The organism is Streptomyces sp. NPDC054813 (genome assembly GCF_053611365.1).
Genome location: NZ_JBSHAF010000022.1, coordinates 57,036 through 113,420, shown reverse-complemented (window position 1 = coordinate 113,420; position 56,385 = coordinate 57,036). Strand labels below are relative to the sequence as shown.

The 56,385-nt window shown below is 71.7% G+C and carries 48 protein-coding genes and 2 pseudogenes (2 of these 50 running past the window's edge); 33 read left to right on the top strand and 17 right to left on the bottom strand.

Translation table 11 applies throughout. The features are described from left to right. A protein-coding gene (locus ACWGJB_RS35745) for an RNA polymerase sigma factor (RefSeq protein WP_453384199.1) crosses the window boundary here: on the bottom strand, positions 1-225 show its start. It extends 363 nt beyond the left edge of the window; the window shows 225 of its 588 coding nt (coding positions 1-225); its start codon is at positions 223-225; its stop codon lies beyond the left edge, outside the window. Between the two features lie 175 nt (positions 226-400). Here ACWGJB_RS35745 and ACWGJB_RS35740 point away from each other — a divergent pair, with 175 nt between their 5' ends. Continuing rightward, entirely contained in the window at positions 401-1,438 is a 1,038-nt protein-coding gene (locus tag ACWGJB_RS35740) for a MerR family transcriptional regulator (RefSeq protein ID WP_453384198.1), read from the top strand. A 345-nt stretch (positions 1,439-1,783) separates the two neighbouring features. Here the strand turns inward: ACWGJB_RS35740 and ACWGJB_RS35735 are convergent, their stop codons facing one another. Next, the gene (locus ACWGJB_RS35735; RefSeq protein ID WP_453384197.1) at positions 1,784-3,157 is read right to left on the bottom strand and encodes a cryptochrome/photolyase family protein; all 1,374 of its coding nucleotides are present in this window, start codon (positions 3,155-3,157) and stop codon (positions 1,784-1,786) included. Between the two features lie 74 nt (positions 3,158-3,231). Continuing rightward, a complete protein-coding gene (locus ACWGJB_RS35730) occupies positions 3,232-4,761 on the bottom strand; it encodes an SDR family oxidoreductase (protein WP_453384196.1) in 1,530 nt (509 codons plus the stop codon). A gap of 210 nt (positions 4,762-4,971) precedes the next feature. Between ACWGJB_RS35730 and ACWGJB_RS35725 the strand changes: the two genes are divergently transcribed. The 5 genes from ACWGJB_RS35725 to ACWGJB_RS35705 all read left to right on the top strand — a co-directional run bounded on the left by ACWGJB_RS35725 (position 4,972) and on the right by ACWGJB_RS35705 (position 9,407). Further along, positions 4,972-5,160: a hypothetical protein gene (locus tag ACWGJB_RS35725; RefSeq protein ID WP_362576390.1), complete on the top strand. Its 189-nt coding sequence runs from the start codon at positions 4,972-4,974 to the stop codon at positions 5,158-5,160. Positions 5,161-5,322: 162 nt separating this feature from the next. Beyond that, a complete protein-coding gene (locus ACWGJB_RS35720) occupies positions 5,323-6,408 on the top strand; it encodes an S-(hydroxymethyl)mycothiol dehydrogenase (RefSeq protein WP_453384195.1) in 1,086 nt (361 codons plus the stop codon). 290 nt (positions 6,409-6,698) lie between these two features. Beyond that, positions 6,699-7,061 carry a bifunctional 3-phenylpropionate/cinnamic acid dioxygenase ferredoxin subunit gene (locus tag ACWGJB_RS35715; RefSeq protein ID WP_382530847.1) on the top strand — a complete coding sequence of 121 codons (363 nt, stop codon included), beginning with the start codon at positions 6,699-6,701 and terminating at the stop codon, positions 7,059-7,061. Then, positions 7,058-8,221: an NAD(P)/FAD-dependent oxidoreductase gene (locus ACWGJB_RS35710; RefSeq protein ID WP_453384194.1), complete on the top strand. Its 1,164-nt coding sequence runs from the start codon at positions 7,058-7,060 to the stop codon at positions 8,219-8,221. Before ACWGJB_RS35715 ends, ACWGJB_RS35710 begins: the two co-directional genes overlap by 4 nt. A gap of 52 nt (positions 8,222-8,273) precedes the next feature. Further along, entirely contained in the window at positions 8,274-9,407 is a 1,134-nt protein-coding gene (locus ACWGJB_RS35705; protein WP_453384193.1) for an aromatic ring-hydroxylating oxygenase subunit alpha, read from the top strand. A 6-nt stretch (positions 9,408-9,413) separates the two neighbouring features. Here ACWGJB_RS35705 and ACWGJB_RS35700 read toward each other — a convergent pair whose 3' ends face one another. Beyond that, a complete protein-coding gene (locus ACWGJB_RS35700; protein ID WP_453384192.1) occupies positions 9,414-10,211 on the bottom strand; it encodes an IclR family transcriptional regulator in 798 nt (265 codons plus the stop codon). A 150-nt stretch (positions 10,212-10,361) separates the two neighbouring features. Between ACWGJB_RS35700 and betA the strand changes: the two genes are divergently transcribed. From betA to ACWGJB_RS35650, 10 genes are all read left to right on the top strand, one after another. Further along, a complete protein-coding gene (betA, locus tag ACWGJB_RS35695; RefSeq protein WP_453384191.1) occupies positions 10,362-12,032 on the top strand; it encodes a choline dehydrogenase in 1,671 nt (556 codons plus the stop codon). 109 nt (positions 12,033-12,141) lie between these two features. After that, positions 12,142-13,611, top strand: coding sequence for an aldehyde dehydrogenase family protein (locus tag ACWGJB_RS35690; protein WP_453384190.1), 1,470 nt, complete (start codon positions 12,142-12,144; stop codon positions 13,609-13,611). 19 nt (positions 13,612-13,630) lie between these two features. Continuing rightward, positions 13,631-14,722 carry a quaternary amine ABC transporter ATP-binding protein gene (locus ACWGJB_RS35685; protein ID WP_453384189.1) on the top strand — a complete coding sequence of 364 codons (1,092 nt, stop codon included), beginning with the start codon at positions 13,631-13,633 and terminating at the stop codon, positions 14,720-14,722. Further along, a complete protein-coding gene (locus ACWGJB_RS35680; protein ID WP_453384188.1) occupies positions 14,722-16,695 on the top strand; it encodes an ABC transporter permease in 1,974 nt (657 codons plus the stop codon). Before ACWGJB_RS35685 ends, ACWGJB_RS35680 begins: the two co-directional genes overlap by 1 nt. Before the next feature lie 14 nt (positions 16,696-16,709). Next, positions 16,710-17,675, top strand: a complete 966-nt coding sequence (locus tag ACWGJB_RS35675; RefSeq protein WP_453384187.1) for an ABC transporter substrate-binding protein — start codon at positions 16,710-16,712, stop codon at positions 17,673-17,675. A 220-nt stretch (positions 17,676-17,895) separates the two neighbouring features. Then, positions 17,896-20,334, top strand: a complete 2,439-nt coding sequence (locus ACWGJB_RS35670) for a GcvT family protein (protein WP_453384186.1) — start codon at positions 17,896-17,898, stop codon at positions 20,332-20,334. Positions 20,335-20,498: 164 nt separating this feature from the next. Then, positions 20,499-21,782: a serine hydroxymethyltransferase gene (glyA, locus tag ACWGJB_RS35665; protein WP_453384185.1), complete on the top strand. Its 1,284-nt coding sequence runs from the start codon at positions 20,499-20,501 to the stop codon at positions 21,780-21,782. Next, the gene (locus ACWGJB_RS35660; RefSeq protein WP_453384184.1) at positions 21,779-23,011 is read left to right on the top strand and encodes a sarcosine oxidase subunit beta family protein; all 1,233 of its coding nucleotides are present in this window, start codon (positions 21,779-21,781) and stop codon (positions 23,009-23,011) included. The genes glyA and ACWGJB_RS35660 overlap by 4 nt, the downstream gene beginning before the upstream one ends. An 11-nt stretch (positions 23,012-23,022) precedes the next feature. Beyond that, complete coding sequence (locus ACWGJB_RS35655; protein ID WP_453384183.1) at positions 23,023-26,394, top strand: sarcosine oxidase subunit delta family protein; 3,372 nt, start codon at positions 23,023-23,025, stop codon at positions 26,392-26,394. Next, positions 26,387-26,989: a sarcosine oxidase subunit gamma gene (locus tag ACWGJB_RS35650; RefSeq protein WP_453384182.1), complete on the top strand. Its 603-nt coding sequence runs from the start codon at positions 26,387-26,389 to the stop codon at positions 26,987-26,989. Before ACWGJB_RS35655 ends, ACWGJB_RS35650 begins: the two co-directional genes overlap by 8 nt. A gap of 17 nt (positions 26,990-27,006) precedes the next feature. Here the strand turns inward: ACWGJB_RS35650 and ACWGJB_RS35645 are convergent, their stop codons facing one another. Further along, on the bottom strand, positions 27,007-28,047 hold the full coding sequence (locus ACWGJB_RS35645; RefSeq protein ID WP_453384181.1) for an acyl-CoA dehydrogenase family protein: 1,041 nt from the start codon (positions 28,045-28,047) through the stop codon (positions 27,007-27,009). 99 nt (positions 28,048-28,146) lie between these two features. On the opposite strand from ACWGJB_RS35645, the gene ACWGJB_RS35640 reads away from it, so the two are divergent. The 9 genes and pseudogenes from ACWGJB_RS35640 to ACWGJB_RS35600 all read left to right on the top strand — a co-directional run bounded on the left by ACWGJB_RS35640 (position 28,147) and on the right by ACWGJB_RS35600 (position 36,409). Beyond that, positions 28,147-28,497 carry a YciI family protein gene (locus tag ACWGJB_RS35640; protein WP_453384180.1) on the top strand — a complete coding sequence of 117 codons (351 nt, stop codon included), beginning with the start codon at positions 28,147-28,149 and terminating at the stop codon, positions 28,495-28,497. Further along, the gene (locus tag ACWGJB_RS35635) at positions 28,497-29,690 is read left to right on the top strand and encodes an RNA polymerase sigma factor (protein WP_453384179.1); all 1,194 of its coding nucleotides are present in this window, start codon (positions 28,497-28,499) and stop codon (positions 29,688-29,690) included. The genes ACWGJB_RS35640 and ACWGJB_RS35635 overlap by 1 nt, the downstream gene beginning before the upstream one ends. A 102-nt stretch (positions 29,691-29,792) precedes the next feature. After that, positions 29,793-31,166: pseudogene (locus ACWGJB_RS35630) on the top strand (aldehyde dehydrogenase family protein); the annotation flags it as partial. Positions 31,167-31,461: 295 nt separating this feature from the next. Then, complete coding sequence (locus tag ACWGJB_RS35625; protein ID WP_453384274.1) at positions 31,462-32,130, top strand: chitinase; 669 nt, start codon at positions 31,462-31,464, stop codon at positions 32,128-32,130. A gap of 35 nt (positions 32,131-32,165) precedes the next feature. Further along, positions 32,166-33,068, top strand: a complete 903-nt coding sequence (locus ACWGJB_RS35620) for an oxidoreductase (RefSeq protein WP_453384178.1) — start codon at positions 32,166-32,168, stop codon at positions 33,066-33,068. 342 nt (positions 33,069-33,410) lie between these two features. After that, the gene (locus ACWGJB_RS35615) at positions 33,411-33,794 is read left to right on the top strand and encodes a BlaI/MecI/CopY family transcriptional regulator (protein WP_453384177.1); all 384 of its coding nucleotides are present in this window, start codon (positions 33,411-33,413) and stop codon (positions 33,792-33,794) included. Next, complete coding sequence (locus tag ACWGJB_RS35610; RefSeq protein ID WP_453384176.1) at positions 33,791-34,720, top strand: M56 family metallopeptidase; 930 nt, start codon at positions 33,791-33,793, stop codon at positions 34,718-34,720. The genes ACWGJB_RS35615 and ACWGJB_RS35610 overlap by 4 nt, the downstream gene beginning before the upstream one ends. 187 nt (positions 34,721-34,907) lie before the next feature. Beyond that, the gene (locus ACWGJB_RS35605) at positions 34,908-35,300 is read left to right on the top strand and encodes a VOC family protein (protein ID WP_453384175.1); all 393 of its coding nucleotides are present in this window, start codon (positions 34,908-34,910) and stop codon (positions 35,298-35,300) included. Positions 35,301-35,338: 38 nt separating this feature from the next. Then, on the top strand, positions 35,339-36,409 hold the full coding sequence (locus ACWGJB_RS35600) for an adenosine deaminase (protein ID WP_453384174.1): 1,071 nt from the start codon (positions 35,339-35,341) through the stop codon (positions 36,407-36,409). On the opposite strand, the gene ACWGJB_RS35595 is transcribed toward ACWGJB_RS35600, so the two are convergent. The 4 genes from ACWGJB_RS35595 to ACWGJB_RS35580 all read right to left on the bottom strand — a co-directional run bounded on the left by ACWGJB_RS35595 (position 36,391) and on the right by ACWGJB_RS35580 (position 39,417). Beyond that, positions 36,391-36,906 (bottom strand): mycothiol transferase, encoded by a 516-nt coding sequence (locus tag ACWGJB_RS35595; RefSeq protein ID WP_453384173.1) that lies wholly within the window; start codon positions 36,904-36,906, stop codon positions 36,391-36,393. The two genes, ACWGJB_RS35600 and ACWGJB_RS35595, sit on opposite strands and share 19 nt — an antisense overlap. 27 nt (positions 36,907-36,933) lie before the next feature. Then, positions 36,934-37,986, bottom strand: coding sequence for a carotenoid oxygenase family protein (locus ACWGJB_RS35590; protein ID WP_453384172.1), 1,053 nt, complete (start codon positions 37,984-37,986; stop codon positions 36,934-36,936). After that, positions 37,983-38,441, bottom strand: coding sequence for a carotenoid oxygenase family protein (locus ACWGJB_RS35585; protein ID WP_453384171.1), 459 nt, complete (start codon positions 38,439-38,441; stop codon positions 37,983-37,985). The genes ACWGJB_RS35590 and ACWGJB_RS35585 overlap by 4 nt, the downstream gene beginning before the upstream one ends. Before the next feature lie 61 nt (positions 38,442-38,502). Then, positions 38,503-39,417: a LysR family transcriptional regulator gene (locus ACWGJB_RS35580; RefSeq protein WP_453384170.1), complete on the bottom strand. Its 915-nt coding sequence runs from the start codon at positions 39,415-39,417 to the stop codon at positions 38,503-38,505. A 110-nt stretch (positions 39,418-39,527) separates the two neighbouring features. Between ACWGJB_RS35580 and mgrA the strand changes: the two genes are divergently transcribed. Continuing rightward, entirely contained in the window at positions 39,528-40,520 is a 993-nt protein-coding gene (gene mgrA, locus ACWGJB_RS35575) for an L-glyceraldehyde 3-phosphate reductase (protein ID WP_453384169.1), read from the top strand. A gap of 137 nt (positions 40,521-40,657) precedes the next feature. On the opposite strand, the gene ACWGJB_RS35570 is transcribed toward mgrA, so the two are convergent. Beyond that, a complete protein-coding gene (locus ACWGJB_RS35570) occupies positions 40,658-41,041 on the bottom strand; it encodes a nuclear transport factor 2 family protein (protein WP_453384168.1) in 384 nt (127 codons plus the stop codon). A gap of 310 nt (positions 41,042-41,351) precedes the next feature. Between ACWGJB_RS35570 and ACWGJB_RS35565 the strand changes: the two genes are divergently transcribed. The 3 genes from ACWGJB_RS35565 (at position 41,352) to ACWGJB_RS35555 (ending at position 44,804) form a co-directional block, all read left to right on the top strand. Further along, a complete protein-coding gene (locus tag ACWGJB_RS35565; RefSeq protein WP_453384167.1) occupies positions 41,352-41,762 on the top strand; it encodes a hypothetical protein in 411 nt (136 codons plus the stop codon). A gap of 67 nt (positions 41,763-41,829) precedes the next feature. After that, complete coding sequence (locus ACWGJB_RS35560) at positions 41,830-44,169, top strand: FHA domain-containing protein (protein WP_453384166.1); 2,340 nt, start codon at positions 41,830-41,832, stop codon at positions 44,167-44,169. A gap of 8 nt (positions 44,170-44,177) precedes the next feature. Then, a complete protein-coding gene (locus ACWGJB_RS35555) occupies positions 44,178-44,804 on the top strand; it encodes a hypothetical protein (RefSeq protein ID WP_453384165.1) in 627 nt (208 codons plus the stop codon). A gap of 3 nt (positions 44,805-44,807) precedes the next feature. On the opposite strand, the gene ACWGJB_RS35550 is transcribed toward ACWGJB_RS35555, so the two are convergent. Then, complete coding sequence (locus tag ACWGJB_RS35550; RefSeq protein WP_453384164.1) at positions 44,808-46,106, bottom strand: streptophobe family protein; 1,299 nt, start codon at positions 46,104-46,106, stop codon at positions 44,808-44,810. Positions 46,107-46,275: 169 nt separating this feature from the next. Between ACWGJB_RS35550 and ACWGJB_RS35545 the strand changes: the two are divergent. Continuing rightward, a pseudogene (locus ACWGJB_RS35545) lies at positions 46,276-47,520 on the top strand (DUF6777 domain-containing protein); the annotation flags it as partial. A gap of 408 nt (positions 47,521-47,928) precedes the next feature. Beyond that, positions 47,929-48,381, top strand: coding sequence for an ATP-binding protein (locus ACWGJB_RS35540; RefSeq protein ID WP_453384163.1), 453 nt, complete (start codon positions 47,929-47,931; stop codon positions 48,379-48,381). Between the two features lie 141 nt (positions 48,382-48,522). Here the strand turns inward: ACWGJB_RS35540 and ACWGJB_RS35535 are convergent, their stop codons facing one another. Continuing rightward, positions 48,523-49,410 (bottom strand): RNA polymerase sigma factor SigF, encoded by an 888-nt coding sequence (locus ACWGJB_RS35535; RefSeq protein ID WP_453384162.1) that lies wholly within the window; start codon positions 49,408-49,410, stop codon positions 48,523-48,525. A gap of 332 nt (positions 49,411-49,742) precedes the next feature. On the opposite strand from ACWGJB_RS35535, the gene ACWGJB_RS35530 reads away from it, so the two are divergent. Further along, entirely contained in the window at positions 49,743-50,102 is a 360-nt protein-coding gene (locus ACWGJB_RS35530; RefSeq protein ID WP_453384161.1) for a helix-turn-helix domain-containing protein, read from the top strand. A gap of 7 nt (positions 50,103-50,109) precedes the next feature. Here the strand turns inward: ACWGJB_RS35530 and ACWGJB_RS35525 are convergent, their stop codons facing one another. After that, the gene (locus tag ACWGJB_RS35525; RefSeq protein ID WP_453384160.1) at positions 50,110-51,315 is read right to left on the bottom strand and encodes an epoxide hydrolase family protein; all 1,206 of its coding nucleotides are present in this window, start codon (positions 51,313-51,315) and stop codon (positions 50,110-50,112) included. A gap of 182 nt (positions 51,316-51,497) precedes the next feature. Between ACWGJB_RS35525 and ACWGJB_RS35520 the strand changes: the two genes are divergently transcribed. Next, positions 51,498-51,980: a VOC family protein gene (locus ACWGJB_RS35520; RefSeq protein ID WP_453384159.1), complete on the top strand. Its 483-nt coding sequence runs from the start codon at positions 51,498-51,500 to the stop codon at positions 51,978-51,980. A 60-nt stretch (positions 51,981-52,040) separates the two neighbouring features. Here the strand turns inward: ACWGJB_RS35520 and ACWGJB_RS35515 are convergent, their stop codons facing one another. The 4 genes from ACWGJB_RS35515 to ACWGJB_RS35500 all read right to left on the bottom strand — a co-directional run. Then, positions 52,041-52,925: a geranyl diphosphate 2-C-methyltransferase gene (locus tag ACWGJB_RS35515; protein ID WP_453384158.1), complete on the bottom strand. Its 885-nt coding sequence runs from the start codon at positions 52,923-52,925 to the stop codon at positions 52,041-52,043. A gap of 48 nt (positions 52,926-52,973) precedes the next feature. Beyond that, positions 52,974-54,026 carry a family 2 encapsulin nanocompartment cargo protein terpene cyclase gene (locus ACWGJB_RS35510; protein WP_453384157.1) on the bottom strand — a complete coding sequence of 351 codons (1,053 nt, stop codon included), beginning with the start codon at positions 54,024-54,026 and terminating at the stop codon, positions 52,974-52,976. 20 nt (positions 54,027-54,046) lie between these two features. Next, a complete protein-coding gene (locus ACWGJB_RS35505; protein WP_453384156.1) occupies positions 54,047-55,489 on the bottom strand; it encodes a family 2B encapsulin nanocompartment shell protein in 1,443 nt (480 codons plus the stop codon). A 228-nt stretch (positions 55,490-55,717) separates the two neighbouring features. Continuing rightward, a protein-coding gene (locus tag ACWGJB_RS35500) for a zinc-binding alcohol dehydrogenase family protein (protein ID WP_453384273.1) crosses the window boundary here: on the bottom strand, positions 55,718-56,385 show its 3' portion. It continues 340 nt past the right edge of the window; the window shows 668 of its 1,008 coding nt (coding positions 341-1,008); its start codon lies beyond the right edge, outside the window — the gene reads right to left on this strand; it ends in the stop codon at positions 55,718-55,720.

The window sequence follows — 56,385 nt, the reverse complement described above, 5'->3', positions numbered from 1 at the left end:
ACCCCCGCGCCCACGCCACACCCCGAGGAACACCTGCTGGGTCACGTCCTCCGCCTCCCTGGCATCGCCCAGGGAGCGCCAGGCCATCGTGTGCACCAAGGCCGACCAGCGGTGATAGGCCGCCTCCAGGCAGTCCTCGTCACCCGCCACGAGCCCGCGCGCGAGCTCCTCGTCGGTGAGGGACTCCGCCGGCGCCGACGCGACGGCACTGTCCTGCGGGCTCATGACGGCGGCTCCTCACGTCGCGCGGCCCCCTGCGGGGGAGACTCGGCCCGGCCGGGCGGCTGCCGGAAGGGCGGACTCGGAACGGCCGCCGCCGCGAGCCCCCGGCACCGCCATCGTCCGAGGGACCGAACCAGGTCATCAACTCGCATCGGTTCTGCGTCGTATAGTCGCTGCCATGAGTCAGCCATCCGCGCCCGGGGACTCCCCGAACGGCGAGGTGCAGGACCGGCCCGGACGGTCCGCGACTGCGGCGGACGTCCCCCTGACGACCGGGGCACTGGCCCGTCGGCTGGGGGTGTCGCCCACCACGCTCCGCTCCTGGGACCGCCGCTACGGCATCGGGCCCGCGGTCCGCGCCGAGGGACGGCACCGCCGCTGGACCCCGCAGGATGTGGCCGTGCTCGAGGAGATGTGCCGGCTGACCTCGTCGGGGGTACCGCCGGCCGAGGCCGCCCGTGCCGCCAGGGAGAGGGCCGAGGCACCGCCGGGGACGGCCGGGACGACGGTGCGCCCGCCGGACCGCGGTCCTTCGCACGCGGCCGGCGCGCTGTCGCTCGCCGACGTGCGCCAGGAGTGCCGGGGGCTGGCCCGTGCGGCCGTACGGCTGGACGCCCCGGCCGTCGAGGAACTGCTGACCGCCGCCGTGGAGCAGTACGGCATCGCCGTCGCCTGGCAGGAGGTGATGGTGCCGACCCTGCACGCCGTCGGACGCAAGTGGGTCTCCTCCGGCGACCGTTACGTCGAGGTCGAGCACCTGCTGTCCTGGCATGTCTCCACCGCCCTGCGCTGCCGGACCCCGCCGCCGGACCGGCAGCGCGCCGGACCCGTCGTCCTGGCCTGCGTGCCCGGCGAGCAGCACACCCTGCCGATCGAGGCGCTCAACGCCGGACTGGGTGAACTGCACCTGCCCACCCGCATGTTCGGCGCCGCCGTGCCGGCGGAGGCGCTCGCGGCGGCGGTGCGGCGGCTGGGCCCGTCGGCCGTGGTGCTGTGGGCGCAGGCGCGCTCCACGGCCAGCCTGCCGCTGGCGCGGCATGTCGCCGACACCCAGTGGGGGGTGAAGGGGGCGCGCCGCCGTCCCCTGGTCGTGCTGGGCGGACCCGGCTGGTCCGGTCCGCCGGTCCGCGGAATGCTCCGGCCGCCGAGCCTCCAGCACGCCCTCGACATCCTCTTTGCCGCGTACCGGGAAGGAGCGTCCGCCGAACCGGCCTGACGATCGCATCCGGGGGAGGGCCGGGCAGTGGCCGCCGCATCCGGGGTACCCGGAGGGCGGGAAGTCATTTCCGCACGCGTGCGCCGTTGCGCACGGCCGACGCCGGCCGGGACCCCACCCGGCCGGCGCGCCCTCAGGCTCCGGTCGTTGACGCCCGGCTTCCTCGTGCACACCGGACACGGCGGCCCGCTGCGCTTCGGCGAACCGACACGGTGGCCCCGCACCCCGCCCGAGCTGGTCACGGGGCGGTTCGCCGGCCCCGCGACCTCGCGGCCACCCGGCTGCTGTCGGTCCGGGACATGCTCGCCCACGAAATGCCAGTGGGGGGCCGTGCGCGGGGTTCCTTCAGTCGTGGGCGCGCGCTCGCTTGAAGCGGGCGAGGCCTTCGGACAGCTCGACGACCGGGTCCGGGTAGTCGGCAAGACCGTACCGGTCCGGCCCCCGCAGCTTCCAGGGCTCGTGTACCGCCGGGCCGTCGACCGCGGCGAGTTCGGGAACCCAGCGGCGGACGTACGCCCCGTCGGGGTCGTAGCGCTTGGCCTGGGTCACGGGGTTGAGGACGCGGTTGGGGCGGGTGTCGGTGCCGGTGCCCGCCATCCACTGCCAGTTGAGCTGGTTGTTGGCGATGTCGCCGTCGACCAGGAGGTCCAGGAAGTGGCGGGCGCCCACGCGCCAGTCGACGTACAGGGTCTTGGCGAGGAAACTCGCGGCCAGCAGCCGGCCGCGGTTGTGCATCCAGCCCTCGTGGCGCAGCTGGCGCATCGCCGCGTCGATCACCGGGTATCCGGTGCGGCCCTCCTTCCAGGCCTCGATGTCCTCGCGCGCGGCGTACTCGGAGCGCCAGTGATCACGTTTGGTCCGGTAGTCGGCCGTGGCGGCCGTGGGCCGGGCGGCCAGCACCTGGCGGTGGAAGTCCCGCCAGGCGACCTGCCGTACGAAGGCCGCGGCGCCGGGTCCGCCCGCCCTGCGCGCCCGGTGGACCAGTTCGACGGGGGAGAGCGTCCCGAAGTGCAGATGGGGCGAGAGACGGGAGGTGGCGTCGCCCGCCAGGTCGTCGTGGCGGTCCTCGTACGCGCCGATCCCGTCGCGCAGCCAGGCGGACATGTGCCTGCGGCCGATCGTCTCCCCGCCGGCCGCCAGGCCCTCGGAGACTCCGGAGAGGTCCGCGCGGGTGGGCAGGTCCTCGGAGCCGATCCCGTCCGGGACCCGCACGGTGCGCGGCGCGGCCAGCGTGTCCCGCAGTCGCACTCCGGACCACTGGCGGAAGTACGGGGTGAAGACGGCGAAGTGGTCCGAGGAGGCCGGGGTGAGGTCGCCGGGCGTCACGGCGGTGGTCACGGTGTCGTGCACGTGCAGCCGCCGACCCTCCGGCTCCAGCGCCCGGCGCAGCCGCCGTTCCCGCAGCTGGGCGTAGGCGCTGACGTCGCCGGCCAGGTGGACTTCGTCGGCGTCCGTCTCGGCGGCCACCTTGCACACCTCCTCGACGACGTCGCCGGAGCGCACCACCAGCCGCCCGCCCCGCTTGCGCAGACCGCCGTCGAGGTCCCGCAGGCAGTCGGCGAGGAAGGCCATCCGGTTGGGCACGGCGAACCCGGCGTCCGTGACGCCCGTGTCGCGTACGAACAGCGGGACCACCTCGCGGGCTTCGTCGGCCGCCCGCAGCGGCGGATGGTCGTGCAGGCGCAGGTCGGCGGTGAACAGGACGACCGAGACGTTCATGGTGCTTCTCCGGAGTCGAATGGCGGGCGGCCGGTGAGGTACTTCCGGCCCGGCCGGCCCTGCGGATGCGGCCGTCATCCGCGGGGTGTGAATTCCCTCGCGGGAGTGACCGGGGTGCGGGCCGCGGCGAGCGCGATGTTGCGGGCCATGCCGCCGAACACCACCGTGTGGAAGGGTGAGACGCTCCACCAGTAGGCGTGGCCGAGCAGCCCGTGCGGATGGAACACGGCCCGCTGGCGGTAGCGGGTACGGCCCCCGGGATCGGTGTCGGCGTACATCTCCAGCCAGGCGAGACCCGGCAGCCGCATCTCGGCCCGCAGCCGCAGCAGACGGCCGGGCTCGATCTCCTCCACCCGCCAGAAGTCCAGCGAGTCGCCGACCCGCAGCCGCGCCGCGTCCCGCCGCCCCCGGCGCAGCCCCACCCCGCCCACCAGCCGGTCCAGGCCGCCCCGCACCGCCCAGGCCAGCGGGAAGGAGTACCAGCCGTTGTCCCCGCCGATCCCCTCGATCACCCGCCACAGGGCCTCCCGCGAGGCGTCCACGGTCAGCTCCCGCCGGTCCGTGTACAGGCTGCCACCCGCCCAGTCGGGGTCGGTGGGCAGCGGGTCGCTGGGCGCGCCCGGCACCGCCGCCGACGACCAGCGGGTGGTCACCTGCGCGTCCTGGATGCGCTGCAGGGCCAGCCGTACCGCCTCGTCGAAGCCGTACGGATGCCCGGGTGGGTCCGGAACGTACCGCGCGATGTCGTGCTCGTGGCAGACGACCTCGTGGCGCAGCGACTCGGTCAGCGGCCGGGCGATCGACGCGGGGACCGGGGTGACCAGCCCGACCCAGTGACTGGACAGGCCGGGGGTCAGCACCGGCACGGGGAAGATGACCCGGCGGGGCAGTCCGGCGACCGCCGCGTACCGCAGCATCATGTCGCGGTAGGTCAGGACGTCAGGCCCGCCGATGTCGAAGGCGCGGCTGACGCCGGCCGGCATCCGGGCGCTGCCGACGAGATACCGCAGCACGTCCCGGACCGCCACGGGCTGGATGCGGGTGCGCACCCAGCTGGGGGTGACCATGACGGGCAGACGCTCGGTGAGATAGCGCAGCATCTCGAAGGAGACGGAGCCCGAACCGATGACGACCGCGGCCCGCAGTACGGTCGTGGGCACCCCGGAGTCCAGCAGGATGCGGCCCACCTCGGCCCGCGACCGCAGATGCGGCGACAACTCGGATTCCGGCACGCCCGTCGGCGTCAGACCGCCGAGGTAGACGACGCGCCGTACCCCCGCGGCCCGGGCCGCCTCACCGAAGATCCGCGCCGCCTTCCGGTCGGTCGCCTCGAAGTCGTCGCCGCTCCCCAGCGCGTGCACCAGGTAGTAGGCCACGTCGACGCCCCGCATGGCCTCGGCGACGCCGGCGGCGTCCGTGACGTCGCCCCGCACCACCTCCGCCCGCCCGGCCCAGGGATGGTCGCGCAGCTTGCCGGGGGAGCGCGCCAGACAGCGCACCCGATGGCCCTCGGCGAGCAGCTCCGGCACCAGCCTGCCGCCGATGTATCCGGTCGCCCCGGTCACCAGGCAACGCAGGCCGGGGGCGTGGTCGTCAGCGTTCATCAGCTCTGCGTCCTCCGCGTCGGCCCCCCTGGAGATCACTTCCCCGTGTGCCGCCGTTTCGGATGCGGCGGGTTCCATGGTCTGCCCGCCGGGGGCAACGGTCGACCGGGGGCGGTGTACGGCGGGCCTGCGCGGGCTCGCTGGGCATGTCCGCGCCGATCGCGGGCATGCGAACCGGAGGACAGGGGGCCGGATCCGGCCGAAGGAAGGATGCTGGAGGTGTCTGCCGCTATGAGCGCCAAGGTGTTGGAACGTTTCCCCGCCGGAGCTCCGCGGGGATCGTGGCCGGCGGAGGAGTACGCGGCGGAGCGCCGCGCCGCGGGCGAGCCCGCGACGGTCGTGATGGATCTGCGGACCGACGCCTTCCTGGTCGTGGTCCCCGGCCCGGACGACGACTGACTTCCTGGTCACCAGCCGGCTCACGATCGGCTCGGTGGTGAACTTCGCGATGCGGCGGTGTCCTTGACCGCCGGTTCGGGCTCCGCGATGCTGTGTTGCGATATACGAGATGCGTGTCGTCATGGGCAACGTCTCGCCCCCTCTGTCAGTCGAGGAGCGGCCATGTCGCAGCAGGTCCGAGCCGTCGTCGCGCGGAGCAAGGGCGCCCCCGTCGGCGTGGAAACGGTCCTGGTGCCCGATCCCGGCCCGGGTGAGGCACTGGTCAAGGTCGAGGCCTGCGGGGTCTGCCACACCGATCTGCACTACCGCGAGGGCGGGATCAGCGACGACTTCCCGTTCCTGCTGGGACATGAGGCGGCGGGGGTCGTCGAGGCGGTCGGGGACGGGGTCACCGACGTGGCACCCGGCGACTTCGTCATCCTCAACTGGCGGGCCGTGTGCGGACAGTGCCGGGCCTGTCTGCGCGGGCGGCCGTGGTACTGCTTCAGCACGCACAACGCCCGGCAGAAGATGACCCTGACCGACGGCACCGAACTCTCGCCGGCCCTCGGGATCGGCGCCTTCGCCGAGAAGACGCTGGTGGCGGCCGGGCAGTGCACCAGGGTCGACCGGGCCGCGTCGGCGGCGGCCGCCGGGCTGCTCGGCTGCGGGGTGATGGCCGGCATCGGCGCCGCCCTCAACACCGGTGGCGTCGGACGCGGAGACAGCGTCGCCGTGATCGGCTGCGGCGGCGTGGGTGCCGCCGCGGTCCTCGGCTCGAACCTGGCCGGGGCGGCGAGGATCATCGCCGTGGACATCGACGACCGCAAGCTGGCCACGGCGCGACAGCTCGGCGCCACCCACACCGTCAACTCCCGGGAGAGCGACGCCGTGGACGCGGTGCGGGAGCTGACCGGTGGATTCGGCGCCGACGTGGTGATCGAGGCGGTGGGGCGGCCGGAGACCTACCGGCAGGCCTTCTACGCCCGTGACCTCGCCGGGACCGTGGTGCTGGTCGGCGTCCCCACCCCGGAGATGAAACTGGAGCTGCCGCTGCTGGACGTCTTCGGCCGGGGCGGGGCGCTGAAGTCGTCCTGGTACGGGGACTGTCTGCCCTCCCGTGACTTCCCGATGCTCATCGACCTCTATCTGCGGGGCCGCCTCGACCTGGACGCCTTCGTCACCGAGACCATCGCCCTGGACGAGGTCGGGAAGGCCTTCGAGCGGATGCACCACGGTGACGTCCTGCGCTCGGTGGTGCTCCTGTGACGATCCGGGAGCGGATCGACCGCGGTCTCTGACCGCCCCCCCCGCGACGACGCGGCCCTGCCCGGCGACCGAGCCTTCCACGGCACCGGGGCAGGGCCGCGTCGTCGCACGCGAAGGGATGCCTGTTTTCCCTGTTCACCCTTGCTTTCGGGGGCACTTCGGCATGCTCGGGGAGCCGCCGTCGCGGCCCGCGCAAACCGGCGGCTGAACGCCTTGACAACGCTTCGGAACCGCCCCCAGACTGACGTTGCGCTCATCGCAATCCGTTTCGCTATACGCACCGAGGTGTCATGATGATTCCCGCGTGCCGCCTCGCGGATCTGCCGCGAGGCGAGGCCCACCGGCTCGATATCGACCCGCCCGTCTCGGTGTTCCACACCGAGGACGGCGAGCTCTTCGCCATCGACGACACGTGCACCCACCAGGACGCCTCGCTCGCCGACGGCTGGCTGGAGGGCCGCGAGGTCGAATGCCCCCTGCACGCCTCCAAGTTCGACCTGCGAACCGGCGCCGTGGACGCACCCCCGGCCAAGCGCCCGGTCCGCACCCACGAGGTCGTCGTCGAGGACGGCACGGTCTACGTCCGGCTCTCCGCCGACGCCCCCAACCTGCCGCCGTGCGTCGCCGCCCGGCTCGCCGGGGGCGCGGCGTGAGGACGGTCGCCGTGGTGGGCGCCTCGCTGGCCGGACTGTCGGCCGCGCGCTCGCTGCGGCAGCGGGGGTACGACGGCCGGCTGGTCGTCATCGGCGACGAGCCCCATCGCCCGTACGACAGGCCGCCGTTGTCCAAGGAGTTCCTGGCCGGCACCCTCGGCGAGGCGGACCTGGCGCTGGAGCGGGACGACGAGGAACTCCGTGCGGAGTGGCTGCTCGGGACGCGCGCCACCGGGCTGGACCGCGCCGGGCGGGGGATCCGGCTCGCCGACGGCCGGGAGGTCCGTGCCGACGGCGTGGTGGTCGCGACCGGCGCCGCCGCCCGCATCCTGCCCGGCACCGAGGGTCTCGCCGGGGTCCATGTGCTGCGCACCCTCGACGACGCCCGCGCCCTACGGGACGACCTCGCCCGGGGCGGCCGCCTTGTGGTGATCGGCGGCGGGTTCGTCGGCGCCGAGGTCGCCTCCACGGCGTACGCCCTCGGACTCGACGTGACCGTGATCGAGGCGGCGCCGACCCCGCTGGCCGGACCGCTCGGTCCGGCCATGGGCGCCGTCGTCTCCGCCCTCCACGCCGACCACGGTGTACGGCTGTTGTGCGGGGTCGGGGTGAAGGGGCTGAGCGGCGAGCGCCAGGTGGCGGCGGTTCTCCTGGAGGACGGCCGCAGTGTGCCCGCCGACACCGTCGTCGTCGGCGTGGGGGCGCGGCCCTGCGTCGAGTGGCTGGAGGGTTCCGGCGTCGCGCTCGACAACGGCGTGAAGTGCGGCGCCGACGGGCGGACCAGCGTGGCCGGGGTGGTCGCCGTGGGCGACTGCGCCAACTGGTACGACCCGCACACCGGTGGCCATCGAAGGGTCGAGCACTGGACCGGCGCGCTGGAACGGCCGGCCGCCGCCGTCGCCGCGCTTCTCGCGTACGGCGCGACGGAACCGGGTGTCCCCAGGCCCCCGTACTTCTGGTCCGACCAGTACGGCGTGAAGATCCAGTTCGTCGGGCACGCCGCCGGGGCCGACGAGGTGACGGTCGAGGAGGGCTCGACCGACGACCGCAGCTTCCTCGCCGTCTACCGGCGGGCGGGCCGGCCGGTCGCCGTGCTCGGGATGAACCAGCCGCGGCTGTTCACCCGCCTGCGCAAGCAGTTCGGCACCACCGCGTCCTGACCCGGCGCCCGCGCCGTTCCACCGACCCACGACGTTCTCCGAGGAGTGCACCGTGACCTCGACCAGCCTGCCGGACAGCCTGATCGCCACCCTCCCCGGTTCCGCCTACACGGATCCCGGCATCTTCGCCCAGGAACAGGAACACATCTTCGAGACGATGTGGTTCTGCGTCGCCCGCGCGGCGGACCTGCCGAAGCCCGGCGCGTTCCGCACGGTGGACGTGGGCCGCGAGAGCATCCTCGTCACCCGGGCCCGGGACGGGGCGGTCCGTGCCTACTTCAACGTCTGCCGGCACCGCGGGGCCAAGCTGTGCACCGAGGACACCGGCGCGGTCAGGCGCGCCTTCCAGTGCCCGTACCACGCCTGGACCTACGACCTGGACGGCAAGCTGGTCGCGGCCCCCAACCTCACCAAGATGCCCGATGTCGGCCGCACCGAGTACGGCCTGGTGGGCGTGGCCGTGCGGGAATGGCTGGGCTATGTGTGGGTGTGCCTCGCGGAGGACCCGCCGTCCTTCGAGGAGGACGTGCTGGGGGCCGTCGTCGAGCGGCTGGGCGACACCGCGTCGATCGAGCGCTACGACATCGAGCACCTCGCGGTGGGCCGGCGGATCGTCTACGACGTGCGGGCGAACTGGAAGCTCATCGTCGAGAACTTCATGGAGTGCTACCACTGCGCCACCATCCACCCCGAACTCACCGAGGTGCTGCCCGAGTTCGCCGACGGCTACGCGGCGCAGTACTACGTGGGCCACGGCGCCGAGTTCGGCGCGGACGTCGAGGGCTTCACCGTCGACGGTTCCGAGGGGCTGGACCGCATCCCCTCGGTCGCCGCCGACCAGGACCGGCGGTACTACGCGATCACCGTGAAACCGCAGGTGTTCATCAACCTCGTGCCCGACCACGTGATCTTCCACCGGATGTACCCGGTGGCCGTCGACCGGACGGTCGTCGAGTGCGACTGGCTCTACCTTCCGCACGTCGTGGAGAGCGGCAAGGACGTCAGCCGGTCCGTGGAGCTCTTCGACCGGGTCAACCGCCAGGACTTCGACGCCTGCGAACGCACCCAGCCCGGGATGAGCTCACGGCTGTACGCCAAGGGCGGTGTGCTGGTGCCCAGCGAGCACCACATCGGCGCCTTCCACGACTGGGTCCACGAGCGGCTCGGTACCCGGCAGCCGGAGTGAGGGCGCTCAGCCCAGGTACCCCATGCGGTGGCTGATCTCGTGTGCACCCTTGACCAGCACCGGAGCCAGCTCGTGCATACGCTCCTCGGTGAACCGGTAGGACGGTCCGGAGGCGCTGATCGACGCGATGACCTGGCCCTCCCGGTCCCGGATCGGCGCGGCCACGGCGTGCAGCCCGATCTCCAGCTCCTCCAGCGTCCAGGCGTAACCGCGCTCCCGGGCCTCGGCGAGGTTCTTCTCCAGCTTCGCCTTCGTGGAGATGGTGTGCGGGGTGAGCTTCTTCAGGCCCCCGTCCGAGATCAGCGCGGCCCGGTCCTTCGCCGGCAGATGGGCCAGCATGATCTTGCCGCTGGAGGTGGCGTGCAACGGCGTCAGCTGGCCCACCCAGTTGTGCGCGGTGACGGCGGCCGTACCGCGCACCTGGTAGAGGTTGATCGCGTAGTGCTCCTGCATCACCGCGATGTTGACCGTCTCGCCGATCTCCTCTGCCAGCCGCTCGCACACCTGCCGGCCCTGCTGGGTGACGTCGATACGCCCGGTGACGGCGCCCGCCAGACGCACGATGCCGAACCCGAGCGCGTACTTGCCCCGTTCGCCCGCCTGCTCCACCAGACCGCGCGCCTCCAGGGCGCCGAGCAGGCGGAACGCGGTCGACTTGTGTACATCGATCTCGGCGGCCACCTCGCTCACTCCCGCTTCGCCGCGCTGGGCGAGGATCTCCAGGACGCTGATGGCGCGGTCGACGGACTGTACGCCGCCGGAGGATGAGCCGTTCGTTTCTGTGTCCGGACTGTAGTTGCTCATGACGGAACTATACGCGGAGTAAACAACAGCGCCCAAGTAACGCGATGTGAACAAAGATCTTACAAGTTGCGTTGTTCGCAACCTGGTGCGCATTGCGATACCCGTACTAGCATGCCGCGCACATCGACGGCGCGAGCGAGACGAGGCGCGATGGCTCCCTTGCAGTACGACTTCGTCATCGTCGGCGGCGGATCGGCCGGCAGCGCACTGGCGAACCGGCTCTCGGCCGACCCCGGCAACCGGGTGCTGGTGCTGGAGGCGGGCCGCCCGGACTACCCGTGGGACGTGTTCATCCATATGCCCGCGGCGTTGACGTACCCCATCGGAAGCCGTTTCTATGACTGGAAGTACGAGTCCGAGCCGGAGCCCCACATGGGTGGCCGCCGTGTCTACCACGCCCGCGGCAAGGTGCTGGGCGGCTCCAGCAGCATCAACGGCATGATCTTCCAGCGCGGCAACCCCATGGACTACGAGCGCTGGGCCGCCGATCCCGGCATGAAGACCTGGGACTACGCCCACTGCCTGCCGTACTTCCGCCGGATGGAGAACTGTCTGGCCGCCGACCCCGACGACGAGTTCCGTGGCCATGACGGACCGCTCGTGCTGGAACGCGGCCCGGCCGCGGGCCCGCTCTTCTCCGCCTTCCTCAAGGCCACCGAGGAGGCGGGCTACGCGCCCACCGACGACGTCAACGGCTACCGGCAGGAGGGCTTCGCCAGGTTCGACCGCAACGTGCACCGCGGCAGGCGGCTGTCCGCGTCCAAGGCGTACCTCAAGCCCGCCAGGAAACGGCCCAACCTCACCGTGAAGACCCGCGCCCTCGTCACCCGCGTCCTCTTCGAGGGGAAGAAGGCCGTCGGCGTCGAGTACCGGCGCGGCAGGGGCGCCCTCCGGCAGGTCCGGGCCGCCGAGGTCATCCTGTGCGGCGGCGCCGTCAACTCCCCGCAGCTGCTCCAGCTTTCCGGCGTCGGCAACGCCGAGGAACTGCGCGCCCTCGGCGTCGACGTCGTGCAGGATCTGCCGGGCGTCGGCGAGAACCTCCAGGACCACCTCGAGGTGTACATCCAGTACGCCTGCAAGCAGCCCGTCTCCGTGCAGCCGTACCTGGCGAAGTGGCGGGCCCCCTTCATCGGCCTGCAGTGGCTGTTCCGCAAGGGGCCGGCCGCGACGAACCACTTCGAGGCCGGCGGCTTCTGCCGCAGCAACGAGGACGTGGACTACCCCAACCTGATGTTCCACTTCCTGCCCGTCGCGGTCCGCTACGACGGCTCCGTGCCCGCCGGCGGCCACGGCTACCAGGTCCATGTCGGGCCCATGTACTCCGACGCCCTCGGCTCGGTGAAGATCCGGAGCAAGGACCCGCGCGAACACCCGGCGCTGCGCTTCAACTACCTCTCCACCGAGCAGGACCGCCGCGAGTGGATCGAAGCGGTCCGGGTGGCCCGCGAGCTACTCAACCAGCCCGCGCTCGCCCCCTACAACGACGGGGAGATCTCGCCCGGCCCGTCCGTGGCGACGGACGAGGAGATCCTCGCCTGGGTCGCCAAGGACGGCGAGACCGCCCTGCACCCGTCCTGCACCTGCAAGATGGGCACGGACGCGATGTCCGTCGTCGACCCGCTGACCCTGCGGGTGCACGGAGTGGACGGACTGCGCGTGGTCGACGCCTCGGTGATGCCGTACGTCACCAACGGCAACATCTACGCCCCGGTGATGATGATCGCCGAGAAGGCTGCCGACCTCATCCTCGGCAAGGAACCGCTGCCGCCGTCCGATGCCGTCTACTACCGGCACCGCGACGCCCGGAAACAGGCCGGGTAGCGCACTCTGCCCGGACCTCTTGACGGCGGTCGGTCCGTTCGTCAGGGTGTTCCACCAAAAGCAATCCAATGCACAATGCGCAACGAGTTCGGGTTCGAAGGGCGCGGCCGTGGCAGATCTGTATGTGGATGGTGAATGGCGTGCGGCGGTGGCCGGCGGCCGGCGCGAGATCCGCTGTCCGGCGGACGGCACCCTCGTCGCCACGGTCTCGGAGGCGACCCGCCCCGACACCGAGGCCGCGATCACCGCGGCCCGGCGCGCCTTCGACGACGGACCCTGGCCGCACACCCCCGAGCGGGAGCGCGGCGCGCTGCTGCTGCGCACCGCCGGCATCATCGAGCGCGATGCCAAGGAGTTCGCCCGCGCCGAGTCCCTCGACACCGGCAAGCGTCTGGTGGAGAGCGAGTACGACATCGCCGACGTCGTGTCCTGCTTCCGCTACTACGGAGGCATCGCCGGCACCAGCGCCGGGCGGGTGGTCGACACCGGCCGCGACGACGCGCTCAGCCGGGTCACCTACGAACCCGTCGGCGTCTGCGGGCTGATCACCCCCTGGAACTACCCTCTCCTGCAAGCCTCCTGGAAGGTCGCCCCGGCCCTGCTCGCGGGCAACACCGTCGTCCTCAAGCCCAGTGAACTCACCCCCTCCACCTCGATCCTGCTGATGAAGGCACTGGAGGAGGCGGGTCTCCCGGCCGGCGCCGCCAACCTGGTGCTGGGCGCGGGCCCCGAGGCGGGCGCGCCGCTCGCCGAGCACCCGGCCGTCGACATGGTGTCGTTCACCGGCGGACTGCACACCGGCCGGCGCCTCATGGCCACCGCCGCCGCCACGGTGAAGAAGGTCGCCCTCGAACTCGGCGGCAAGAACCCCAACGTCGTCTTCGCCGACGCCGACCTCGCCACCGCCGTCGACTTCGCGCTCACCGCCGTGTTCCTGCACTCCGGGCAGGTCTGCTCGGCCGGCGCCCGGCTCATCGTCGAGGACTCGGTCCACGACGCCTTCGTCGACGAGGTCGTGCGCCGGGCCCGACTCATCCGCCTGGGCGGCCCCTTCGACCCGGAGGCCGAGACCGGGGCGCTGATCTCCGCACAGCACCGCGAGAAGGTCGAGGCGTATGTCGCCGCAGGCCTCGCCGAGGGCGCCGTACTGCGCTGCGGCGGCGCGCGCCCCGACGATCCCGCGCTGGCGAACGGCTTCTACTACCCGCCCACCGTCCTCGACGAGTGCCGGCAGGACATGCGGGTGGTGCACGAGGAGTCCTTCGGACCCGTGCTCACCGTGGAGCGCTTCCAGGACGAGGACGACGCCGTCCGCATCGCCAACGACACGGAGTACGGCCTCGCCGGAGCCGTCTGGACGCAGGACGCGGGCAAGGCGCAGCGGGTCGCCCGCAGGCTGCGCCACGGCACCGTGTGGATCAATGACTACCACCCCTATGTGCCGCAAGCGGAATGGGGTGGCTTCGGGCACTCGGGCGTGGGCCGCGAGCTGGGACCGACCGGCCTGGACGAGTACCGAGAGCCCAAGCACGTCTGGCAGAACATCCAACCCCGGCCGCAGCACTGGTTCCGCGGCTGACGCCGAAAAGAGGCCGATCATGACCCCAGCCCAGACCGAGGTGTCGCAGCGGCGCGACTCGTCCCAGGACCCCGGTGACCGCACCCCGGTCATCTCCGTGCGCCGGCTGTGGAAGGTGTTCGGGCCGAAGGCCGACCAGGTGCCGGGTTCCGAGGAGTTGTGCGGGCTGACCCGCCGCGAGCTGATGGACCGCACCGGCTGCACCGCCGCCGTACGGGACGTGAGCTTCGAGGTGTCGCCCGGCGAGGTCTTCGTCGTCATGGGCCTGTCCGGGTCCGGCAAGTCCACCCTGGTGCGATGTCTGACCCGGCTGATCGAACCCACCGCCGGCGAGGTCGTGTTCGAGGGCGAGGACATCCGGGGCGCCGACGCCCGGCGGCTGCGGGAGCTGCGGCGCAGCAAGTTCTCCATGGTCTTCCAGCACTTCGGTCTGCTGCCGCATCGCAAGGTCGTCGAGAACGTGGCGTTCGGCCTGGAGATCCGGGGCATGAGCCGGGCCGAACGGACCAGGAAGGCCATGGAGGTCGTCGAACTGGTGGGCCTCGCCGGGTACGAGAACTCCTACCCCGACCAGCTCTCCGGCGGTATGCAGCAGCGCGTCGGCCTCGCGCGCGCCCTGGCCGGCGACCCCGACGTCCTCTTCTTCGACGAGCCGTTCTCCGCGCTCGATCCGCTGATCCGCCGTGACATGCAGAGCGAGGTCATCCGCCTGCACCACGAGGTCGGCAAGACCATGGTGTTCATCACCCACGACCTCTCCGAGGCATTGAAACTCGGCGACCGCATCCTGATCATGCGGGACGGCAGGATGGTCCAGTGCGGCACCGGCGACGAACTCGTCGGCGCCCCGGCGGACGACTACGTACGGGACTTCGTCAAGGACGTGCCGCGCGGCGACGTCCTCACCCTGCGCTGGATCATGCGGCCCACCACCCCCGAAGACGCCCTGGACGGACCCGAGTTGGGCCCGGAGGTGGTGGTCCGCGAGGCCACCCGGGCGGTGCTCGCGGCCGAGCGGCCGGTCAAGGTCGTCGAGAACGGCAAGCTGCTCGGCATCGTCGGCGACGAGGAGATCCTCGCCGTCGTCGCGGGACAGGAGGGCGGCGCGTGATGACCGCCGTCGCCGACGCGACCGCGCCCGTCGCCACCCTGCGCCACAAGGTGAGCCGCCCCATGGTGGTGGCGGCGATCCTGGTCGTCTGGCTCGTGCTCTTCACCGTGCTGCGCGGCCGGCAGACGCTCACCCTGGCCGCCGCCGACCTCACCGGACTGCACCGCTGGCTGAACGACGTCAACGACAGCATCGGCGCCAACCGCAACTCCAACCCGGTCTTCCTCTACTTCTTCAACGAGATCCGGCTGGTCATCGACAACCTGGTGACCTTCGTCCAGTCGCTGATCTCCCAGCCCACCGGCTCCCGCCCGGTCCCGCAGATCGGCTGGCTCGGCGTCGTCGGCCTCGCCGGTTACGTGTCCTGGGCCGTGGGCAACTGGCGGGTCGCGCTGCTGGCCGCGGCCGGCTTCACCTTCTTCGGGCTCCAGGGCCTGTGGCAGGAGAGCATGGACACCCTGGCGCTGACCCTGTCGGCGGTCCTGGTGGCCCTGCTCATCGGCATTCCGCTCGGGGTGTGGGCAGGGCTCTCCGACCGGTTCAACCGGATCATGACGCCCTTCCTGGACTTCATGCAGACGATGCCGACCTTCGTCTACCTCGCCCCGCTGACCCTGATCTTCCTCATCGGCGGGGCCTCCGCGGTGATCACCACGGTGATCTACGCGGCACCGCCCGCCATCCGTATCACCGCGCACGCGATCCGCTCGGTTCCCGAGACCACCGTCGAGGCGGCCGACTCGCTCGGCGCGACACGGACACAGCAACTGCTGAAGGTGCTGCTGCCGATGTCCCGGCGCACGGTGGTCATGGGCGTCAACCAGACCATCATGGCCGCCCTGGCCATGGTCACCATCGCCGCCCTGATCGACGCACCCGGCCTCGGCAAGACCGTCGTCCAGGCCCTGCAGTCCCTAGATGTCGGCACCGCCTTCAACGCCGGACTCGCCATCGTCGTCATGGCCATCGTGCTCGACCGGGTCACCACGGCGGCGGCCGCCCGCACCCAAGTCCGCCGCGCCGACGGCCCGTTCCTCAAGTGGCGCCGCCCGCTGCTGGCGGCCGGCGGCATCGCGGCCGCCGTCCTGGTCTACCTCTCCCACACCTACGTCTGGGCGGCCGAGTTCCCCGGCGACGGCACCGTCGGCACCCACATCGCGAGTGCCGCCGACACCGCGACCACCTGGCTCCAGGACCATCTCTCCGGCCTGACCAACGCCCTGCGGGACGCCCTCACCAACGGTCTGCTCAACCCGTTCCAGACGCTGCTCACCGACTCCCCGTGGTGGCTCGTCGGCGCCACCCTGGTCGGGCTCGGCGCGGTCCTCGGCGGCTGGCGGGCCGGGGTGACGGCGGCCGTGTGCGTCGGGCTGCTGGTCGGCACGGGCCTGTGGTCGGACAGCATGACCACGCTCGCCTCGACCGCCGTGGCCACCGTCCTGGTGATGCTGCTCGGTGCCGTCGTCGGCGTGTGGATGGGCCGCAGCGCGCCGGCGGACCGGCTGATCCGGCCTGCCCTGGACGCCGCCCAGGTCATGCCGCCCTTCGTCTATCTCGTGCCGTTCCTGGCGCTCTTCGGCGCCACCCGCTTCACGGCGATCGTCGCGGCCGTCGTCTATGCGGCACCCGTAGCGATCAAGATCATCGCGGACGGGGTGCGGAACGTTCCCGAGTCCACCGTGGAGGCGGCCACCTCGGCCGGGTGCAACACCTGGCAGATCATCACCAAGGTCCAGCTGCCGATGGCACGCGGCGCCCTGACCCTCGCGACCAACCAGGGCCTGATCTACGTGCTGTCGATGGTTGTGGTGGGCGGCCTGGTAGGCGCGGGCGCCCTCGGCTACGACGTCGTGGCCGGTTTCTCGCAGGGCGAGTTGTACGGCAAGGGGCTGGCGGCGGGGCTCGCCATCGTCCTGCTCGGAGTCATGTTCGACCGGATCACTCAGGCTGCGGCGCGACGCACCCGGGCATAAGGAGCACCGACACCATGGCACAACACTGGCGCATAGGCGCGGCCGGCCTGGCCGTCCTCGGCCTCACCCTCACGGCCTGCGGCGGGGCGAAGGTCGGCGACGACACCTCGGCCGGCTCGAAGTCCTCGGGCGGCAAGTGCGGCACCTTCAACCTGGCCGTCAACCCGTGGGTGGGCTACGAGGCGGACGCGGCGGTCGTCGCGTACGTCGCGGAACACGACCTCGGCTGCACGGTGCAGAAGAAGGACCTCAAGGAGGAGATCGCCTGGCAGGGCTTCGGCACCGGCGAGGTCGACGCGGTCCTGGAGAACTGGGGCCACGACGATCTGAAGAAGAAGTACATCACCGGGCAGAAGACGGCCGTCGAGTCCGGCTCGACCGGCAACAAGGGGATCATCGGCTGGTACGTCCCGCCGTGGCTCGCCAAGGCGCACCCGGACATCAAGAACTGGCAGAACCTCAACAAGTACGCCGCCGAGTTCAAGACGTCCGAGTCGGGCGGCAAGGGCCAGCTCCTCGACGGCGACCCGTCGTACGTCACCAACGACGCCGCCCTGGTGAAGAACCTCAAACTGAACTTCAAGGTGGTGTACGCGGGCAGTGAGACCGCGCTCATCCAGGCCTTCCGGACGGCCGAGAAGAACAAGCAGTGGCTCATCGGCTACTTCTACGAACCGCAGTGGTTCCTCTCCGAGATACCGCTGGTGAAGGTGGACCTGCCCAAGTACACGACGGGCTGTGACGCCGACGCGGCGAAGGTCGCCTGCGACTACCCCGTCTACGACCTGGACAAGATCGTCAGCGCGAGTTTCGCCAAGTCGGGCAGTCCGGCGTACGACCTGGTGAAGAAGTTCAACTGGACCAACGACGACCAGAACACCGTGGCCAAGTACATCGCCGTGGACAAGATGTCGGACGACGCGGCGGCCAAGAAGTGGGTCGACGCCAACCGTGCCAAGGTCGACGCCTGGCTGAAGTAGCGGGGGGAGTGGAAAGGCCGGTCCAGTACGCCCGGCGGGCGGTGCGCACACGGTGCACCGCCCGCCGGGCGTTGCCTCGTGCCCCACTGCCTTTCGGCCGTTTCCCGACGTCACCGGACCTCTTGACACCCCTCCTCGACGACGGGCACATTGAGTTGCGCAGCCTGAATCACGTTGCGCACAAAGCAACTGCACCGGTCTCAAGTTCGGAGGTTGGGCGATGGCGGGACCACGAGTGGTCATCATCGGAGCGGGCGTCGTGGGAGCCGCCCTCGCGGACGAGATCTCCGCACGCGGCTGGACCGAGGTGACCGTGGTCGACCAGGGCCCCCTCCCGGCCACCGGGGGCTCCTCATCGCACGCCCCCGGCCTGGTCTTCCAGACCAACCCGTCGAAGACCATGACGGAACTGGCCCGCTACACCGTCGAGAAGTTCTGCTCCCTCGACGTCGACGGCAAGCCCTGCTTCCTCCAGGTCGGCGGCCTCGAAGTGGCCACCACCCCCGAGCGCCTCGCCGAACTCCACCGCCGCCACGGCTGGATCACCGCCTGGGGCGTCGAGGCACGGATCCTCACCCCCGAGGAGTGCCTCGAACAGCACCCGCTGGTGAACCCGGACCGGGTCCTGGGCGGCCTGCTCGTCCCCACCGACGGCATCGCCAAGGCCGTGCTCGCCGTCGAGGCCCAGATCCGCCGGGCCACCGAGCACGGCGTCCGCTTCCTCGCCCGCCACGAGGTCCTCGAAGTCCGCCAGAGCGAGGGCCGCGTCACCGGTGTCCTGACCGACCAGGGCGAACTCCCCGCCGACATCGTCGTCTGCTGCGCCGGCATCTGGGGCCCGAAGATCGCCCGCATGGTCGGCATGAACCTGCCGCTCACCCCGCTCGCCCACCAACTCGCCTGGACCGGACCGGTCCCCGCCCTCGCCGGCCAGACCGAGGAGGCCGTCCGCCCGATCCTGCGCCACCAGGACGCCGACCTCTACTACCGCGACCGCTTCGACGGCCTGGGCATCGGCTCCTACGGCCACCGCCCGATGCCCGTCTCCGCGGACGACATCCTCTCCTTCGACGAGGCCGAACAGATGCCCTCCGTCCTGAAGTTCACCGAGGAGGACTTCGAGGACGCCTGGACCGAGGCCCGGTCGCTGCTCCCCGCGACCCGCGAGGCCAAGGTCGAGGAGGGCATCAACGGGCTGTTCTCCTTCACCACCGACGGCTACCCGCTGCTCGGCGAGTCCCCGGAGGTGAAGGGCTTCTGGGTCGCCGAGGCCGTGTGGGTCACGCACTCCGCGGGCGTCGGCCGGGCCGTCGCCGAATGGCTGGTGGACGGCCACTGCTCGTCCTTCGACCTGCACGAGTGCGACATCAACCGCTTCGAGCCGCACCAGCTCGCCCCCGAGTACGTCCTGGCCCGCGACTGCCAGAACTTCGTCGAGGTCTACGACATCCTCCACCCCCTCCAGCCGAGCGGAAAGCCACGCCCGATCCGCACCAGCCCCTTCCACGCCCGCCAGCAGGAACACGGCGCGTTCTTCCTGGAGGCGAACGGCTGGGAGCGCCCGCAGTGGTACGAGGCCAACGCCGGCCTGCTCGAAGGCCGTTCGATCCCCACCCCCAACGACTGGGCCGCCCGCTACTGGTCGCCGATCGTCGGCGCCGAGGCCCAGGCCACCCGCGAGACGGTCGCGCTGTACGACATGACCGCCCTCAAGCGGCTGGAGGTCTCCGGCCCCGGCTCCGCCGACTTCCTGGAAGGCCTGGTCACCGGCAAGGTCGCCAAGTCCGTCGGCTCGGTCACGTACACCCTGCTCCTCGACCACGACGGCGGCATCCGCAGCGACATCACCGTCGCCCGCCTCGCCCGCGACCTCTTCCAGGTCGGCGCCAACGGCAACCTCGACCTCGACTGGTTCACCCGCCACCTGCCGGCCGACGGACGGGTCCAGGTCCGCGACATCACCCCCGGCACCTGCTGCATCGGCCTGTGGGGCCCGCTCGCCCGCGAGGTCCTCCAGCCGCTGACCGACGAGGACTTCTCCAACGAGGGCCTCAAGTACTTCCGTGCCAAGCGCGCCTACGTCGGCTCGGTGCCAGTCACCGCGATGCGGCTGTCCTACGTCGGCGAACTCGGCTGGGAGCTGTACACCACCGCCGACCAGGGCGCGAAACTCTGGGACACGCTGTGGCGGGCGGCCGAACCGCTCGGCGGGATCATCGCCGGCCGGGGCGCCTTCAACAGCCTGCGCCTGGAGAAGGGTTACCGCTCCTTCGGCACCGACATGACCTACGAGCACGACCCCTACGAGGCCGGCGTCGGCTTCGCCGTCAAGCTCGACAAGGGCGACTTCGTCGGCAAGGCCGCGCTGGAGCGGCGCAGGACGGAGGTACGGCGCCGGCTGAGCTGCCTCACCATCGACGACCCGCGGGCCGTCGTGATGGGCAAGGAGCCGGTGTACGACGGTGAGCGCGCGGTCGGCTACGTGACCAGCGCGGCCTACGGCTACACGATCGGCAAGGGGATCGCGTACGCGTGGCTGCCGGCGGAGCTGGCGGTGCCCGGGACCGGCGTCCAGATCGGGTACTTCGACCAGCGTGTGGCGGCGGTGGTGGCCGAGGAGCCGTTGTTCGATCCGGCGATGAGTCGTCTCCGTGGGTGAGGGGGACGAGCGGTGTCGTTGTTCGGCTGCGGGCTCGTCGTGGCTGGTCGCGTACCCGCGGCGGCAGTCGCAGTATCGGCACAGCCCCGCGCCCCTGACGGGGCGCTGCAGTTCGGCTTCTTGGAAGGAGCACCGCCGGTGACCGAGAGGAACGCGAACCCCGTATGAACGCGCTGAACACGCCCCTGGCCGAGCTGGACCCCGAGGTCCACGCCGCTCTCCGCGCCGAGCTGCACCGCCAGCAGTCCACCCTGGAGATGATCGCCTCGGAGAACTTCGCGCCCATCGCCGTGATGGAGGCGCAGGGTTCGGTCGCGACCAACAAGTACGCCGAGGGCTACCCCGGCCGGCGCTACTACGGCGGCTGTGAACACGTAGACGTCACCGAGCGGTTGGCGATCGAGCGTGTCAAGTCGCTCTTCGGGGCGGGCTTCGCCAACGTCCAGCCGCACTCGGGCGCCCAGGCCAACACCGCCGTCTTCTTCGCCCTCCTCCAGCCCGGCGACACGATCCTCGGCCTCGACCTCGCGCACGGCGGCCACCTCACCCACGGCATGCGCATCAACTACAGCGGCAAGATGCTCAACGTCGTGCCGTACCACGTCTCCGAGACCGACCACCTCGTGGACCTGGACGAGGTGGAGCGGCTCGCCAAGGAACACCGCCCGAAGATGATCATCGCGGGCTGGTCGGCGTACCCCAGGCAGCTGGACTTTGCGGCCTTCCGCCGGATCGCCGACGAGGTCGGTGCCCTGCTCATGGTCGACATGGCGCACTTCGCGGGGCTGGTGGCGGCGGGGCTGCACCCGAGCCCCGTCCCGCACGCCCACGTCGTCACCACCACGACGCACAAGACCCTCGGCGGACCGCGCGGCGGAGTGATCCTCACCAACGACGCCGCCCTCGCCAAGAAGATCAACTCGGCGGTGTTCCCCGGGATGCAGGGCGGCCCGCTGGAACACGTCATCGCGGCGAAGGCGGTCTCCTTCAAGGTCGCCGCGGCACCCGAGTTCGCCGAGCGCCAGGCCCGCACCCTGGCCGGCGCCCGCATCCTCGCCGAGCGCCTGACCCGGCCCGATGCGGCCTCGGCCGGAGTGAGGGTGCTGACCGGCGGCACGGACGTCCACCTCGTCCTCGTAGACCTGCGGGACTCGCCCCTGGACGGTCGTCAGGCGGAGGACCTCCTCCACGAGATCGGCATCACCGTCAACCGCAACGCCGTCCCCTTCGACCCGCGCCCGCCCATGGTCACCTCCGGCCTGCGCATCGGCACCCCCGCGCTGGCCACCAGGGGCTTCACCGAGGAGGACTTCGCCGCGGTCGCCGACGTGATCGCGCTGGCCCTCCAGCCCGAGCCGGACATCCCCGCCCTGCGCGCCCGCACCGAGGGCCTGGCCGCCAAGCACCCGCTCTACCCGCACCTCTCGCACGACGGAGACGTCCGATGAGCCCCCGCACTCCCGGCGCCGACCTCCCCGACCATCCGGACTTCCTCTGGCGCACCCCCGAGCCGAAGCGCTCGTACGACGTGATCGTGGTCGGCGGCGGCGGACACGGTCTCGCCACCGCCCACTACCTGGCGAAGAACCACGGCATCACCAACGTGGCGGTCCTGGAGAAGGGCTGGCTCGCGGGCGGCAACATGGCCCGCAACACCACGATCATCCGCTCCAACTACCTCTGGGACGAGAGCGCGGGCATCTACGAACACGCGCTGAAACTCTGGGAGGGCCTGGCGGAGGAGCTCGACTACCCGATCCTCTTCTCCCAGCGCGGCGTGCTGAACCTCGCCCACAGCCTCCAGGACGTCCGCGACAGCGTCCGCCGGGTCGAGGCCAACCGCCTCAACGGCGTGGACGCCGAGTGGCTCGACGCCGAGCAGGTCAAAGAGGTCTGCCCGATCGTCAACACCTCGCCCGAGGTGCGCTACCCGGTCCTGGGCGGCACCTACCAGCCGCGCGCGGGCATCGCCAAGCACGACTACGTGGCCTGGGGCTTCGCCCGCTCCGCGGACGCGGCCGGCGTCGACATCATCCAGAACTGCGAGGTCACCGGAGTGGACGTGGTGGCCGGCCAGGTGGTCGGCGTCCGGACCACCCTCGGCCCGATCGCGGCCGGCAAGGTGGCTCTGTGCTCGGCCGGCCACACCTCCGTCCTCGCCGCCATGGCGGGCATCGAACTCCCGCTCCAGAGCCACCCGTTGCAGGCACTGGTCTCCGAACTCCTGGAGCCCGTCCACCCGACCGTCGTCATGTCCAACGCGGTGCACGTCTACGTCAGCCAGGCGCACAAGGGCGAGCTGGTGATGGGCGCGGGCATCGACGCGTACAACTCCTACACCCAGCGCGGCGCGTTCCACATCATCGAGGAGCAGATGGCGGCCGCCCTGGAGCTGTTCCCGGTCTTCGCCCGCGCCCACGTCCTGCGCACCTGGGGCGGCATCGTCGACGTCAGCCCCGACGCCTCACCCATCGTCGGCCTCACCCCGGTGGCCAACCTCTACCTCAACTGCGGCTGGGGAACGGGCGGTTTCAAGGCCACCCCCGGCGTCGGCTGGGTCTACGCCCACACCATCGCGCACGACACCCCGCACGACCTCAACGCCCCCTTCTCGCTCGACCGTTTCACCACCGGCGCGCTCGTCGACGAGCACGGCGCGGCCGCGGTGGCCCACTAGGGAGCCCCACCATGCTGCTCATCCCCTGCCCGTGGTGCGGGCCCCGCGACGAGTCCGAGTTCCACTACGGCGGCCAGGCCCACGTCCCCTACCCCGAGACCCCCGCGTCCCTCACCGACGAGGAGTGGGCCCGCTACCTCTTCTTCCGCGCCAACCCGAAGGGCCCCTTCGCCGAACGCTGGAACCACACGGCAGGCTGCCGCAGATGGTTCAACGCGGTACGCGACACATCGACGAACGAGATCCTGACGGTGTACCGCCCAGGCGAGACACCTCCACCACCCCACCCGGCGACGTCTCAGCCGCCACCTCCCTCAGCCGATCCGGTGACGTCTCAGCCGCCGCTGCCTCCCTCAGCCGATCCGGTGGCCTCTCAGCCGACTGCGCCTTTCTCAGCCCGTCCGGCGTTTGAGGACGAGGCCGTTCAGGCCGACGGGGGGTCCGAGGGCGCAGCCCCCAGCGGGGCCGACGGGGCAGCGCCCCTGGAGGACGGGAAGGGTAGGGGCGGCGGGGGCGACACCCCCCTCGGCGGCACCACCGCGGCCCATCCCCACCGCACCCCCGCCGGCGGCCGAATCGACCGCACCACCCCCCTCACCTTCACCTTCGACGGCACCGAATACCAGGGCTACCGAGGGGACACCCTCGCCTCCGCCCTCCTCGCCAACGGCGTCGTCCAGGCCGCCACCAGCATCAGACTCGGCCGCCCCCGGGGCATCTTCACCGCCGGCCCCGAAGAACCCAACGCGGTCGTCCAGATCGAGGCCCCCTTCCCCGAACCGATGCTCTCCGCCACCACCGTCGAGCTCTACGACGGCCTGGTGGCCACCGGCCTCCCGGGCCAGGGACGCCTCGCCACCGAACCCGACCCCGCCCGCTACGACGCCGTACACGCCCACTGCGACCTGCTGGTCGTCGGTGGCGGCCCGGCCGGCCTCGCGGCGGCAGCGGCCGCGGCCACCAGCGGCGCCCGCGTCATCCTCGCCGACGACCAGCCGGAACCCGGCGGCAGCCTGCTCGGCACCGGCGAGCACCCCGACTGGGTGGCCGCGACACACGCGCGCCTCGAAGCCGCCCCCGAGGTCCGCGTCCTGCGCCGCACCACCGTCTTCGGCCACTACGACGACAACCACCTCCTCGCCGTCGAACGCCGCACCGCCCACCTCGGCGCCGACGCCCCCGCGCACGTCTCCCGCGAACGCGTCTGGCGGATCCGCGCCCGGCACGTCGTCCTCGCCACCGGCGCCCACGAGCGGTCCCTCGCGTTCGGCGACAACGACCGCCCCGGCGTGATGCTGGCCGCCTCGGCCCGCACGTACCTGCACCGGTACGCCGTCCTGCCCGGCCGCCGCGCGGTCGTGTTCACCACCAACGACAGCGCCTACTCCGCCGTACTCGACCTGGCGGCGGCCGGCGTGGACATCGCGGCGGTCGTCGACACCCGGCCGGAGCCGGGGGAGTGGGCCGAACGCGCCCGGTCCGCCGGGATCGAGGTACTGGCCGGACACGCGGTCACCGGCACGGCGGGCGGCGCCCGGCTCACCGCCGTGACCGTGGCCCCGTACGAAGGCGTGACCGTAGCCCCGCATCAAGGCACCCGCGGGCAAAGGGAGTTCGCCGCCGACCTGCTGCTCGTCTCCGGCGGCTGGAACCCGGTCGCGCACCTGTTCAGCCAGGCGGGCGGCAGGCTCCGCCACGACGAGACGCTCGGCACGTTCGTGCCCGACGGCTGCCGTCAGGCGGTGGCGGTCGCGGGCGCCGCGAACGGGGCGTTCGATCTGGCCACGGCCCTCGCCCAGGGCGCGGCGGCCGGCGCCCGGGCGGTCGAGGCAGAGGGGTACACCGCCGAGGCCCCCGGCCTTCCGACGGCACCCGCGCAGCCGTACACCCCGCCCATGCAGGTATTCACGATCCCCACCGCCTCCGGCGCCCCCCGCTTCGTCGACCTCCAACGCGACGTCACCGTGGCCGACCTGACCCGGGCGACCGGCGCGGGCCTGCGCTCGGTGGAGCACACCAAGCGCTACACGACGGCCGGTACCGCGAACGACCAGGGCAAGACCGGCGGCGTGCTGGCGAGCGGGGTCGTCGCCGAACTCCTCGGCGTGGACGTCTCGGCGCTCGGGCTGCCCACCTTCCGGCCGCCGTACACCCCCGTCTCCTTCGCCGCCCTCGCCGGCCGCGACCGGGGCGCGCTGCACGACCCCGTCCGCACGACCGCCCTGCACGGCTGGCACGTCGAGCACGGCGCGCTGTTCGAGAACGTCGGCCAGTGGAAGCGGCCCTGGTACTACCCGCGGGACGGCGAGGACAAGGAGACGTGCGTACTGCGCGAGTGCCGTGCCGCCCGCGAGGGGGTGGCCTTCATGGACGCCTCCACGCTCGGCAAGATCGAGGTGCAGGGCCCGGACGCCGCGCTCTTCCTGGACCGGCTCTACACGAACATGATCAGCACCCTGGAGGTCGGCATGATCCGCTACGGCGTGATGTGCCGCCTGGACGGAATGGTCTTCGACGACGGCACGGTCATCCGGCTGGCCCCGCACCGGTTCCTGGTCACCACCACGACCGGCAACGCTGCGGCCGTCCTGGACTGGATGGAGGAGTGGCTGCAGACCGAGTGGCCCGACCTGCGGGTGCACTGCGCCTCGGTCACCGAACACTGGGCCACCGTGGCGCTGGTCGGCCCGAGGTCGCGGGCGGTTCTGGCCTCTGTCGCGCCCCGACTGGCCGTGTCCAACGACGACTTCCCCTTCATGGCGTGGCGGGAGACCACCGTCGCCGGCCTCGACGCCCGGGTGTGCCGGATCAGCTTCTCCGGCGAACTCGCCTACGAGATCAACGTGTCGGCGTGGCAGGCCCGCGCGCTCTGGGAGGCGCTGTACGCGGCGGGGGAGCCGTACGGCATCACCCCCTACGGCACCGAGACCATGCATGTGCTGCGGGCCGAGAAGGGCTACCCGATCGTCGGCCAGGACACCGACGGCACGGTCACCCCGCAGGACCTCGGCATGGGCTGGGCGGTGTCCAGGAAGAAGCCCGACTTCATCGGCAAGCGCTCCTTCGCCCGCCCCGACACCGTCCGCCCCGACCGTAAACACCTGGTCGCCCTGGTCACGGACGACCCCGGTGTCCTCCTCCCGGAAGGCACCCACCTGGTTGCCGAGAGCGAGCTGCCCGCCCCGCCCGTCCCCATGCTCGGCCATGTCACCTCCAGCTACCGCAGCGCGGCGCTCGGCCGGACCTTTGCGCTGGCCCTGGTCAAGGGCGGCCGGGACCGCATCGGCGAGCGCCTCTACGCACCCGTCGGCGCCCGGCTGCTGCCGGTGACCGTCGCCGGTCCCGTCCTCTACGACCCCGAGGGAGCCCGCCGCGATGGCTGACACCGCCCCGACCGCAGCGCAGCGCAGCCCCCTGGCCGACGCCGCGCACCGGCTCGCCGCCGTGACGCGCTCCTCCCGGGGCGCCGTCCGGCTGGCCGAACTCCCCTTCCTGGCCCAGGTGAACGTCCGCCTGGACGTCAAAGGCCCGGCGGCGGACGCGGTCGGCCTGGCCCTGGGACTTCCACTGCCGCTGGAACCCGACACCGTGGTGCACACGGGGGAGGCGACCGCGGTGTGGCTCGGCCCCGACGAATGGCTGGTGGTGGGCCGGCCCGGCACCGAGCGGGAGCTGGAGGGCCGGATCCGCTCGGCGGCCGGGGCCGAACCGGTCGCCGTCACCGATGTCTCCGCCCAGCGCACCACCCTCCTGGTCGGCGGCCCCCGCGCCCGTGATCTGCTGTCCCACGGCTGCGCGCTGGACCTGCACCCGCGCGCCTTCGGCCCCGGCCGCTGCGCCCAGACCGCACTGGCCCGAACCCAGGTCGTGCTGGTCGCCCGCGAGGAGAGCCGGGCCGGGTTCTGGGTGCTGGTGCGCTCCTCCTTCGCCGGCTACCTGGTGGACTGGCTGCTGGACGCGGCCGTGGAATACGCCTGAGCGGCCCGGCGGCCGGCTCAGCGGGGCCGCTGCGCGAGCCGCTCCAGATGGGCCGTGCGTGATGCGGCGGTCTGGCCCTGGACCAGGAGGAACAGGGCCTCCCGGGCCAGGCGCTGGGCGCGGGCGGTGACGGACATCGCCCGGCCGCCGCCCGTCACCACGGCCGCCGTGGTCGCCGTACGCATCAGCGTGAACGCCTCGGCCCGCAGCGCCAGCCGCTCCTCCGCGTGCTCCCGCGGCACCGGATGGTCCGCGAGAGCGTAGGCCCGGCGGCGCAGATCGTCGGTACGGGCTCGCAGCGGAGCCGCGTACTCCTCGTCCACCAGGGCCAGGGCCGCCGCCGTGATCCCGAAGACGGCCGGGTTGGCGTTGCGGGACTTCGGGCGGTCCGTCGCCGCCCACTCCTCGTACGGCATCCGCAGCGCGACCGCGTCCTCCGCCACCCGCAGTCCGTCCAGGTCCAGGGACACGGTCCGGGACGCGGTGAGCGCGGCCAGCCGCATCGGCTCCGACGGGCGCAGCCCCGGTTGCTCCCGTGCCTCGACGAAGGCGAACAGGGCCTCGTCGTCGTCGGTCACCCCGGCGAGCAGCAGCACGTCGTTCAGGCCCCAGCCGGTGTACCAGGGGACGGTGCCGTGGAAGCGCCAGCCGTCCCCCTGCCACCGGACCCGCACCGGGACACGCGGGTACGACCGCAGGTGCGCGTACGCCACCCCGGACAGCAGCTCACCCCGCGCCAGCGGGCCCAACAGCCGGTCTCGTAGCGGCAGTTCGGCCTTGGCCAGAGTCAGCACCGGCGTATGGTGCTGGGTCTGCACGAACCAGGTCGAGCAGCACGCCCCGGCCAGGATCTCCGCCGTCTCGCGTACGACGGCCGCGGGCGCCGCCGAGCCGCCGTACGCCACCGGTGCGTTCAGGCCGAGCAGGCCCGAGCGTCTGATCGCCTCGATGTGGCTCACCGGCACACCCTCCTGGTCGACGCGCTCCGCGGCGGGGGAGAGGAGGTCGTCGGCGAGTTCCCGGGCGCGGACGACGAGCGGATGTGCGGAGATGGTCATGGAGAAGATTCTTTCGACTGTCGCGGGCGGGGTGTCGATCCGGGGGCCCGCCGTTCGTGTAGAAGGCGAGCAACCCCCGCGACGACCGAGGAGAACGTCATGAAGCACTACCTGCTCAGCGTGGTCCAGCCGGCCGACGGCACCCCGCCGCCGCCCGACGAGATGGCCACGATCATGCGCGATGTCGAGGTGTTCAACGACGAGCTGCGCGCGGCCGGTGCCTGGGTCTTCTCCGGCGGACTGCACGGCCCGGAGACGGCCACGATGCTGCGCCCGAAGGACGGCGACGTGCTGGTCACCGACGGGCCCTACGCCGAGGGCAAGGAGTACCTAGGCGGGATCAGCCTGATCCGGGCGGCGGACCTGGACGCCGCCCTGGAGTGGGGACGCAAGGCCGCCCTGGCCACCCGGCTGCCGATCGAGGTGCGGCCCTTCATGGACCAGATCTGATGGCGGATGCCGCCGACGTCGAGGCCGCCTTCCGTGCCGAGTACGGGCGCGCGGTCTCGGTTCTCGTCCGCTTCCTCGGCGACATCGACCTCGCCGAGGAAGCGGTCCAGGACGCCTTCGCCACGGCGCTGGACCGATGGCCGGAGAGCGGGGTGCCGCCGAGCCCGGCCGGGTGGATCATCACCACCGCCCGCAACCGCGCGCTCGACCGGCTGCGCCGCGAGTCCTCCCGGGACGCCCGGCACGCCGAGGCCGCCCGGCTGTACGCGTCCGACCCACCGGCCGAGGAGGGCCCCGTGCGCGACGAACGGCTCCGGCTGATCTTCACCTGCTGCCACCCCGCGCTGGCCCCGCAGGCCAGGGTCGCCCTGACCCTGCGCCTGCTCGGCGGGCTCAGTACCGCCCAGATCGCCCGCGCCTTCCTGGTGCCCGAGCCCACCCTCGCCCAGCGCCTGGTGCGCGCCAAGGCCAAGATCCGCGACGCGGGCATTCCCTACCGGGTGCCGAAGGACGCCGACCTCCCCGACCGGCTCAGCGGTGTACTGGCCGTCATCTACCTGATCTTCAACGAGGGGTACGGCGGTGATCCCGCGCTGTGTACGGAGGCCGTACGCCTGGGGCGGCTGCTGTACAGGTTGATGCCGGACGAGCCCGAGGCCGCCGGGCTGCTCGCGCTGATGCTGCTGGTCGAGGCCCGGCGGGCCGCCCGGCGTCCGGCGGGCGGCGAGCTGGTGGCGCTGCCCGACCAGGACCGCGGCCTGTGGGACCGGGAGCTGATCGGAGAGGGGCAGGAACTCGTACGGCGGTGTCTGCGCCGCAACCGGCCGGGGCCCTACCAGATCCAGGCCGCGGTCAACGCCGTGCACAGCGACGCGCGGACCGCCGAGGCCACCGACTGGGGGCAGATCCTGCGGCTGTACGACCAGCTCATGGCCGTCGACCGCTCTCCGGTCGTGGCGCTGAACCGGGCGGTCGCGGTGGCCGAGGTCGAGGGGCCGGACAAGGCTCTCGCCCTGGTCGACGCGCTCGACCTCGACCGCTATCACGTCCTGCACGCCGTCCGGGCCGACCTGCTGCGCCGCCTCGGCCGTGACGACGAGGCGGTACGGGAGTACGACACCGCCATCGAACTCGCCGACGGGCTCCCCGAACAGGCGTACCTGCGGCGGCGACGCGCCGAGCTCGCGGCCTGAGGGGCGTGTCCACGGCAGGGTGAGCCGGGCAGGGCGGAAAGTGGTTCCGTGGTGGCGGAATTTACTTCGGCCTCTGAAAGGTTGCATTATGCATCCGAGTGATCGACACCCAGCCGGGCCGTCAGGCCCGTACGCACCACCAGCGAGGCATCCGTGAACCAGTCCACCCCCGAGCAGCCCGCCGACGTCGTCGCCCGGCTGCGTGCCACCTTCCGCACCGGCCGCACCAAGCCCCTCGAGTGGCGCACCGATCAGCTGCGCCGACTGCGCGCCATGCTCACGGAGCGCGGCGACGAGCTGGCCGCCGCCCTCCACGCCGACCTGGGCAAGAGCGCCGTCGAGGCCTACCGCACGGAGATCGACTTCACCGTCCGGGAGATCGACCACAGCCTCGACCACCTGGCGGAGTGGCTGCGCCCCGAGTCCGCCCCCGTCCCGGCACACCTGGGCGGCGACGCGAGCGCCTGGACGCAGTACGACCCGCTCGGCGTCGTCCTCGTCATCGCCCCGTGGAACTACCCCGCCCAGTTGCTGCTCGCCCCGCTGGCCGGCGCCCTCGCCGCGGGCAACGCGGTCGTCGCCAAGCCCAGTGAACTGGCTCCGGCGACCTCGGCCGCACTGGCCCGGCTGCTGCCGGCCTGTCTCGACGCCGAGGCCGTCGCCGTCGTCGAGGGCGGTGTCCCGGAGACCACGGCCCTGCTCGCCGAACGCTTCGACCACATCTTCTACACCGGCAACGGCACGGTGGGCCGGATCGTCATGCGCGCCGCCGCCGAGCACCTCACCCCGGTCGCTCTCGAACTCGGCGGCAAATCCCCGGCGTTCGTCGACCGGGACGTCGACCTCGCGGTGGTCGCGGATCGCCTGGCGCGCGGCAAGTTCCTGAACGCGGGGCAGACCTGTGTGGCCCCCGACTACGTCCTGACCGATGCCGAGACGGCCGCCGCCCTGGAACCCGAGCTGGTCAAGGCTGTGCAGGCGTTGTACGGCACGGAGCCCAAGGAGTCCGGCGAGTACGGCCGGATCGTCAACGAGCGCCACTTCGACCGGCTCAGTGGACTGCTCGGCTCGGGCCGGGTGGCTCTGGGCGGCGACACCGACCGGGCCGCCAAGTACATCGCGCCCACCGTGCTCACCGACGTCGACCCCGAGTCCCCGGTGATGCGGGAGGAGATCTTCGGCCCGATCCTGCCCATCGTCACCGTCCCGGACCTGGACGGCGCGATCGGCTTCATCAACGACCGCGACAAGCCTCTCGCGCTCTACGTCTTCAGCGAGTCCGGTGACACCCGGGACCGGATCGCCGCCGAGACCTCCTCCGGCGGGCTCGGCCTCGGCCTCCCGGTCGCCCATCTCACCGTCTCCGACCTGCCGTTCGGCGGGGTGGGGGAGAGCGGCATGGGCAGCTACCACGGCCGCTACTCCATCGAGACGTTCAGCCACCGCAAGGCGGTCCTCGCCAAGCCGCTGAGCTGATCCGCCGACTCTCCGGGCCCGGCAGCGTGGTGACGCCGCCGGGCCCGACCGCTGCCGTGCCGGGCGTCGGCGAGGTCCGACTTGCCTGTTTCCGGGCGCAATTGGGGAAACCGCCGCCTGAAGATCCACTCCTGAATGACTGGTCTACACCCTTGACTGGTACAGACCAAAGCAGTTGGGTGTGCCTCACACCCCCCACCGCGGCCGCTCCCCCTCTGTGGGGCGCGGCCGTGCTCCGCAAAGGAGTTGATCCGTATCGAGGCGCCGAATCGCCGCACTCCTGACCTCGCTCGCCATAGGCGGCTCCGCCCTGGTGCTCCAGGCGGCCCCCACAGCCTCCTCCGCCGGCTTCGTCGTCAGCGAAGCACAGTTCAACCAGATGTTCCCGAACCGGAATTCCTTCTACAGCTACAGCGGCCTCACCGCCGCGCTCAGCGCCTACCCGGCCTTCGCCAACACCGGCAGTGACACCGTCAAGAAGCAGGAGGCCGCCGCCTTCCTCGCCAACGTCAGTCACGAGACCGGCGGACTGGTGTACGTCGTCGAGCAGAACACCGCCAACTACCCGACGTACTGCGACCGCAGCCAGTGGTACGGCTGCCCGGCCGGCCAGGCCGCCTACTACGGGCGCGGCCCCATCCAGCTCAGCTGGAACTTCAACTACAAGGCGGCCGGCGACGCGCTCGGCATCGACCTCCTCAACAACCCCTGGCAGGTCGAGAACAACTCCTCCGTCGCCTGGAAGACGGGCCTGTGGTACTGGAACACCCAGACCGGCCCCGGCACCATGACCGGCCACAACGCCATGGTCAACCAGGCCGGCTTCGGCCAGACCATCCGCTCCATCAACGGCTCCCTGGAGTGCGACGGCAAGAACCCCGCGCAGGTGCAGAGCCGAGTGAGCGCCTACCAGAAGTTCACACAGATTCTCGGTGTCGCGGCGGGCAACAACCTCTACTGCTGACCCGTCCCGCGGCTGCCGTGTGCCAGACTCCGTCGATGACCTCCGAAACGATCACCGCGGACACCTCCGGCACCTGGAGCCTCGGCGATCTGCCCGTCCACCGTCTCGGCTTCGGCGCGATGCGGTTGACGGGCAACGTCGCCTTCCACCGCGGCACACCGAGCGACCGCACCCGCTCGGTCGCCGTACTGCGCAAGGCCGTGGAACTCGGTGTGAACCACATCGACACGGCTGCCTTCTACTTCTCCGCACTGCGCTCCGCCAACGAGCTCATCAACACCGCGCTCGCCCCCTACCCCGACGACCTGGTCATCGTCACCAAGGTCGGTCCCTTCCGCGACTACTCCGGTGAGTGGGCCACCTCCGCCCGCCCCGACCAGCTGCGCGGGCAGGTCGAGGAGAACCTGCGGCAGCTCGGCCGCGACCACCTCGACGTCGTCAACCTCCGCCGGATGGGCCAGGACTCGATCGCCGAGCACTTCGGCGCCCTCGCCGAACTCCGCGAGGCGGGACTGGTCCGGCACCTCGGCGTCTCCGACGTCACGCCGCGCCATCTCGACGAGGCACTGGCCATCGCCCCCGTGGTGTGCGTGCAGAACCGCTGGGGACTCGACCTGCGGGACGCGGCCACCGACGAACTGGTCCGCCTCTGCGGTGAACGCGGCATCGCCTTCGTACCGTTCTTCGCCGTCGCCGGCGAGGCCGCGGCGGGCGGCGCCACCGAGAACGACGACGCCGTCCTCGCGGTCGCCCGCGCCCATGACGCCAGCCCCGCTCAGGTCCGACTCGCCTGGACCCTGCACCAGGGTCCGCACGTCCTCGCCATCCCCGGCACCGGAAACCCGGACCACCTGGCCGAGAACGTGGCGGCGGGCGCCATCCGGTTCACCGAGGAGGAGCTGACCGAGCTGAACGCCCTGCACACCAGGGCCGTTTGACGGTCCGGCTCAGACCGCCCACACCCCGCCCCGCATCGGACGCCGGCCGCACGGCTTTGCGCTCCTCGTGCCACGCCCGGACCGCGTACGGCAGGATCCGGAATCAGGCGTGCGACGGGCTGTCCCCGCGCGGGTCCCCCACCCGTCCTGGCCCGCAGCGCCTCGGCCGCCGGTCCCGGTACGCCGGCCGACGAGAAGATGGGGCACCTCCCCGCTCGCGCCGCCTCCCATGATGGGCGGAACGCGATGGACGGACGGACAGGCGGTGCCGGCCGCCCGCCCGACTACACTGACGTAGACGGTCTGCCGGACTGTGGACGAAGAAGAGGTGACAAACCTTCCATGGTCGACGCGAAGGACGAACGCCGGCCCGCCGGTGAGCTGGAGGCGAGCGTCATGGCCGCCCTCTGGGCCGCCGGTGTGCCCCAGACCCCCGGACAGGTGCAGCGCAGCCTCGGCGCGGACCTGGCCCGCACCACCGTGACGACGATCCTCACCCGGCTGCACGACAAGGGCGTGGTCGACCGGCACCGTCAGGGCCGCGGGTTCGCCTATTTCCCCGTCCAGGACGCGCAGGGCCTGACCGCGAAGCGGATGCACAGCGAACTCGACCGTGACAGCGACCGGGAGACCGTGCTCGCCCGCTTCGTCGCCCAGCTCAGCTCCGACGACGAGCGCGTCCTGCGGAGTCTGCTCGACGGCGGCGAGCAGCCCGGGGCGTCATGACCGCGCTGCTGATCCTGCCGCTGCTGGTGCCGTTCGCGCTGCCGGCGCTCTCCCGGCGGGCCCTCGACCGGCTGGCGCCCACCGCCGCGCTCTGGGTGATCACCGTCTCGGCCGTCGCCCTCGCGGGCTGCACCCTGGCCGCGCTCGGCGCGTTCGTCCTGACCGGACTGCTCACGCTGCCGTTCTTCGCCGCGCTCGGCGAGCTGGTCCGGCCGCTGCACACGGTCTCCGACCGCTTCGCCCTGCCGCTCGCGGCCCTCTCGGTCTGCGCTCTCGCCCTCTGCGCCTGGACCGGCACGCGGTCGGTGCTCCGGCAGGCACGCGCCTTCCGCGCGGCCCGTGCGGAGGCCGGGGGAGGACCCGCCGCGGGTGACCTGTGCGTGGTCGACTCGCCGGGTCCGGACGCATACGCGCTGCCTGGACGGCCGCACCGGATCGTCGTCACCACGGGGATGCTGCGCAGCCTCGACGGGGCCGAACGAGAGGCGCTGTTCGCGCACGAACGGGCACACAACGCCGGCGGCCACCACTTCTTCCTGGCCGCGGCGGAGCTCGCGGCGCACTGCCATCCGGCGCTGCGGCGGGTCCGGGACGTGGTACGGCTGGCCGTGGAGCGGGTCGCCGACGAGGCCGCGGCCCGCGCGGTGGGGGACCGGCGGCTGACGGCCCGTGCGATCGCCCGGGCCGCGCTGGCGGGACAGGGCGGGGGCATCGAGCGTCCGGCGTTCGTGTCGGGGGCGACGTCGGGGCCGGTGCCGCGGCGGGTGGCGGCGCTGCTGGCCGCGCCGCGGGGGCGGCGCCGGGCCGGTTCCGGGGTTGCGGTGCTGCTCGCGGCTTGCGCCGGGCTGTCGTGTGCCGCGTCCGCGACCGGGGTGATCGACTTTCATCATCGGGTGGAGGTCGCGCAGGGGGAGGCGGAGCGGTAACCGTTGCGCCGTGCGGACGGTGCGGGCCGTCCGTGGCCGGTCGCGCCCACGCGGCGGTAGCCGCATATCGACACAGCCCCGCGCCCTCTACGGGGCGCTCCAGTCGCAGTCCCTTGGAAGCAGCGACTGGCGTTGGTCAAGTTTTACGTATAACCTCTCCCGCTAACCGCTCCACCGAAAGGCCCCCATGCGACGCGTCGCCCTGGTCACTCTCGTCGTCGGCGACTACGACGAGGCGATCCGCTTCTACACCGAGGCTCTCGGGTTCCGGCTGGTCGAGGACGCGCCGCGGCCGGACGGTTCCCGTTGGGTCGTCGTGGAGCCCGGGACGGAGGGGCCCGGCACCGGAGTGCTGCTCGCCCGCGCCAAGGACGACGCACAGCGCGCCCGGGTCGGCGACCAGACCGGCGGGCGCGTCGGGTTCTTCCTGCACACCGACGACTTCGCCCGCGACCACGCCCGGATGACCGCCGCCGGCGTGACCTTCCTGGAGGAGCCGCGGCACGAGCCGTACGGCAGTGTCGCCGTCTTCCAGGACCTCTACGGCAACCGCTGGGACCTGCTCCAGCCCACCGACTGACCCACCGCCCCGAATCACCCGCCGAGGAAAACCCCGCCATGACTGCTACGCGCGTAGACGCCGATGTGATCCGCCGCCTCCCCAAGGCCGTCCTGCACGACCACCTCGACGGCGGCCTGCGCCCCGCCACCCTCGTCGAGCTCGCGGCCGAGGTCGGTCACACCCTTCCCACCACCGACCCGGACGAGCTGGCCGCCTGGTACTTCGAGGCCGCCAACTCCGGTGACCTGGTGCGGTACATAGCCACCTTCGAGCACACCCTCGCCGTCATGCAGACCAAGGAGGGGCTGCGGCGCGTTGCCGAGGAGTACGTGCTCGACCTCGCCGCCGACGGTGTGGTGTACGGCGAGGTGCGCTACGCCCCGGAGCTGAACGTCAAGGGGGGACTCACGCTGGGCGAGGTCGTGGAGAGCGTGCAGGAGGGGCTCGCCGCAGGTATGGCGAAGACCGCTGCCGCCGGCGCGCCGGTCCGGGTCGGCACCCTGCTCTGCGGGATGCGGATGTTCGACCGGGTCGGCGAGGCCGCCGAGCTGGCCGTCGCCTACCGGGACGCCGGTGTCGTCGGCTTCGACATCGCCGGCGCCGAGGACGGCTTCCCGCCCGCCGACCACCTCGCCGCCTTCGAGCACCTGCGCCGCGAGAGCGTGCCCTTCACCATCCACGCCGGTGAGGCGCACGGCCTGCCCAGCATCCACCAGGCGGTCCAGGTGTGCGGCGCCCAGCGCATCGGGCACGGTGTGCGGATCACCGAGGACATCGCCGGCGACAAGCTCGGCCGGCTCGCGAGCTGGGTGCGCGACCGCCGGATCGCCCTGGAGATGTGCCCCACCTCCAACCTCCAGACCGGCTGCGCCACCTCCATCGCCGAACACCCGATCACCGCGCTGAAGGAGCTGGGCTTCCGGGTCACCCTCAACACCGACAACCGACTGGTGTCCGGTACGACGATGACCCGGGAGATGTCCCTGCTGGTCGGGGAGGCCGGCTGGACGGCCGAGGACCTGCGCACGGTCACGGTGAACGCCCTGAAGAGCGCGTTCATCCCGTTCGACGAGCGCACGGCCCTCATCGAGGACGTCGTCCTGCCGGGTTACGCCTCCGTGCTCTGAAGCAGCCCCCGCAGATAGGCGGCCTGTCCGACGTGCTGGAGATCGTCGGACAGGACGCTCACCAGCCGTACGCCCAGCGTGACCGGCGGATCGAAGCGGGTGTCCACGACCCGTTCGAGATCCTTGGCGGGGAGCTCGCGCAGCACCCCCAGGGTCTGCTCGTGCACCGCGTCGTAGTAGCCGGTCAGCAGGTCGCCGGTGTCCACCGTGACCTTGGCGACCTCCGCCGGGGTGTGGCCGTACCCGTGGTCACGGGGCGGCAGGTCGAGGCCGAAACGCTTCTCCCAGCCCTGGGCCAGCCACACCTGGTCGAGGTCGAAGGCGTCGGCCACATGGTCGTCCTGGATCCGGGTGAGGTGCCAGACCAGCCAGGTGATGGAGTTGGCGCCGGCGGCCGGGGGCCTGTTGAGCAGGTCGGGGTCGAGGCCGTCGAGGGCGGCGTGGACTTCTTCCTGGATGCGGCCGAAGCCGTCGATGAGGATGTCCCTTGCATGCATCCGACCACGATCGCGTATCGCGGCTCGTCATGCGTCCGGAATCCAGCTTCCGTGGAACCCCAGCGGTACCCGGCCCGGGAGATGGACCCGGGCCAGCGGCTCGCCGGTGAAGTCCTGCGCGGCGAGGATCAGCAGGTCGGCGGCGCCGCGGTCGGGGTTGTGGACGTAGGCGAGTGTGAAACCGTCGTCCTCCTGGGCCGCGTGTTCGCCCGGAACGAACACCGCCTCGCCCGCCGCCGCACCCCTCGGCAGCCGGTGCACCTGGGCCGTGCCGCGCGCGAAGTCGTGCTTGAGCAGGGCGTTGGGGAAGGCGTGGTCCGGCGGGTTGCCGTCCCCGGCCAGATACGCCAGTGACATCTCGGCGGCCGCCGCCGAGTAGCCGTAGCGGTGCCGGCGGGAGACCAGCTCCTCGTTGACGCGCGGGAATTCCTGCGGCCGGTCGTCCAGGGTCCGCCTGCGGACCCGGCCGTGGCGCAGATCGACCGTCCAGCGTTCGAGCTTCGCGGTGCCCACCGCGTGCGGTCCGTCCGTGAACTTCCCGGCCACGTCGAAGGGCGCCGGATACGTCGTCAGGTCGATCACCACGGACTCGCCCTCGTCGTATGCGTTGAGGGTGTGCGAGTAGAACACCGGGTCGACGCCGAACCAGCGGACCGCACCGCCGGACCGGGGCAGCACCCCCACCCGGGCCGGGTGCTCCCGGTTCCAGACGTACGGCACCAGGGCGCCGGCCTCGGCGGCCGCCGGGTCGAAGGTGACCGGGATGTCGAAGACCACCACGTGCTTCTCGGTGAGCGCGAAGTCGTGCATCATCGGCGCGTCCCGCACCGGGATCCGGGTGGTGCGCGCGACCCGGCCGGTGGGGTCCACGACCAGATGCCGGACGTGGTCCCAGGTCGGGTAGTAGGTGACCGCGTGCAACTCGCCGGCGATCGGGTCGTACTTGGTGTGCGCGGTGAACGCACCCTCCAGCGTGCCCCGGAAGTCGTAGGCGCCCACCGTGTTGAGCTCGCCGTCCAGCTCGTACGGCAGCGGGCCGCTCTCCTGGAGCGCGAGGATCCGTCCCCGGTAGGGGATCACATGCGTGTTGCAGGCGAAGTCGTCCGGACCGGGCCCGGGTAGGACTCGCCGAGCTTCGCCGCCACCTGGGAGGAGCGCACCCAGCGGTTGCGGTACCACTCGGCGCGTCCGTCGCGCAGCCGTACGCCGTGCACCATGCCGTCGCCGAGCATCCAGTGGTGGGCACGCGGATCCTCCAGGCCCAGCACGTTCGGGCCGTTGCGCAGGAAGCGGCCGTTGAGCTCGCGCGGGACACGGCCGGTGACCGGCAGGTCGAAGGCCGTGAGTTCCTCGGTGACCGGGGCGAACGCGCCCTGGAGGAACGGGTATTGATGACCCGTCGATTCCGTCGATTCCGTCGATTCCGTCGCCGGACGTGCCGCCGCCGTCGCGGCCCCTGCCGGGCCGGCCAGCGCGGTGGCCGCCGCCAGGCCCGCCGCGCCGCGCAGCACCGTACGCCGTGTGTGTTCCGCCATGTCCCCTGCTCCCCGTCGTCGTTGTGGACGCTCATGAGTCTGCGCCGACGGGAGGCCGAGGTCAGGAGGGGTGGGCCCCCTCCGGGGGTGTTGCCAGGCCCCCTGTTTCGAGGAGGGTGATCAGCGCCCGGGCCGCCGGGCTGGTGGCCGTCTCGGGCGGCAGCAGGGCGACCGTCTCGTAGGCGGATTCGTCCGTGTCCTTGAGCGTGAGCGCGGTGAGCGAGGGCCGCTTGTGCCGGAAGTGCCGGGGTACGACGGCGATGCCGAGGTTCTCGTCGACCAGGTCGAGGAGGCTGTGCACGTCGTTGACCTCCAGCGCGACCGTGCGCCGTACGCCCGCCGCGGCGAAGGCCGAGTCGGTCGTGCGGCGCGGGCCCCAGTCCGGGTGGAAGTCCACGAACACCTCCCCGTCGAGGTCCGCCGGGACCACCGCCGCGCCGGCCCCGGCCAGCCGGTGGCTGGGATGGCACAGCACGGTCATCGGCTCGCCGGTCAGGGCCACCGAGCGCAGCTGGTCGGTGTCGTCCTGGGTGCGGTAGGCGAAGGCCAGGTCCAGCCGGCCCGCCGCCACCTCCTCGGCGAGCGCGCCCGAACCGGCCTGCCGCAGCCGGATCTCCACGTCCGGGTGCCGGCGCCGGAAGGCGGCGAGGAGCCCCGCCACATGCACCCCGGCGATGCACTGCTCGGTGCCCAGCGCCAGCGTCCCGCGCAGCACGCCCTGCACCGCGGCCACCGCCTCGTGCGCCGACCGCACCTGTGCGAGGATGCGCTCCGCCTCACCGAGCAGCGCCCGGCCCGCCTCGGTGAGCGTCACCCGGCGGGTGGTGCGCACGAACAGGGGCGCCCGCAGTTCCCGCTCCAGGGCCCGGATCGAGGCGGACAGGCCCGACTGGGACACCAGCAGCCGTTCCGCGGCCCGGGTGAAGTGCTGGTCCTCGGCGACGGCGACGAAGTGCTGGAGGTGGCGCAGTTCCATGATTGAGAAGCCTAGCCGCACAATTCCATCGGATTCTCCTGTTGGACCACTGTCGAGGCTCGGGGAAGAGTGGAACCGGTAGATCCTGTGCCCACCCCTCTGGAGTCGCGTTGTACACCGCACACCCCGACCGCTACGCCGACATGCCGTACCGCCGCAGCGGCCGCAGCGGTCTGAAGCTTCCCGCGCTGTCGCTCGGCCTGTGGCACAACTTCGGGCCCGACCGGCCCGTGACGACCCAGCGCGCCATCCTGCGCCGCGCCTTCGACCTCGGGGTCACCCACTTCGACCTGGCCAACAACTACGGCCCGCCGCCCGGCGCCGCCGAGTCCGCCTTCGGTGAGGCGCTGAAGGCGGACTTCGCGGGGTACCGCGACGAGCTGGTGATCTCCACCAAGGCCGGCTATCTGATGTGGCCCGGCCCGTACGGCGAGTGGGGTTCGCGCAAGTACCTGCTGTCGTCGCTGGACCAGTCCCTGACCCGGATGGGCCTGGACTACGTCGACATCTTCTACTCGCACCGCCCGGACCCGGAGACTCCCCTGGAGGAGACGATGGGCGCCCTGCACTCCGCGGTCCAGCAGGGCAAGGCGCTCTACGTCGGCGTCTCCAACTACTCGGCGGAACAGACCCGCGAGGCCGCCCGGATCCTCGGCGAGCTGGGCACCCCGCTCCTGATCCACCAGCCGCGCTACTCGATGCTCGACCGCCGCCCGGAGACCGAGGGCGTCCTGGACGCGCTCGACGAGCTCCAGGTCGGCTCCATCGTCTTCTCGCCGCTGGAGCAGGGCCTGCTCACCGGCCGCTACCTCGACGGCATCCCGGAGGGTTCCCGGGCCGCGAGCGACAGCCCGTTCCTGAACTCGGACGCGGTCACCGAGGACCTGGTCGCCCAGCTGCGCGCCCTCGACGAGGTCGCCAAGGGCCGCGGCCAGACCCTGGCCCAGCTCGCGCTGTCCTGGGTGCTGCGCGGTGGCCGGGTGACCTCCGCGCTGATCGGCGCGAGCAGCCCGCAGCAGGTCGAGGACTGTGTCGGCGCCATCGGCAACCTCGACTTCGACGCCGAGGAACTGGCCCGGATCGAGGCGATCGTCAAGCAGTGAGCGACGCGGTCGTCAACCAGTGAGCGACGTCGTCGTCGACCGGTGATCGGCGTCGTCGTCGAGGCGGTCCTCCGCTCGCGGTGGTCTCTCCTGCGCAGGAGGCCGCCGCGAGCGCGGGAACTCACCGTGGACGCGGCTCAGGCCCCGGTCGGCACCCGGTCCAGGAAGCCCAGCACCTGCCGGATCCGGCCGTCCTTGCTGAGCGTGACCACGTCAAAACCGGCCACCGGAGCCGAGCCGTCGGCCTCGTTCACCAGCTCCCAGCCGAAGCGCGCGGTGTCGTGGTGGCCGTCGACGGCCCCGAGCGGACGGAACACGAAACCCGGGAACTGCTCGTGCGCCGCCGCGATCACGGCCGTGATCTGGGCGTGCCCGGAGACCTCGGCCAGCGGGTCGGTGTAGGAGCCCTCCGGGGCCCAGGCCTCGGCGACCGCCTTGCTCAGCGCCTCGGGCTCGGCAGCGTTCCAGGCCTCGAAGTAGCGGGCGGCGGCGGTCTGGTAACGGTCGGTGTTCACGGACATGGCGAATCAGCCTCCATCGAGGGTGTCACTGCTGGTCAGGGAGTGGATCGCGGATTGCGGCGACCCGTTGACACCACCATGCCCGGATCCGCGTGACGGGTCGATTACCCCTCGGGTAATGAAGGCGGGACCGTACAGCTGGCGCATTTCGGCCAATTCGCAGGCGGAATATGCCAAGAGACTGGCCGGAAAGGCGTGGTGACAGTGTTTCGAAAGTGAACATACTCGAATGTCAGGAGCACTTCACCGCACAGGAGCCGCACGGAAAACCGGCCGCGACGGCACACCGGCGAGCTACGGGGGAGTGATCGTGCACGACGAATTCCTGTGCCATGTCACGGCATACGGCATCTGCGGCGGGCAGCGCATCGGCGTTCCGCTCGGCACCTACCGTGCGCCGACCCTGGCCCTGGCACTGTGGTGGTTACGGGACCGGGCCTCCTGGATCGCGGAACGGCTGGATCCCTTACCCGAGAACCCCAGATTTCCGCAGGGGGCACTCGTCCCGGTGGGGGCGACCGTCTCGGACGTACCCGGTCTGCTCCGCGCCTGGTGTTCCGACGTGGTCCGGCAGGAGCTCGTCGCCGACGAACTGGCCGGCGGACGGCTGGTGCGGATCGCCGTCCAGGACGACACCACCGAGTACGAACTGCTCGCCGAGTCCGTGGACGCCCTCCGTATGCAGCGCACCATCCCCGCCCTCGTCGTCCCCGTGGCCTGACACGTGACAACCGCCGGGCCGGGCGGCCGCAAGGCATTTGAGCTGACAAATCTGTAGAATTCTGGCCATGGCGGAGCGGCCGGTCACCTCGACGGCGCCCGAACTCGTCCTGGAGACCGACACGGGATCCACGGTGATGAGCCCGGGCCGCGACTACCACGTCGGGCGTGACCCGTACAGCGACATCGTCATCGACGACTCCCGGGTCTCCTGGCACCACGCGGTGCTGCGGCCCAGCGAGGGCCACTGGACCCTCGAGGACGAGCAGAGCACCAACGGCACCTACGCCGACGGCCGCCGCATCCGGGAATGGGAAGTGGGCCCCGGCACGGTCATCCGCTTCGGCAGCCCCGCCGACGGACCGAGCGCCGTCCTCGTCGGCCGCCCGCCGCCCGCCCCGGACCGCCCCTCCGCCGTCTCGATGCCCAGCCGCACCGGCACCTTCCGGCAGCCTTCCTCGGTACGACGGCTGCACGCCCGTACCATCCGCATCGGCCGCGCCACCGACAACGACGTCGTCGTCGACGACCTGGTCGTCTCCCGCCACCACGCCGAACTGCGCGCCCACCCCGACGGCAGCTACGAGATCGTCGACCTCGACAGCCACAACGGCACCTACCTCAACGGCCGCACCGTCATCCGCGCCCCGCTCGGCCCCCGGGACGTCGTCGGCATCGGCCACTCGGCGTTCTGTCTGGTCGACGGCCAGCTCCAGGAGTACGTCGACACCGGCGAGGTCTCCCTCGACGTCCAGGAACTCACCGTCGCCGTCGACCGCGGCCGCAAGATCCTGCTCGACCACGTCTCCTTCCCGGTCGGCGAGAAGTGCCTGCTCGCCGTCGTCGGGCCGAGCGGTGCCGGCAAGTCCACCCTGCTCGGTGCCCTCACCGGCCAGCGCCCCGCCGAGCACGGCACCGTCCTCTACGACGGCCGCGACCTCTACCGCGACTACGCCGAGCTGCGCCAGCGCATCGGCCTGGTCCCGCAGGACGACATCCTGCACGTCCAGCTGACCGTGCGCAGCGCCCTCACCTACGCCGCCGAACTGCGCTTCCCCGAGGACACCGCGAAGGCCGAGCGGCGGGCGCGGGTCGAGGAGGTCATCCGGGAACTCGGCCTCGAACAGCGCGCCGAGCAGCCCGTGCACAGCCTCTCCGGCGGGCAGCGCAAGCGGGTCAGCGTCGCTCTTGAGCTGCTGACCAAGCCCTCCCTGCTCTTCCTCGACGAGCCGACCTCCGGACTCGACCCGGGCATGGACCGTTCGGTGATGAACATGCTGCGCGGCCTCGCCGACGACGGCCGTACCGTCATCGTCGTCACCCACAGCGTGCTCAGCCTCGACGTCTGCGACCGCCTCCTGGTCCTGGCGCCGGGCGGCCGGACCGCCTACTTCGGCCCGCCCGGCGACGCCCTCGGCTTCTTCGGCTTCGACGAATGGCCCGTGGCCTTCGAGGCGTTCGAGCGGGACACCGACCGGGACTGGGCGGGGAAGTTCCGCGCCTCGTCGTACCACCGGAAGTACATCGTGAACTCCAGCGCGCAGCCCGTCGTACCGCGCACCGGCCCGGTCGCCGCGCCCCCGCCGCCGCGCCCGCGCAGCTGGGGAGCCCAGTTCTCGACCCTGGTGCGCCGCTACACCGCCGCCCTCCTCGCCGACCGGACCTTCCTCGCCATCATGATCGGACTGCCGTTCGTCATGGGCGCGATGGCCCGGGCCGTCGCCGGCAACAAGCTCACCTTCGACACCGCGACGAACGCGCTGCTCACCCTGTGCGTGGGCGGGGTGCTGACCGGCGCCGCCAACGCCGTGCGCGAACTGGTCAAGGAACGCGTCATCTACCAGCGCGAGAGAGCCGTCGGGCTGCCCAGATCGGCGTACGTGATGTCGAAGGTCGTGGTCCTCGGCACCATCACCGTGCTCCAGGCGATCGTGCTCACCCAGGTGGGCCTGGCCGGTGTCGACATCAACGCGCCCGGCGGCGAAGGGGTGTTGATGCCGCCCCTGCTGGAGATCACCGTCGCCGTGGCCGTGCTCTCCTTCACCGCGATGATGCTCGGCCTGATGATCTCCGCCCTGGTCCGCAAGGAGGAGGTGACGATGCCGCTGCTGGTGCTGCTCACCGTCGTCCAGGTCGTCTTCTGCGGAACCCTGCTGAAGCTGGACGGCGTGCCCGGTCTCGAACAGCTCGCCTGGCTGGTGCCCTCGCGGTGGGCGCTCGGTGCCATGGCCGGCACCGTCGAACTGCACCGGATCGTGCCGGGTCAGCTCACCGCCGACCCGTTCTTCCGGCACTCGGCGGGCGTCTGGCTGCGCAACATGGTCATGCTGGTGCTGCTGTCCGCCGCCTTCGGCTGTGTGCTGTCCCGGCTGCTGCGCCGGCACGAACCCGCCGTGATGCGGAAGTAGGCGAGGCGATGACCACGAGCCCAGGGTTCCGGCCCACCCACGTCGTCCCGGCCGACGGTATGTCCGCCTGGGAGGCCCCCGACCCGGCCCGGCCGACCGTGCCCCTGGACCCGCTGCTGCCGGTGCAGCTCGTGGAGCGGCGCGGCGACTGGGCCCACATCAGCTGCGCCAACGGCTGGGCCGCCTGGGTCGACGGCCGCTACCTGGTCACCGTGCCCCGGGACCCGCCCCTGACCGGCGGCCCGTCCGCCGACGCCACCGACCCGCGCCCGCTGCTGGCCCTGGCCGCGCAGGCTCTCACCGACTACCGGGACGCCGTCGAGGACCTGGCCGGCGGCCTCGACGGCGAGTCCTTCCGGGGCCGTACGCACGGACTGCGCATCGGGGTGGTGGTCGACGGGGAGTCCATGTGGCTGTACGACCCGGCCGAGGGACGCTGGCTGTACGGCGACGGACGCCGGCTGTCCACGTACCTCACCGACCGCGACGTCACCGACCGCGACGTCACTGACGGGGGCGGCACCGATCGGGACCTCACCGATCGGCAACTCACCGAGCGGGCTGAGCCGGGCGGCGACGGCCCCGGTCACCACGCGACCCGGGTGGTGACCCCGGACGGTGAGCGGGGGCGGTAGGCCTCAGGGTCTGCGGGCCGCGACCTCACCCGGACGGCGCACCGGGCCGGCCAGCAGGGCGCCCAGGAACCCGGCGATCAGACCCCAGAGCGCGCCCAGGCCCACCGCCGACCACAGCCGCGGCGTCAGCAGCAGCTCGCCCGACAGATTGCCGCCCAGGTCGCCGATGCCGAGCAGCGAGAGGCCGTAGTGGGCGGAGACCCGGCCGCTCAGGCAGAGCGTCAGCATCGTCAGCGCGAGCGCGATCGCCAGGTGCAGGGCGTGCTGCCAGGCGCGGACCCGGGCCGGTGAGCGCACCGCCATCAGGAACCCGGCAGCGAGCAGCAGCACCGCGGCCACCCCCGCCAGCCACCACCAGCGGCCGTCGTGAGCGGTGATCGTACGGAGATTCAGGGTCGAGACGTCCGGGGTGCGCAGCACCTCGGCGAGGACATGCGGCACCGGCAGCCCGAACGGGCCGTCCACCCGGCCCCGCCAGGTGGCGCCGAGTCCGAGCGTGAGCGCCAGCCACGCCAGGTTGGGCAGCCCGAGCAGAATCACCGCGAGGGTTTCCTTGGCGTGCCCGCGCGTCACCATCGCGACCAGCGCGGCCACCAGGGCCAGCGCGACGTACGCCAGCACGAGCACGACCATCGCGAACGCCGCGGGGCGCACCGACGTCTGGAAGCGCAGCAGCCGCCCCGGCAGCGGCGCCCCGCGCGACACCAGCAGCGCCAGCAGCAGGATCCCGGCCAGCCACAGCAGCCCGAACACGACGGTGAGCGGCACGTCCGTCGTGAAGCCCACCTTCGGCGCGGCGTCCAGCAGGTCGGTGAGGTCACTGAGCGTGCCGCTGCCCACGTTCACGGCGAAGGTGTGCCGGGCGCCGAGCGCGAGCCCGATCAGCGCGAGCAGCCACAGCACCGCGATCCGGGCCGCCCAGCCGGCCAGCTCCCGGGCGCCGGCCACCGCCCGGTGCCGCAGCGGTCGCAGAAAGCCTCCGGCGGCGACCAGCGCACCGACCAGCGTGACCGAGAGCGGTACGACGGTCAGCCCGGCGTTCGTCCGGGCCAGGTCGCCCGCGTCGCCGGAGAGTTCGACGGTGCCGCCGACGGCCGTCACCACGGTCGCGAGCACCACCGGGAGAAACGCGCCGTTCGGCAGGTCCGCCGCGCCCGCCGCCCACAGTCCCACGGCGGCGACCACCGCCATGGCGACCAGCGCGGCCAGTACCACGGCCAGGGCAGGCGGCCAGCCGTGCCGGGCGACGGGCCGGCCGGCGGGCGCGGCCACCGGCCGCGCGGAGGCGATTCGGGGGCTCACGCTGTCACGCTAAGCAACACCTTGGCGCTCCGCCTGCCGGGTGAGCCGTCCGCGTCGGCTTGCGGACGGTACGGGTCCGGCGCACATTGGGCTCGTTGTGCTTCAAATGAGGCATTTTTCGCAAAAGCCGTTTACCGCGAATGCCGTCCATCGCAACGGGGAGATGAGCGTGAGCATCGAACCGCCGTCATCCGGCCGCCCCACAGGACCGCCCTCCGGCCCGCTGTCCGGGCCCTCCGGACCACCTCCCGGCCCGCCCTCCCAGCCGCCGGGCGGCGGAGGCGGCGGCAGCCAGGGCGGACAGCCGCACCAGCCGTGGTGGCGGTCCGCGCGCCGGATCGCGATGCTCACCACCGCCGTCGTGGTCGCAGCGGTCCTGGCCGTGGTCTTCACCCGTCCGGGCGGCGGCTCCGGGAAGGGCGGCGAGGTCTTCCTCCAGGCCGCCGACAGCTCCGGGCAGGACCCGTTCACCGAGTCCAGTGCCACGAAGAGCTCTGGCGCACCGGCATCCTCCGTACCTGCCGCGTCGTCCGCCGCCTCGGCCGCGTCGGAGGCCTCGGCGGTGCCCGCGAACGAGGTGCGCGGGGTGGACGGCGGGGCGCCCGGCCTCTACAGCGGTACGAAGAACAGCGGCAGTTGCGACATCGAGAAGCAGATCAGGTACTTCCAGGCCTCGCCCTCGCGCAACAAGGCGTTCGCCGCCCAGGTCGGCGTCCGGCCCTCCGGCGTCCCCGCCTACCTGCGCTCCCTCACGCCCGTACAGCTGCGCGCGGACACCCGGGTCACCGCCCACGGCTACCGCGACGGGGGCTCGACCACGTACCAGTCCGTCCTCCAGACGGGCACCGCCGTCCTGGTCGACGGGCACGGCGTGCCCCAGGTGCGCTGCGCGTGCGGCAACCCGCTGACCCCGCCGGTCGCGCAGAAGAACCCCCCGCGGACCACGGGCAGCGCCTGGTCCGGGTACCGGCCCTCGAACGTGGTCGTCGTCGCACCCGCCGCGCAGGTCGTGAACCTCTTCGTCCTCTTCGACCACAGGCACGACGACTGGTTCGGCCGCCACCGGGGCGACCACACCGGGCACGAGGACCGCCCGACGAAGCCCCCGGCCGATCCGGACCCGATGAACCCGCCGGTCCACCACGGCTGCCCGCCCACGCCCGGCGGGACCGGCCGGCCAGGCGCCACGCCGTGCCCGTCGCCCTCCACCGGCCCGTCGGGACCGTCCAGCCCCGGCACCAGCCCCGGCACCAGCCCCGGCACCGGCTCGAAGTCCCCCTCGTCGAACTCGCCGTCCTCTGAACCGCCGTCCTCCAAGGCGCCCTCGTCCGAGTCCCCGTCCTCGAAGCCGCCGTCCTCCGAGTCGCCTTCCTCGGAGTCTCCGAAGACGGAGTCCCCGAAGTCCGAGGCGCCGAAGACCGAGTCGCCGAAGAGTGAATCTCCGAAGACGGAGTCCCCGAAGACGGAGTCTCCGAAGTCCGAGGCGCCCAAGTCCGAGCCTCCGAAGACGGAGTCCCCGAAGTCCCAGGCGCCGGAATCTCCCAAGTCGGAGGCCCCGCCCTCCGCGCAGCCGCCCTCCGTGGCGTCGCCCGGCTCCGAGTCCGCGGTGTCCTCGGCCGCCCCGGTGTCCCCGCAGGCCCCGCCCAGCTCGGCTGCCCCCGTGCCCCCGCAGTCCGAAGGCCCCGGTTCCCCGGCGGTGTGACCAGCGTGACGCCTTTTGTGTGCGGTCGGCGGACACCCCGGGGACTGTGGGACGACACTCGGGGTACGAGCATGGTGGCAACAGCGATCTGGCCGGCACCGGCCTCCTGGAGAGACACGCATGATCGAACACCTGGGCGGGGCAGTGATACCGACTGGCTTCGACGTACCCGTGGAGCCGCTGCGGCGGGCAGCGCACTACACCGGTGAACCGGGCTGCATCGCCGAGGCGCGGGACTTCACGGCCCGCTTCCTGGAACAACTCAGAACCGAGTGGTGTGCCACGATCGATCCCCGGGCCGACGGTGAGCTGCTCCTGGTGGTGAGCGAGCTGATCACCAACGCGGACCGGCACAGCAACGGCCCGTACATCCTCGAACTGGAGGGTACGGACAGCGCGGTGCTGGTTTCCGTGTACGACAGCAGTGCCGCGTTGCCCCGGCGTTTTCCCAGGGATCCCGAGCGGGTCGGCCGGCACGGTCTGGAGATCGTGCACGCCCTGGCCGCCGAGGTCACCGCCGAGCGGGTGCCGGTCGGCAAGCGGGTCCGTGCGCTGGTCCCCCTCGCGCAGTGATGACACTGATCACGCCGATGGCACTGCTCACACCGACGCGCTGAACGCTGAACACGCACACCGGGTCACCCGGACGCGGGACCGCCACGGGCGCTGCCCCACGCGCCGGTGCGGGGCAGCGCCCGTGAGTCGAGTCCGCTGTCAGGCGCAGCCGAGTTCGCCCAGCATCCCCTGGCGCAGGCGCGCGATGATCCGCTTGATGAGGCGGGAGACATGCATCTGGGAGCAGCCGAGCCGCTCGCCGATCTCCGCCTGGGTGGCCTCCTCCACGAACCGCAGATGGATGATCTCCCGGTCCCGTTCGCTCAGCTCGGCCATGAGCGGGGCCAGCGACTGGAAGTCCTCGACCAGCCGCAGCCCGTCCTCCTCGACGCCGATGAAGTCGGCGAGCACGGATTCGCCGTCCTCGGGGCCGTCCCCGGTGAGCGCGGCGTCCAGGGAGGAGGAGTTGTAACCGTTGGAGGCCAGCTGCCCCTCGACCACCTCGTCCTCGGAGAGGTTCATGAGGGTGGCGAGCTCGGCGACCGTCGGGTCCCGGTCGAGGCGGCTGGAGAGTTCCTCGCGTGCCTTGGCCAGCTCGACCCGCAGTTCCTGAAGTCGCCGCGGGACGTGTACGGCCCAGGTGGTGTCCCGGAAGAACCGCTTGATCTCGCCCACGATGTACGGCAGCGCGAAGGAGGTGAACTCGACCTCGCGCGACAGTTCGAACCGGTCGATGGCCTTGATCAGGCCGATCATCCCGGTCTGGACGATGTCCTCCATGTCGTCGCCCCGGTTGCGGAACCGTCCGGCCGCGAACCGCACCAGCGACATGTTCATTTCAATAAGCGTGTTGCGGGCGTACTGGAACTCGGGCGTACCCTCCTCCAGCTCACCGATCCGCCGGAAGAACTGGCGGGACAGCTCCCGCGCGTCTCGCGGGGCGACCGTCTTCGGGTCCTCTATTCCGGGCAGCGTCCCTTCTGCCGAGTGCCCCCCGACATACTGCGCGGTGTCCACTGCTTCCGACCGGATCCCGGCGGTGTTCATTCCCTCTCCCCACGAAAGTCACGGTACGGCGTGTGCCTCTTCGGCCTGTGTCGTTCCGGCCTTGTCCAGTTGATCGCCCTGGCCCGGGTACCCGCTGTCGGACATCCCATGCGTGCTTGACGGTCGGGTACCCGGGGTGACGTGCCGTATGCGCACCGTCCACCCAGGTGGCGGAAAACAGCCGGTAACGCTCGGTGGAAGGGCGGTCACCATTCCACCCGTACGGCTGTGATCAGCTCGTGCCGGTACCGCTTGGTGACCACACCCTCGTACCGCGAGTCGATGAGCTGCCGGACGCAGTCCAGCAACCCGTCTGCTCTTAGGCTGTCGGAGTGAGCAGCCAACCGCCGAACCACGCCCCTGTCATCCCGCTCCGCCCGCGGCAGCCGGACCCGGAGCCCAGGGAACCCCTCTGGCGCGACCTGGTCGGAGACGTCCTGCGGCGGGAGCGACTGGACCAGGAGCGCACCCTCAAGGACGTCGCCGAGGCGGCCCGGATCTCCATGCCGTATCTGTCGGAGATCGAGCGCGGCCGCAAGGAGGCCTCCTCCGAGGTCCTCGCGGCCGCCGCCCATGCCCTCGGCCTCGACCTCGGCGGCCTGCTGTCCCTGGTCCACTCCGAGTTCGCCCGTAGGACCGCCGCAGGCCGGCCGGCGCCCGGGCCCTACAACGGGCTGTGCCTGGTCGCCTGACGGCGGTTCAGCGTGCGTCCTCTTCCCGCAGCTGCCGGAAGAACGCCCGGACGTCGCCCACCAGCAGGTCCGGTTCCTCCATCGCCGCGAAGTGCCCGCCCCGGTCGAACTCCGTCCAGCGCACGATGTTCTCCGTGCGGTCCGCCTTGTGCCGCAGCGGACGCTGGGGTTCGGCCGGGAACAGGGCGACGGCGGTCGGTGCCGTCGACGGCTGGGAGGGCGCGGTGGCGCGGAGGCCGGTGGCGTGCGCCCGCTCCCAGTAGATGCGGGCGGACGAGGCGGCCGTACCGGTCAGCCAGTACAGCATCACGTCGGTCAGCAGCCGGTCCCGGTCCACCGCCTCCTCCGGCAGCTCCTCGGAGTCCGTCCACTCCCGGAACTTCTCGACGATCCAGGCGAGTTGCCCGACCGGGGAGTCCGTGAGCGCGTAGCCGGGGGTGTGCGGGCGGGTGCTCTGCAGGACGGCGTACCCCGTGCTCTCCCGGGACCAGGCGGCCCAGCGGCGCCACGAGTCAAGGGTGTTCGCCTGCTCCTCGGCATCGAGGGCGGCCAGTTCCTCGGCGGTGGGCTCGGTGGCCTGCTGGGCGCCCGGCAGCAGATTGAGGTGCACGCCGATCACCCGATCGGGATGGGCGCGGCCCAGCTCCCGCGAGATCACCGCGCCCCAGTCACCGCCCTGCGCACCGAACCGCTCGTAACCCAGCCGCACCATCAGCTCCGCCCAGGCGTCCGCGACCCGTCCCGCCTCCCAGCCGGACTCCGTGGTGGGACCGGAGAAGCCGAAACCGGGGACGCTCGGCACCACCACATGGAAGGCGTCTGCCGGATCCCCGCCGTGCGCCGCCGGATCCGTGAGCGGGCCGACCACGTCCAGGAACTCCACGATCGAGCCCGGCCAGCCGTGGGTGATGACCAGCGGGGTGGCGTCCGGCTCGGGGGAGCGGACATGGGCGAAGTGGATGTGGGCGCCGTCGATCGTCGTCGTGAACTGCGGCCACGCGTTGAGCTCCGCCTCGGCTGCGCGCCAGCTGTACTCCTGGCGCCAGTACCGGGTCAGCTCCCGCAGATAGGGGATCGGGACGCCGTATGCCCAGTCGGCGCCGGGCAGCTCGGCCGGCCAGCGGGTGCGGTCGAGGCGGGCGTGGAGGTCGTCGAGGTCGGTCTGGGGGATCGAGATACGGAAGGGAGTGATGTCCGGCGACGAAGAGGTCATGGTGGGGATGCTAGGTGCGGTTGTCCGTTGTCCGCGGCTCGGTGCGGGCTGGTCGCGCCCACGTGGCGCAGCCGCATACACACCACAGCCCCGCGCCCCTTAATCGGCGCGATGACCGATGAGTTTCCTGGAGCGCACCGGTCGGTACGGATGACCGCGTTCCCCGCTCCCAGGAGGTGCCCATGACCACCGACGGATTCACCACGTGTCTCTGGTTCGACGGCCAGGCCGAGGAGGCCGCCCACTACTACGTGTCGATCTTCAAGAACTCCAGCATCGGGAAGGTCGGCCGCTACAACGAGGCCGGCCCGGGGGAGGCGGGCTCCGTGCTGGCCGTCGACTTCACGGCCAACGGGCAGAAGTTCGTCGCCATCAACGGCGGCCCGCAGTTCAAGTTCACCGAGGCGATCTCCTTCCAGATCTACTGCGACGGCCAGGAGGAGGTCGACCACTACTGGACCAAACTCACCGAGAACGGCGGCGAGCCCGGCCCGTGCGGCTGGCTCAAGGACAGGTACGGCGTGTCCTGGCAGGTCATCCCGGAGGGACTGATCGAGATGATCGGCGACGCCGACCCGGAGCGGGCGACCCGCACCACCCGGGCGATGTACGCGATGGGCAAGCTGGACATCGCCGCGCTGAAGAAGGCGTACGCGGGCGAGTGACCCGCACGGCGACGCGGGGCGGTGTCTCCGGACACCGCCCCGCGCCTGCGCCTCGCCGGGTCAGACCCGGTCGGCCACGATCAGCAGGTACTGGAAGCTGCCGTTCTTGTAGGCGGTGAGGAAGGCGTCCTCGATCCCCGTCACCAGGTGGTCGGCCTGCTTGCGAAGTTCCCAGTACGGAATGGCCGCCTCGGTGAGGTCCTCCACATGGACCGGCACGAGGCGGTTCTTGGCCATCGCCCGGAAGTACTCCGACCTCGGGTGGATGTCACAGATGTAGTGGGCGTTGATCAGGGACACCTCGCGCGAGGCCTGCCCGTAGGCGTTGTTGTAGCAGCCGGTGATCGTGACGTAGCGTCCGCCCCGGCGCAGCAGCCGGGCGTGCTCGGCGAAGAGCAGCTCCAGCTCGACGTACATCGTGGACTCGTTGTTCCAGGAGGCCGCGTACGCGCCCGTCTCGAAGCCGGTGTCCAGCATGTTCCGGTGGTGGTAGCGGACCTTGTCGCCGACCTCCCGCTTGCGGGCCATTTCGTTGGCGAAGCCGGCCTGCTTGGCGGAGATGGTGACCCCGTCGGCGTGGCAGCCGTAGCGCAGGTTCGCCACGATGCTGCCACCGCCCCGGCCGCAGCCGGCGTCGAAGACCCGGTCGTCCGGGGCGAGCGGGCCGAGATGCCCGGCGAGCAGCTCGGCCTGGGCATGCTCCAGGCGGTGCAGCTCGCTGGTGACGCGCTCCTTGCGCAGCTCGGGGTCGGTCTCGTCGAGCACCGACCAGTCGGCCTCGCCGATGCCGTAGTGGTGGTGGTAGAGGTCGTCGATCTTTCCGAGTTCGAGGTTGACCGGGTTCTCCTCGGCGTTCCAGTACTCCGCGACGCTGTTCTGGTACCGGGACTGGGTCGGCACCGGGGCTGACGTGGTGGTCTTCCGAGCGACAGGGGCGGTGGTCAACAGTTGCTCCTCGAAGTGTTTCTGACGGTGTTTCGGATGGGCTCGGTGCTACCAGTAGTCGGGCAGGTGGTAGCGGTTGGTGTTGGTGGAGTGCCACTCGTGGTTGCCCGAGACCCAGGCGGCCAGGCCCTCCGCGTAGCGTGCGACCAGCGGCGAGGTGGCGCCCAGGGCGGCCGACTCCTCCTCGAAGGCCGCCATGATCCGGTTGTGGATGTCGACGGACTTCAGATAGGCCGCCTTCAGTCCGCGCCGGTCGTTGGCCGCCACCACCTGGGGCAGGTTGAGGTGGTCCGGATCGCTCGCCAGCTCCTTGGTGAAGGAGTACAGGTCGTTGACGATCGTGGTCGCGTTGCAGGCCAGGGCGGTGATCCGCTGGATCTCCGGGCGGGCGTAGAGCGGCTCGGGCAGTTCGTAGCCGTCCACCGCGTCGACGATCGACAGACACGGCCGGAAGTTGTTGAACTGCCGCATCACCAGGTACTCCCAGACCCGTGGCATGTACCGGGTCTCCATCCACGCGGCCTCGCCCAGGTACCCGAGGTGCAGCCGGGCGATGTCGTGCACGAACCGGCCGGTCTGGCTCGGGGTGGCGAACCCGGCGAAGTCCGCGAGGGCGAAGTGGTACGAGCGCAGCGGACCGTCGGCCCGGATGCCGGCGCGCCACTCCTCCTCCAGCTCCGGGATGCCGTGGTAGGGGTCGAGCGCCGACTGGGCGATGATCAGCGGGCCGCCGAGCCCGCGCCGGGATCCGCCGCGCCCCTCGTCCTCCTCGCAGTAACAGGAGTCCACGATGTTCTCGGCCAGCAGCAGCTTGCCGGCGACGGTGAGCCGGTCCAGGTCGAGACCGCCCGGATGCTGGAGTACGACGGCCCGGCCGAACTGGAAGCCCGAGAAGTCCCCCTTCCAGGCCTCGGGGAACAGGTCGAGCTCCCGGGCCCAGGCCTCCAGGCGGCGGTCGAGCTCGGCGGCCTTGGCGGGGTCGGCGGGCACGGCCGGCCGGTAGTGCAGTCCGGGGACCGCCCCGGTGCGCCTGGCCGGGCGCAGACTCCGGGCGATGTTCGGCGGCCCGGGCAGGACGTAGGGGGTGGTGGGTGTGGTCATGATGACTGTGCTCCAGGCCGTCAGTCGGCGGTGCGGCCGAGCTGGACGTTCTCCAGGATCCCGGCCGCGTCGGGGACCAGGATGGCCATCGAGTAGTAGGCAGTGACCAGGTAGTTGATGACGGCCTGCTCGTTGACGCCCATGAAGCGGACGTTCAGGCCGGGCTGGAACTCCTCCGGGATACCGGTCTGGTAGAGGCCGATGACCCCCTGGTCGGCCTCGCCGGTGCGCAGCGCGATGATGCTGCTGGTGTGGTCGTCGCTGATCGGGATCTTGCTGCACGGATAGATCGGGACCCCACGCCAGGCCGGGATCTCGTGCCCGTCGATGTTCGCGCTCGGGGGCACCAGTCCGCGCCGGTTGCACTGCCGGAAGAACGCCGCGATCGCCTTGGGGTGCGCCAGGATCACCTTGGTCTTGCGGCGCATGGAGATCAGCTCGTCCATGTCGTCCGGGGTCGGCGGGCCGGTGAAGGAGCTGATCCGCTGCCCGTAGTCGATGTTGTGCAGCAGTCCGAACTCACGGTTGTTGACCAGTTCCCACTCCTGGCGCTCACGGATCTCCTCGACCGTGAGGCGCAGCTGCTGCTGGGTCTGGTCCATCGGGTTGTTGTAGAGGTCGGCGACCCGGGAGTGCACCCTCAGCACGGTCTGGGTGAGCGACAACTCGTACTCGCGCGGCGCGAGTTCGTAGTCCACGAAGCCGCCCGGCAGGGTCGGCTCACCCCGGTGGCCGGCCTGTACCGGTACCTCGGCCTCGCCCTTGCGGTTCATCGGCAGCCGCTGCCGGTCGACGTACGCCTGGAGATGCGCACCGAGCGACGGCATCCGGTCCATGACCTCCTCGACGACCGTCCAGGGCAGCGCCAGCACCACGCCCGCCGTCTCCGCCCGGACCGAGGTGAGCCACAGCGGGTCGGTCTGGCCGACCGCCTCGTCGCCCATCTGGTCGCCGTCGGTGACGACCCCGACGACCTCCTCCTCGCCGTACTTGCCGGCCGCGAAGCGGATGAACCGGCCGTGCACGACCAGGTAGGTCTCGGTGACCGGCTGCCCGGCCTCGAACAGCACCTGCCCGGCGCGCACTTCACGGGCCTGGAACCGCTCGGCGATCTGGGTCAGCGCGTCCAGGTCGTCGTAACCCCGCAGGATGGGCAGTTCGGTGAGGGTTGCGGGGATGACCCGGATGTCGTCCCCGCCGTTCTGCTCGAAGCTCACCCGGCCGCGTCCGGTGCGCAGTTGGAGGCGCCGGTTGACCCGGTAGGCGCCGCCCTTGACGTCCACCCACGGCAGTGTCTTCAGCAGCCATCGGGAGGTGATGGCCTGCATCTGCGGTTCGGACTTGGTGGTCGTGGCGAGCTGACGTGCCGCCCGGGTGCTCAGACTGGTGAGCTCCCCGTCGGTGGTCGGATCCGGCTCGGGCTCGTCGACGGCGGAACCGATGACGCTGTCCGGTGTGGACACATTCCCTCCAGCAGAGAGGCGAACAGAGGTGACCCGGAGGGTCGGTGGTGTGCGAGGTGGCGCTGCGCAAGGACCAGCCAAACAGCCGTGGTGATCTACGGGTACGGCGCGAAAGGGGCGGTTGTGCGCCTTAGTTGCGCAAACCAGGTGTTCGGGGTGGAAAAGGTTGCGTTTCCCGATCGCGCGCCGGTGGCCCGCTCCGGTACCCGGGTCCGGTCCGGGTTGGACTCAGGAAAAGTCGTTGACCAGCACCGCGGCCCCGTCGAAGCGCCCGGCCTTCAGGTCCCGCAGGGCTTGGGGGGCCGCGGACAGCGGGTACGCGTGGGTGGTCGCGCGGACGTGGTGCCGCTCGGCCAGAGTCAGGAACTCCCGCCCGTCGGCACGGGTGTTGGAGGTGACGCTGCGCAGCTCCCGCTCGTAGAACAGCTCCCGTTCGTAGTTCAGTGCCGGTACGTCGCTGAGGTGGATGCCCGCCACCGCCAGTACCCCGCCCCGGTCCAGGGCGCGCAGCGCGACCGGCACCAGATCGCCGACCGGGGCGAACAGGACGGCGCTGTCCAGTGGCTCGGGCGGCGGCTCGGAGGCGTCCCGGGCCGAGGCCGCGCCCAGCTCCAGGGCCAGCCGCCGGGCCTCGGCACCCCGGGTCAGCACATGCACGGTCGCGCCCTCCGCGAGCGCCACCTGCGCGCACAGATGGGCGCTGCCCCCGAAGCCGTACAGGCCGAGCCGGCCGCCCGGCGGGAGCGCTGCCCGGCGCAGCGCGCGGTAGCCGATGATCCCGGCGCACAGCAGTGGCGCGAGCGCCACGTCGTCGAGGGCGCCGGGCAGCCGGTAGGCGAAGTCCGCCGGCACGGTCGTGTACTCCGCGTAGCCGCCGTGCGCGTCCCAGCCGGTGT

Coding starts and splice junctions, on each gene's coding strand:
- ACWGJB_RS35740 (WP_453384198.1), top strand. CDS start 401: ATGAGTCAGCCATCCGCGCCCGGGGACTCCCCGAACGGCGAGGTGCAG.
- ACWGJB_RS35735 (WP_453384197.1), bottom strand. CDS start 3,157: ATGAACGTCTCGGTCGTCCTGTTCACCGCCGACCTGCGCCTGCACGAC.
- ACWGJB_RS35730 (WP_453384196.1), bottom strand. CDS start 4,761: ATGAACGCTGACGACCACGCCCCCGGCCTGCGTTGCCTGGTGACCGGG.
- ACWGJB_RS35725 (WP_362576390.1), top strand. CDS start 4,972: ATGCTGGAGGTGTCTGCCGCTATGAGCGCCAAGGTGTTGGAACGTTTC.
- ACWGJB_RS35720 (WP_453384195.1), top strand. CDS start 5,323: ATGTCGCAGCAGGTCCGAGCCGTCGTCGCGCGGAGCAAGGGCGCCCCC.
- ACWGJB_RS35715 (WP_382530847.1), top strand. CDS start 6,699: ATGATGATTCCCGCGTGCCGCCTCGCGGATCTGCCGCGAGGCGAGGCC.
- ACWGJB_RS35700 (WP_453384192.1), bottom strand. CDS start 10,211: ATGAGCAACTACAGTCCGGACACAGAAACGAACGGCTCATCCTCCGGC.
- betA (WP_453384191.1), top strand. CDS start 10,362: ATGGCTCCCTTGCAGTACGACTTCGTCATCGTCGGCGGCGGATCGGCC.
- ACWGJB_RS35685 (WP_453384189.1), top strand. CDS start 13,631: ATGACCCCAGCCCAGACCGAGGTGTCGCAGCGGCGCGACTCGTCCCAG.
- ACWGJB_RS35680 (WP_453384188.1), top strand. CDS start 14,722: ATGACCGCCGTCGCCGACGCGACCGCGCCCGTCGCCACCCTGCGCCAC.
- ACWGJB_RS35675 (WP_453384187.1), top strand. CDS start 16,710: ATGGCACAACACTGGCGCATAGGCGCGGCCGGCCTGGCCGTCCTCGGC.
- ACWGJB_RS35670 (WP_453384186.1), top strand. CDS start 17,896: ATGGCGGGACCACGAGTGGTCATCATCGGAGCGGGCGTCGTGGGAGCC.
- glyA (WP_453384185.1), top strand. CDS start 20,499: ATGAACGCGCTGAACACGCCCCTGGCCGAGCTGGACCCCGAGGTCCAC.
- ACWGJB_RS35660 (WP_453384184.1), top strand. CDS start 21,779: ATGAGCCCCCGCACTCCCGGCGCCGACCTCCCCGACCATCCGGACTTC.
- ACWGJB_RS35655 (WP_453384183.1), top strand. CDS start 23,023: ATGCTGCTCATCCCCTGCCCGTGGTGCGGGCCCCGCGACGAGTCCGAG.
- ACWGJB_RS35650 (WP_453384182.1), top strand. CDS start 26,387: ATGGCTGACACCGCCCCGACCGCAGCGCAGCGCAGCCCCCTGGCCGAC.
- ACWGJB_RS35645 (WP_453384181.1), bottom strand. CDS start 28,047: ATGACCATCTCCGCACATCCGCTCGTCGTCCGCGCCCGGGAACTCGCC.
- ACWGJB_RS35640 (WP_453384180.1), top strand. CDS start 28,147: ATGAAGCACTACCTGCTCAGCGTGGTCCAGCCGGCCGACGGCACCCCG.
- ACWGJB_RS35635 (WP_453384179.1), top strand. CDS start 28,497: ATGGCGGATGCCGCCGACGTCGAGGCCGCCTTCCGTGCCGAGTACGGG.
- ACWGJB_RS35620 (WP_453384178.1), top strand. CDS start 32,166: ATGACCTCCGAAACGATCACCGCGGACACCTCCGGCACCTGGAGCCTC.
- ACWGJB_RS35615 (WP_453384177.1), top strand. CDS start 33,411: ATGGTCGACGCGAAGGACGAACGCCGGCCCGCCGGTGAGCTGGAGGCG.
- ACWGJB_RS35610 (WP_453384176.1), top strand. CDS start 33,791: ATGACCGCGCTGCTGATCCTGCCGCTGCTGGTGCCGTTCGCGCTGCCG.
- ACWGJB_RS35605 (WP_453384175.1), top strand. CDS start 34,908: ATGCGACGCGTCGCCCTGGTCACTCTCGTCGTCGGCGACTACGACGAG.
- ACWGJB_RS35600 (WP_453384174.1), top strand. CDS start 35,339: ATGACTGCTACGCGCGTAGACGCCGATGTGATCCGCCGCCTCCCCAAG.
- ACWGJB_RS35595 (WP_453384173.1), bottom strand. CDS start 36,906: ATGCATGCAAGGGACATCCTCATCGACGGCTTCGGCCGCATCCAGGAA.
- ACWGJB_RS35585 (WP_453384171.1), bottom strand. CDS start 38,441: ATGGCGGAACACACACGGCGTACGGTGCTGCGCGGCGCGGCGGGCCTG.
- ACWGJB_RS35580 (WP_453384170.1), bottom strand. CDS start 39,417: ATGGAACTGCGCCACCTCCAGCACTTCGTCGCCGTCGCCGAGGACCAG.
- ACWGJB_RS35570 (WP_453384168.1), bottom strand. CDS start 41,041: ATGTCCGTGAACACCGACCGTTACCAGACCGCCGCCGCCCGCTACTTC.
- ACWGJB_RS35560 (WP_453384166.1), top strand. CDS start 41,830: ATGGCGGAGCGGCCGGTCACCTCGACGGCGCCCGAACTCGTCCTGGAG.
- ACWGJB_RS35555 (WP_453384165.1), top strand. CDS start 44,178: ATGACCACGAGCCCAGGGTTCCGGCCCACCCACGTCGTCCCGGCCGAC.
- ACWGJB_RS35540 (WP_453384163.1), top strand. CDS start 47,929: ATGATCGAACACCTGGGCGGGGCAGTGATACCGACTGGCTTCGACGTA.
- ACWGJB_RS35535 (WP_453384162.1), bottom strand. CDS start 49,410: ATGAACACCGCCGGGATCCGGTCGGAAGCAGTGGACACCGCGCAGTAT.
- ACWGJB_RS35525 (WP_453384160.1), bottom strand. CDS start 51,315: ATGACCTCTTCGTCGCCGGACATCACTCCCTTCCGTATCTCGATCCCC.
- ACWGJB_RS35520 (WP_453384159.1), top strand. CDS start 51,498: ATGACCACCGACGGATTCACCACGTGTCTCTGGTTCGACGGCCAGGCC.
- ACWGJB_RS35510 (WP_453384157.1), bottom strand. CDS start 54,026: ATGACCACACCCACCACCCCCTACGTCCTGCCCGGGCCGCCGAACATC.